We start from the raw sequence: 57,671 nt of genomic DNA, 5'->3' as shown, positions 1-57,671 counted from the left end.
CGCCCGCAGACCCTGGCCGTTTGTTCGGTCCTGGCGTTGTGGTCGGTATACATCCTGGTGTTTGAACCGCTCGAACGGCAGATGTACGACACCCGGACTTTCAGTCGTGCGTCCTTTGCACAGGTGCAAAAAGACCCGGCGCCGCTGGTGCTGCATGCCTTGGGCAAGGACGCCAAGGCCATCAAGTTCATGGTCAATATCGAGCAGGACCTGCAACCGGTGTTCACCGAATCGGCTCAAGAGCTGGACGCGCTCCAGGGGCCCTTGTGGTTGATGATGGACGCCAAGGACTACAACGCCCTGCACGGCACCCCCTGGGGCGCTTTGCCACCCGTACTGAGCGGGCGTTTCGACAAGAACGACTTCGTTCTGCTGCATCGCCCCTGATAGAAGGACCGAAGTCACGGGGCGCGATCGGATGACCTTTCACCGCAAACTGTTGAAGATCGAGCTTGTTCTTCAACAGCTTGCGGTGACGTGTTAAACAGGAGGCTTACCGCACCTGCTTTCGAATAAGGACATTCACCCCGTGGCCGCTTACTCCCTCGTTATCCGCCGGTTGCTGATCTGCTCGCTGACCATCGTCATCAGCCGCGCGATCACCAGCCCCATGCTCACGCTGTTCCTGAGCAACAAGCTCGGCCTCAACCAACAGGACGTTGGCTTGCTGCTGGGCATCGCGGTGTTCATCGCAACCTTGCTCACGCTCTACGGCGGTTACATCATCGATCGCCTGGAAAAACGCCGTCTGCTGATCCTGACGATGCTATCCAGTGCCATCGGCCTGGTGCTCCTGACCTTGGCCGAAAACCTTTACCTGACCACCGTCATCCTGGTGGTCACCGAAACCGCTTCGGCGTTGTTCCTCATCGGTTCAAAAGCCATCCTCAGCGAAAACCTGCCGGTGGGCCAACGGGCCAAGGCGTTTTCCCTGAGCTACACCCTGACCAACATTGGCTACGCCATCGGCCCGATGCTCGGCGTGGTGATTGCCGGGATTTATCCGATCGCGCCGTTCCTGATCGCCGGCGCCATCGCCTTTTTCAGCATTTTCCTACTGACCGGCGTTGCCAGGGATCCGGCGCTGCCCCCTGCAATCGGACAGGCGCAGAGCTTCCTCAACACCCTGATCACCCTGAAAAACGACCGCACCCTGATCATGTTCACCTGCGGTTGCCTGCTCAGCACGGTCGTGCACGGACGCTTTACCTTTTATCTGTCGCAGTACCTGCTGGTCACCAGCGACGACCAGAACACCCTTAAAGTCATGGCGGCCCTGCTCGCCTGCAACGCCATCAGCGTGATCCTGTTGCAGTACCAGATCGGGCGTTTTCTCAAGCGCGAGCACTTGCGCCACTGGATCGTCGGCGGAACGGCTTTGTTCATCCTTGGCCTGATCGGCTTCAGCCTGGCCGATAGCCTGGTGGGCTGGTGCGTGGCGATGTTCATCTTCACCCTCGGCGAAATCATCATTTACCCGGCCGAATTTCTCTTCGTCGATACCCTGGCCCCGGCTGAACTGCGTGGCAGCTATTACGGCGCACAAAACCTGGCCGCCCTGGGCGGTGCACTCAGCCCGGTAATTTGCGGCTTCCTGCTGATGCACACCCCGGCGCCCACCATGTTTTATGCCCTGAGTGTCCTCGCAGCCTTCGGCGGGATGCTGTGCTTCATGAGCGGGCGTCGCGTGGCAATACATCAGAAATAATGAACTGAAGCTTCATTAATATGAATTTGTCAGCATCAGGAATCACCGGCACACTGTGCTCGTTCCTCCCCCAACAGTTGGAACAACTTCAAGGGCTTTCCGGGCTTCCCCCGGTAAGCCTTTTTTTTCCTCGATTTTGTTCAAGGGAACGCACTCCGACATGCTCGCTCGCTGGTTACCTGCCGCCATCAACACCCGCCCCTCTGAATGGAGCCGCGCCGCCATCGGCATGGCCTTCGGCACCCTGCTCAGTGTCTGGCTGTGTGGGCAGGTATTCGGTATCGAGGTGGCACAACATCTGATCGGACCGTTAGGGGCGTCGGCGGTGTTGCTCTTCGCCGTATCGTCAGGGGCGCTGGCGCAACCCTGGTCGATTCTCGGCGGCTACCTCAGCGCGGCGGTGGTGGCGCTGTTGGTGGCGCACGTACTCGGGCGCACCTTGACCAGCGCATGCCTGGCCGCCGGCATGGCCCTGGTCCTGATGTGCTGGCTGCGCTGCCTGCATCCACCGGCCGGCGCCCTCGCCTTGACGCTGGTGCTGGCAGACCCGGCGACCGTTGCCCTGGACTGGAAAGCCCTCGGCCCGGTAATGCTCGGTGCCTCGATCATGTTGTTCTGCGCCCTGGCCTACAACAACCTGACGCGCATCCGTTACCCCAAGCGTGCCAACGAACCGGTGGCCGTGGTGCCTGCCGATCATCCGCCAACTGACCGCCAGGCGATCACCGCCGAGGACCTGAAAAAGGCCCTCGCCGATATGGAGGCGTTCTTCGACGTCACGCCCGAAGACCTTGAACAATTGATACATACCAGTGAGTTACACGCCAAACGTCGCAGTATTGGTGAAGTACTGGGCCGCAGCGCCTGAACACGTCGTTGTCGGCCACAGGCGTCGATGGTTGCCATGCATAAATGCAGTAAGCACCTGCACATTTCCCGGTTGTACATCATAAATTTGCACTGTTACGATCCTGCATCGCTCGCGCGCGAGCTTCTTAATAAAGAACAATAAAAGCAGGGAGTTAGTGATGACTGCTCAGGTTTCTTCTCCGCGGACACAGTCCATGGATGCCACGCAAAACGACGTGCTGACCGAGGTTCGCAACCACATCGGTCACCTGACCCTCAACCGCCCCACCGGCCTCAACGCCCTCACACTGGACATGGTCCGCACCCTGCAGCGCCAACTCGATGCCTGGGCGCAGGATCCGCAGGTGCACGCAGTCGTCCTGCGCGGTGCCGGCGAGAAAGGCTTCTGTGCCGGCGGCGACATTCGCTCGCTGCACGACAGTTTCAAGAACGGCGACACCCTGCACCAGGACTTCTTCGTTGAGGAATACGCTCTCGATCTGGCGATCCACCATTACCGCAAACCGGTACTGGCCCTGATGGACGGTTTTGTACTCGGCGGCGGCATGGGACTGGTGCAAGGCGCCGACTTGCGCGTGATCACCGAAAAAAGCCGTCTGGCCATGCCGGAAGTCGGGATCGGTTACTTCCCGGACGTCGGTGGCAGTTACTTCCTGCCGCGCATTCCCGGCGAGCTGGGGATTTACCTGGGCGTCAGCGGCGTGCAGATCCGCGCCGCCGACGCGCTCTATTGCGGCCTCGCCGACTGGTATCTGGACAGCAGCAAACTGGCCACGCTGGACGAAAAACTCGATCAACTGCAATGGCGCGACACGCCACTGAAGGACCTTCAGGGCCTGCTGGCGAAACTCGCGGTGCAACAGCTGCCCGACGCGCCGCTCGCGGCGTTGCGTCCGGCCATCGATCACTTCTTCGCCCTGCCCGATGTGCCGGGTATTGTTGAGCAACTGCGCACCGTGACGGTCGCCGACAGCCATGAGTGGGCCACGACCACCGCCGACCTGCTGGAAACCCGCTCTCCGCTGGCCATGGGCGTGACCCTGGAGATGTTGCGACGCGGTCGGCGTCTGACCCTGGAACAATGCTTCGCCCTGGAGCTGCACCTGGACCGCCAGTGGTTCGAGCGCGGCGACCTGATCGAAGGCGTGCGCGCCTTGCTGATCGACAAAGACAAACAACCACGCTGGAACCCGCCTACCTTGCAGGCGCTGGACGCCGGGCACGTTGCGAGTTTCTTCCAGGGTTTCGATGAGAGCGGGAGCTGAGTCATGCACGATATCGAATTGAGCGAAGAGCAAGTGATGATCCGCGACATGGCCCGGGACTTCGCCCGTGGCGAAATCGCCCCCCACGCCCAGGCGTGGGAGAAGGCCGGCTGGATCGACGATGGCCTGGTGGCGAAGATGGGCGAACTGGGTTTGCTGGGCATGGTGGTGCCCGAGGAATGGGGCGGCACCTACGTCGACTACGTGGCCTATGCCCTGGCCGTGGAAGAAATCTCGGCCGGCGACGGCGCGACCGGCGCCTTCATGAGCATCCACAACTCGGTGGGCTGCGGGCCGGTGCTCAACTACGGCACTGATGAACAAAAACAGACCTGGCTCGCGGATCTGGCCAGCGGCCAGGCCATCGGCTGTTTCTGCCTGACCGAACCCCAGGCCGGTTCCGAAGCGCACAATTTGCGCACCCGCGCCGAATTGCGCGACGGTCAATGGGTGATCAATGGCGCCAAGCAATTTGTCAGCAACGGCAAACGGGCAAAACTGGCGATCGTGTTTGCCGTGACCGACCCGGACCTGGGCAAGCGCGGTATCTCGGCGTTTCTGGTGCCCACCGATACCGCGGGCTTCATCGTCGATCGCACTGAACACAAGATGGGCATCCGCGCCTCCGACACCTGCGCCGTGACCCTGAACAACTGCAGCATTCCCGAGGCCAACCTGCTCGGTGAACGCGGCAAAGGCCTGGCCATCGCCCTGTCCAACCTTGAAGGCGGACGCATCGGCATCGCCGCCCAAGCGCTGGGCATTGCCCGAGCGGCCTTCGAAGCGGCGCTGGCCTACGCCCGCGAACGCGTGCAGTTCGACAAGCCGATCATCGAGCACCAGAGCATCGCCAACCTGCTGGCCGACATGCACATGCAATTGAACGCCGCACGGTTGTTGATCCTGCACGCGGCGCGCCTGCGGACAGCCGGCAAACCCTGCCTGTCGGAGGCCTCGCAAGCCAAACTGTTCGCCTCGGAAATGGCCGAAAAGGTCTGTTCCTCAGCGATTCAGATTCACGGCGGTTATGGCTACCTGGAAGATTATCCGGTGGAGAAGTACTACCGGGACGCGCGAATCACACAGATCTATGAAGGATCGAGCGAGATTCAGCGGATGGTGATTGCGCGGGAACTGAAGAACTACCTGGTGTGAGGCCCTGTAGGAGCGAGGTAGCTGAGCTGAGGGCGCCTCAAAAGCATCGCGGGCAAGCCCGCTCCCACAGGTTTTTCGGTGCGAAAAAAAATCCGCAGCACACCCAAAACCTACTGTGGGAGCGGGCTTGCCCGCGATGGCGTTAGCAAGAGCGCCGCATTACTTGCCCTGGAACTCAGCCTCACGCTTGGCAATAAACGCCGCCATGCCTTCCTTCTGATCCTGCGTTGCAAACGCTGCGTGGAACACCCGACGCTCGAAACGCACGCCTTCCGACAGGCTCACCTCAAACGCGCGGTTGACGCTTTCCTTGACCATCATGGCGATCGGCAGGGACTTTTTGGCGATCAGCGTCGCGACTTTCAGGGCTTCCTCCAGCAGTACATCGCTTGGCACGATCCGCGCCACGATCCCGCAACGTTCCGCTTCCACGGCATCGATCAAACGCCCGCTCAGGCACATTTCCATGGCCTTGGCCTTGCCCACGGCGCGGGTCAGGCGCTGGGTGCCGCCCATGCCCGGCAGCACGCCGAGGTTGATTTCCGGCTGACCGAACTTCGCGTTGTCGCCGGCCAGGATGAAATCGCACATCAACGCCAGTTCACAGCCGCCGCCCAGGGCGAATCCGTTGACCGCGGCGATGATCGGCTTGCGACGGTTGGCCACGCGATCGCTGTCGCTGAACAGGTCATCGAGGTAGATCTGCGGGTAGGTCAGCTCGGACATTTCCTTGATGTCGGCACCGGCGGCAAAGGCTTTTTTCGAGCCGGTCAGCACGATGCAACCGATGTTCGAATCGGCTTCCAGACCATCGAGGGCCTGGTTCAGCTCGCCGATGATTTGCGAATTCAAGGCGTTCAGCGCTTGCGGGCGGTTCAAGGTGATGAGGCCTACACGGCCGTGGGTTTCCAGCAGAATCGTTTCGTAGCTCACAGATGGACTCCTTCTCAAAGATTGCGCGAAATAACCATGCGCTGAATGTCGCTGGTGCCTTCGTAGATCTGGCACACCCGCACGTCGCGGTAGATCCGCTCCAGCGGAAAGTCGTTCAGGTATCCGTAACCGCCAAGGGTCTGCAACGCCGAGGAGCAGACCTTCTCGGCCATTTCCGAGGCGAACAGTTTGGCCATCGACGCTTCGACCAATGCCGGTTTGCCGCTGTCACGCAGGGCGGCAGCGTAATACACCATTTGCCGGGCGACCGCAATTTGGGTCGCCATGTCGGCCAATCGAAAAGCCACCGCTTGATGCTCGATGATCGGCTTGCCGAAGCTCTCGCGTTCGCGGGCATAGTCACGGGCCGCTTCGAAGGCCGCGCGGGCCATGCCCACCGATTGCGAGGCGATGCCGACACGGCCGCCTTCGAGGTTGGCCAGGGCGATCTTGTAGCCTTCGCCCTCCTCGCCCAAGCGATTGGCCACCGGGACTTTCACGTCTTCGAAGAGGATCTGGCAGGTGTCCGACGCGTGCTGGCCGAGTTTGTCTTCGACCCGCGCGACTTTGTAGCCCGGCGAATCGGTCGGCACGATCAGCGCGGTGATCCCGCGTTTGCCGGCACTCGGATCAGTCACCGCAAACACAATCACCACCCCGGCGTTCTGCCCGGAGGTGATGAATTGTTTGCAGCCATTGAGCACATAGTGATCGCCTTCAAGGCGTGCACGGGTTTTCAAGCCGCTGGCATCGGAGCCGGCCTGGGGCTCGGTCAACGCGAAGGCGCCCAACATCGCACCGCTGGCGAGGGGCTTGAGGAAGCTTTCTTTCTGCTCGTCGTTGCCGTAGTTGAGGATCGGCACGCAACCCACCGAGTTGTGCACGCTCATGATGGTCGAACAGGCCCCGTCGCCGGCGGCGATTTCTTCCAGAGCCATGGCATAGGCCAGGTAACCGGTGTCGCATCCGCCCCACTGCTCCGGCACCAACATGCCGAAAAAGCCCAATTCAGCCATCTCGCCGATGGCTTCCTTGGGAAAGCGGTGCTCGCGGTCCCATTCGGCGGCGAACGGTTTCAGCCGTTCCTGGGCAAATTGCCGGGCCATGTCGCGGATTTGTTGTTGGTCGTCATTGGGGATCATGGTGAATCCTTAAAAAATAAGCCTTCGTACAACTACCTGACTGAAACACTGCCCCCTGTAGGAGCGAGCCTGCTCGCGATGGAGGTTAACGATGACGCGGGCTGCCTGGATAAACGTGGCGCCCTTGCGTTCATCGCGAGCAGGCTCGCTCCTACAGGGGGGCGGTGTCAGTACAGGCATTCCACGGCCATGGCCGTCGCTTCACCGCCGCCGATGCAGATGGCCGCCACACCGCGTTTCAAGCCTTTCTGGCGCAGCGCCGACAGCAGGGTCACGAGAATCCGCGCGCCGGACGCACCGATCGGGTGGCCCAGGGCGCAGGCACCGCCGTGCACATTGACCTTCTCGTGGGGAATTTCCAGTTGGGTCATGGTCACCAGGCTGACCACGGCAAAGGCTTCGTTGACTTCGACCAGATCGACCTGGTCCAGCGACCAGCCGGTTTTGTGCATCAGTTTCTTGATCGCACCGACCGGTGCCACCGGGAACAGGCCCGGCGTATCGGCAAACGCCGCGTGACCGTGAATCACCGCCAGCGGCTTGAGGCCGCGCTTGTCAGCTTCGGAACGGCGCATCAGCACCAGCGCCGCCGCGCCGTCGGAGATCGAACTGGAGTTCGCCGCCGTGACCGTACCGCCCTCGCGGAACGCCGGCTTCAGCGAGGCAATTTTGTCCAGCCTGGCTTTTGGCGGTTGTTCGTCGTTGCTGATCGTCACCTGTTCTTTGCCGACGGTCACGGTCAGCGGCACGATCTCGTCCTTGAAACGACCCTCCTTGATCGCCTGCTGTGCACGGGTGGTCGAGGCGACGGCGAAGGCATCCTGAGCCTCGCGGCTGAAACCGTTGGTTTCGGCGCAGTCTTCGGCAAAGGTACCCATCAGGCGGCCCTTGTCGTAAGCGTCTTCGAGGCCGTCGAGGAACATGTGATCGAGCACGCGGCCGTGGCCCATGCGGTAACCGCTGCGAGCGCGGTCCAGCAGGTACGGTGCGTTGGACATGCTTTCCATGCCGCCCGCGACGACCACCTCGGCGCTGCCGGCGACCAACATGTCGTGGGCCAGAATCGCCGCTTCCATCCCCGAACCACACATCTTGTTCAGGGTGGTGCAGCGTGTCGATTTATCCAGCCCGGCGCCCAGCGCAGCCTGGCGCGCCGGGGCCTGGCCGAGGCCGGCGGACAGGACGCAGCCGAACAACACTTCTTCGACCGCTTGCGGGGCGATACCGGCGCGCTCCACCGCGGCCTTGATGGCCGCCGCACCGAGTTGCGGCGCGGTCAGGCTTTTAAGCTCGCCCTGAAAGCCACCCATCGGGGTGCGGACGGCGCTGACGATGACGATTGGATCGTTGGAAAGGCTCATGACAATTCCTCTTATTTGGCGGCCATGCGCAAGGCACCGTCGAGACGGATCACCTCGCCATTGAGCATGCTGTTTTCAATGATATGCCTGACCAGCTCTGCGTACTCGGCCGGTTTGCCCAGTCGCGGCGGGAACGGCACGCCGGCGGCCAGGGAATCGCGCACTTCCTGGGTCATGCCGGCCATCATCGGAGTTTCGAAAATGCCCGGGGCGATGGTCATCACACGGATGCCGAAACGCGCCAGTTCACGGGCGGCGGGCAAGGTCAGGCTGACGATGGCACCTTTGGACGCGGCATAGGCTGCCTGGCCGATCTGGCCATCGAAAGCGGCGGCGGATGCGGTATTGATGATCACGCCGCGCTCGCCATCGGCGTCCGCGTCGGCTTCGGCAATCGCCGCCGAGGCGAGGCGCAGCATGTTGAAGCTGCCGATCAGGTTGACGTTGATCACCTGGCTGAAGCTGGACAGCGCGTGCGGACCGTTCTTGCCGAGGATCTTCTCGCCACGCACGATGCCGGCGCAGTTGACCAGGCCATTGAGACCGCCAAAAGCCTTGACCGTGGCCTGCACCGCCGCTTCAGCCGCGGCTTCGTTGCTGATGTCCGCCACCACGCTTTGCGCGCCGAGGCGTTGGGCCTGGGCTGCGACGGCTTCGGCGTTCATGTCCACCAGCATCACCTTGGCGCCGGCCGCAACCAGCACTTCAGCGGTGGCCGCACCCAGGCCGGAGGCGCCGCCGGTGACGAGAAAAACCTTGTTTTCGATCTGCATCATTGTTTCCTTGGATTCAAGCTGAAACGTTCTTCGCGGCAGCCTCTTGAGCCTTCGCGATTTCCTGGTTGCGCAAGATAAAGCGCTGCAATTTGCCGCTTGGGGTTTTCGGCAACTCGCTGACAAATTCGATTTCACGGGGGTACGAGTGCGCGGCCAGGCGCTTGCGCACATGTTGACGCAGCTCTTCGGCCAGCTCTGGCGTGGCGCGGTATTGCTCGCCGATCACGACGAAGGCCTTGACCAGCTCGGTGCGTTCCGGATCGGGTTTGCCGACGACCGCCGCTTCGATCACCGCCGGGTGTTCGATCAACGCGCTTTCCACGTCGAACGGGCCGACACGGTAGCCGGAGGTGGTGATCACATCGTCACTGCGACCGACAAAACTGATGCTGCCGTCCGGGTTCCACTCCACGGTGTCGCCGCTCAAGTAGTAGTCGCCGACGAACGCCTTGGTCGGCGCGCCTTCGTAACCGGCGAACCAGCACATCGGCGATTGGCTGCGGTCGATGGCCAGGATGCCCGGCTGGCCAACGCCCAGTTCCTTGTACTGTTCGTCCAGCACCACAATGCGGTGGCCCGGCGAGGCGTAACCGGCGGCGCCCATATGAATCGGGTGCTCCAGGCCATGATGATTGCACAACACCATGCCCAGTTCGGTCTGGCCGTAATGGTCGTGAATGACCACGCCAAGGTTGTCGGCGAACCAGCGGATCACTTCCGGGTTCAGCGGCTCGCCGGCGCTGCTGACGATACGCAGCTTGCCTTTGATCGACTTGGCGAACTCGTCGCCCCCGGCGATCAGCAAGCGATAAGCCGTCGGCGATCCGGTGAGGTTGGTGATCCCGTACTTGTTGATCACCCGGCAGGTGCTTTCCAGGGTGAACGGGCCATCGTAGAAGGTGATCGGGTGGCCCATCGACATCGGGCCGGTTACGCCGAAATAGATGCCGTAGGCCCAACCCGGGTCGGCAACGTTCCAGAAGGCGTCTTCGGGGCGCAAATCCACGGCATCCCGGGTGTAGCTCTGGAACGCGACGATGGCCTTGAGTGGCACCGACAGCGCTTTCGACGGGCCGGTGGTGCCCGAGGTAAACATCAGCAGGAACGGGTCTTCACCGGTCAGCAGCACCGGTTCGCAGACATTGGAGAAGTTGGCCAGTTCGGCCCAGAAACTGAAATCGCCCTGGACGATGCCCTGCCCCTTGGGCCCGCCGACGGTGACGATGGTCGGGCAGTCGGCGACTTCCGCGAGTTTCGAGCGGTTGACCGCATCGGTGACCACCACTTTGGCGCCTGAGCTGCTCAATCGATGTTCGATGGCTTTCGGCCCGAAGGCCGTGAACAGCGGCTGATAGACCGCGCCAATGCGCCAGGTGGCGAACACGGTAATCAATAATTCGATGTTACGTGGCAACAGGCCAGCGACCTTGTCGCCCTTCTGCACGCCCTGGGCCAACAGGAAGTTGGCGAAACGCGCAGCCTTGTCCTGCAAGTCGCTGAAGGTGTAGGTCGCGCTGGTGCCGTCGCGGCCTTCCCAGAACAGCGCGATCCGACCCGGCAAGGCATGCCGGTCGCAGCACTCGATGCAGGCGTTGAGGGCAGTCAGATCGCCAGCGAGTACGGCGTCGACGGTGTGCTGATAATTGAACTGTGATGTAGCAGACAAGTAATCGCGCATTGCCAGAATCCCTCTGTATTTTTATTAGGTTGGGGGAACCGTAACTAACAGGGAAATACTCGCTCTGCGCGGGTGGTGGGGCAATGGTCAAAGTTATCAAGTTGCGTGACTGGTTTGGCCAAGAGCCGGGGGCCGTGGCGCCTGCCCAATCACCAACAAAACCGGATCAGCTCGATTCGTTGAGAATCAAACTGCGGTAGTGCCCCGGATTGGACCCCGACCACTTGCGAAACGCCTTGTAGAACGAACTCGCATCGGCAAACCCCAGGCGCGTGGCGATTTCCGCGAAGCTGATGGCCGGTTCCGCCAACCAGACGATGGCCAGTTCCTTGCGCACGCTGTCCTTGAGCCCTTGATAGGTTTGGCCTTCCTCGGCCAGCCGCCGACGCAGGGTCGAGGCCGACATGCACAGGCGTTGCGCCAGGGCTTCGGTTTCCGGCCAGCGTTCGGCGGGCAGTTGCCGCAGATCGTGCTTGATGCGGCTGGCCAGGCTCTGCGGATCGCGGTACTTGACCAGAATGTTCGCCGGCGCATGGGCCAGGAAACGCTTGAGCTCTTCCGCGCTGCGCTTGATCGGCAGGTCCAGGCAATCGGCGGAGAAAATCATCCGCGTGCGTGGACGGTCGAATCGCAGGTTTTCGGAGAACATCACTTGATAGTCGTCGCAGAAGTCCGGTTGCGAGCAGCGCAATTCGATGGCCAGGATCGGAATCCGCCGCCCCGCCAGCCAGCAGGCCACGCCATGCACGATCATCCAGTAGGTGAAATAGGTGAACGCCCGGCGCGGCGCCTGTTCGTCTTCCAGCAGCACGATTTCCGCCAGGCTTTGTTGGCGAACCAGTTCCGCGGGCAGGTGTTCGAGCATCAGTGACAAGAAGCTCAGGCCACTGGTGAGGCCCGCCGCCAGACTCGGCTGGACCATGGCGCAGCGACAAAGAAACGCCAGGCTGCCGGACTTGAGCTTGCGCGGGTCCATGCCGAAAAACTCGTCATCGCCGCGCCGCGCCAACAGACGCCACAACCGGGCGTAAGCGGTGGCCGGTACCCGTGCATCACTGGTGTGCAGCAGGAGCGGATCGATGCCGACCTTGATCAACACCTCTTCGGTGGCAACGCCCGGGGCGCAACTTTGCAACAGCGCTTCTCGCACCAGTTGAATGGAGATGGTGTCTTTTTCCGCCATGGAGCGAGGCAAACCCTGTTCTTGTTCGAGTGGTGGGCATAGTAGCGCAGCCGCCAACGCTGCGCCCCCTGTAGGAGCGAGCCTGCTCGCGATGGAGGTTAACGATGACGTGGGTTGCCTGGATGAACGCGGTGCCCTGACCTCCATCGCGAGAGTCGAGCGTCGACCGGCTGCTCCTACAGGGGACGGGTTGATCTTCGGGATCGTTCAACTCAGGTTCAGCCAAATGCCAATCGGTAGCATGTGCGAATGAGTGTCATTATGTTACAAATTCGCACCTTATCTGATTCCCCACGGTGCTGAATGCTCGTTCCTTTTCTGATCATGCTGCGCGAAGGCATCGAAGCCGCGTTGATCGTTGGCATCATCGCCAGCTACCTCAAACAGACCGGCCGTGGCCAGTGGATGCCCGCCGTGTGGATCGGCGTGTTCCTCGCCGCCGCCCTCGCCCTGCTGGTGGGCGGTGGCCTGGAACTGGTGAGCGCCGAGTTTCCGCAGAAACAGCAGGAACTGTTTGAGGGCGTGGTCGGCCTGGTGGCGGTCGGCATTCTCAGTTCCATGGTGTTCTGGATGCGCAAAGTGGCGCGTTCGATCAAGCACTCGTTGCACGCCTCCCTCGATCAGGCGCTGACCGGTTCCAGGCATCAGGTCACCGCCCTGATCGCCATGGTGTTTTTCGCCGTGGCCCGCGAAGGCCTGGAAACAGTGTTCTTCCTGCTCGCGGTGTTCCAGCAAAGCGAAGGTCCGGCGGCCCCGATCGGTGCCCTGCTCGGTCTGGTCCTGGCGATCATCGTTGGTTGGCTGATCTACACCGGCAGCATGCGTCTGAACCTCGGCGCGTTCTTCCGCTGGACCGGCCTGTTCATCCTCGTGGTGGCGGCCGGCATTCTCGCCAGCTCGGTGCAGGCGCTGCACGAGGCCGGGGTGTGGAATCACCTGCAAACCGTGCTCTTCGACATCAGCACGACACTGCCAGTGGACGGTCCGCTGGGGTCGGTGCTGGCCGGCATGTTCGGTTACCAGGACGCCCCGACGGTCAGCACTTTGGGTGCCTATCTGATTTATCTGATCGTGGCGCTGGTGATGTTCTTCCGGCCACCCCCCGCGCCGATTGCGAACACCCGTACGCGCGAGCCTGCTCGCGATGGTCGTGAACGATGACGCGTAAAACCGGTTGTCCTGCGGCGCCCGCAGGTTTTTCGCGAGCAGGCTCGCTCCTACAAGGGACGGTGGTGTTTCAAATGACGGCGGTAGAACGCTGTCATCCTCCTGTAGGAGCGAGCCTGCTCGCGATGGTCGTGAACGATGACGCGTAAAACCGGTTGTCCTGCGGCGCCCGCAGGTTTTTCGCGAGCAGGCTCGCTCCTACAAGGGACGGTGGTGTTTCAAATGACGGCGGTAGAACGCTGTCACCCTCCTGTAGGAGCGAGCCTGCTCGCGATGGACGTCAACGATGACGCGTAAAACCGGATGTCCTGCGGCGCCCGCAGGTTTTTCGCGAGCAGGCTCGCTCCTACAAGGGACGGTGGTGTTTCAAATGACGGCGGTAGAACGCTGTCATCCTCCTGTAGGAGCGAGCCTGCTCGCGATGGACGTCAACGATAACGCGTAAAACCGGTTGTCCTGCGGTGCCCGCAGATTTTTCGCGAGCAGGCTCGCTCCCACAGGATTCGTTCGAATAACCAGCCAGACAGTCTTCCTCCATTTCCAGCCAGTAAGGGCAACCATGCCAAATCAACCCCCCACCCAGGCTTCCCGTCCCCGCGCCTTGCGCTGGGCGGTGGCCGGCTCGGTGATCGTGATGATCGCTGCCGGTGGCCTGCTCTATTACGCCTCGAAAATCGCCGCCGACAAGCGCCAGGCCAACCACGACGAAGTCCTGGTGACCATCGACACGCACAGCTGCGAGCCGAATGCCCTGACGGTTCCGGCCGGCCATGCCCGCTTCCGCATCGTCAATCGATCCGATCGTGCCGTCGAATGGGAAATCCTCGATGGCGTGCTGGTAGTCGAAGAGCGGGAAAACATCGCACCCGGCCTGAGCCAAGTGATCAACGCCAACCTGTTGCCCGGCAACTACGCCATCACCTGCGGTCTGCTGAGCAACCCGCGCGGCACCTTGCACCTCACGCCGACAGCGGCTTCCGAAGCGGCGGCCAAGGCCAGGCCGTCGATGGTGGCGTTCGTCGGGCCGTTGTCGGAGTTCCGTGTGTACCTGAGCAGCCAGGGCACAGCGCTGATCAAAGCCGTCACCGCCCTTGAGCAAGCCATTGCAGCCCGCGATCTCAGCCAGGCCCAAGCCTTGTACGTGCCGGCCCGAGCCGCGTATCAACGCCTGGCCCCGGCCGCCCAGCGCCTGGCCGAGCTGGACAACGGGATCAACGCCCGTGCCGATTACTTCGAACAACGCGAGCAAGACCCCGGGTTCGTCGGTTTCCATCGCCTCGAATACGCGCTGTTCCAGCAACGCAACCTCGACGGCCTGGCACCGGTCTCTCAGCGCCTGTTAGCGGACGTGACCACCCTCAAGCAACAGCTGCTGGCCCAGTCCCTGCCACCGGAGCAACTGGTGAGCCTTGTCGTGCGCAACCTCAACGGCATCGCCGAGGTGCGCGCCCGCAGCGGTGAAGAAGAACGTTACAGCCACATTGATCTGAATGGCTTCGCCGCCAATCTCGACGCCGCACGCAAGGTCGTCGACCTGTTGCGTCCGTTGCTGGCCAAATCCGCCGCCGACCTGCTGCCGCAGATCGACAGTGCGCTCAGCGCGTTTGACACCGAGCTCAACGGTTTCAAGGTCAACGACGGCTACGCCAGCTACGACAGTGTCGGCACAGCGCAACGCCAACAGATCGCCGACAAGGCCAAGGCACTGGCCGCTGCACTCGATGGAATCGACCCCGCCCTTGGCCTTTCCGGCCTCTAAGCAGAAGACGACTGATCAATGAACGATTCAGAACAACTCAACCTCCAGCGGCGCCGGGTATTGATGGGCATGGGTGCTGCTGGTGTCGCCCTGGCCGGCTCCGCGCTGAGCTGCCCGGCCATGGCCGCCAGCCCCGCACAAGTCACCGAGGCGCCGAGCAGCGACCACACGCAAGACCGCCACGAATTCCACGGCAAACACCAGACGGGCATCGTCACCCCGCGCCCGGCGTCCGGCATGCTGGTGTCGTTCGATGTGCTGGCCAGCGATCGCGAGGATCTGGAGCGACTGTTTCGCACCCTAAACCAACGCATCGATTTTTTGATGAAGGGCGGCCCGGTCACCCAGGTCGACCCGAAGTTGCCACCCATGGATTCGGGCATTCTCGGCCCGATTGTGACCCCGGATAACCTGACCATCACCGTGTCGGTAGGCGCCTCATTGTTCGATGAGCGCTTCGGTCTGGCCAATGCCAAGCCCAAGCGCCTGACGCGCATGATCGGTTTTCCCAACGATGCGCTGGAGGCTGATTGCTGCCACGGCGACCTGAGCCTGCAGTTCTGCTCCAACACCACCGACACCAACATCCACGCCTTGCGCGACATCGTGAAAAATCTCCCGGATCTGCTGCTGGTGCGTTGGAAACAGGAAGGCAGCGTGCCGCCCCAGGCCCCGGCAAAACCCGGTGTGCCAGCTCAGAGCGCGCGCAACTTCCTGGGCTTTCGTGACGGCTCGGCCAACCCCGATTCCAACAATGCCAACACCATGGACAGCATCGTCTGGATTCAACCCGGCTGCGACGAGCCGGCCTGGGCTGTCAACGGCAGCTATCAGGCGGTGCGGATCATCCGCAACTTCGTCGAGCGCTGGGATCGCACACCGTTGCAGGAACAGGAAAGCATTCTCGGCCGGGTCAAGAGCAGCGGCGCGCCCATGGGCGGCACCCATGAGTCGCAAGTGCCGGACTACAGCAAGGACCCGCATGGCAAGTTGACCAGACTCGACGCGCACATCCGCCTGGCCAATCCGCGCACCGCCACGACCCAGGCCAACCTGATCCTGCGCCGGCCGTTCAACTACTCCAACGGCGTGAACAAGAACGGCCAGCTGGACATGGGCTTGCTGTTCATCTGCTACCAGGCCGACCTGGAGAAAGGCTTTATCACCGTGCAAACCCGACTCAACGGCGAGCCACTGGAGGAGTACCTGAAGCCGGTCGGTGGCGGCTATTTCTTCACCCTGCCCGGTGTCACCGGCGATAAGGATTTCATCGGTCGCTCACTGCTCGACGCCACACAACCCACAACAACCGCGTAACCACCCAACACGGAACCGTCCCATGAAACAGTCGCCACTCGCGTTACTGCTGACCCTCGGCTTGCTCACCACACCGCTTGCGGCTTTCGCGGCAACGGCGCCGCTGGAGCTGGTGCAGCCGATTTCGGACTACAAGATCTACGTCACCGAACAACTGGATGAACTGGCCAGCCACACCCGGCAGTTCACCGATGCGGTGAAAAAAGGTGATCTGGCCACCGCGAAAAAACTCTATGCGCCGACCCGTGTTTACTACGAATCGATCGAGCCGATTGCCGAGCTGTTCAGTGATCTCGACGCGTCCATCGACTCCCGCGTCGATGACCACGAGAAAGGCGTGAAAGCTGAAGACTTCACCGGCTTTCACCGCATCGAATACGCGCTGTTTTCGCAAAACAGCACCCAGGGACTGGGCGAACTGGCCGACGGTCTGGACAAAGACATCAAAGACCTGCAAACCCGCGTCGCCGGCCTGACGTTCCCGCCGGAAAAAGTCGTCGGCGGTGCCGCTGCGCTGCTTGAAGAAGTGGCCGCCACCAAGATCTCCGGCGAAGAAGATCGCTACAGCCACACCGACCTCTATGACTTCCAGGGCAACATCGACGGCGCGAAGAAAATCGTCGACCTGTTCCGCCCGCCAATCGAAAAACAGGACGCGGCATTCATCGCCAAAGTCGACAAGAACTTTGCCACGGTGAACCGGATTCTGGCCAAGTACAAAACTGCGGGCGGCGGTTTCGAGACTTACGACAAGGTGAGTGAAAACGACCGCAAGGCGCTGGTCGGGCCGGTGAATACACTGGCTGAGGATCTGTCGACCTTGCGTGGGAAACTGGGGCTGAACTGAATGCAGTAGCGACTGGAAGGGCCTCATCGCGAGCAAGCTCGCTCCCACGGATTGTTGAGTCAAACCACAATGACGTGATCGGCATCAAACCCTGTGGGAGCGGGCTTGCCCGCGATGGCGTCAGCCGCCGCGCTACCGTTTTTAGAGGATTCGGTAGAGCAAGCGCTCAATACGCACCCGGCTCACACGCTTGAGAAACTTCGCCACTCCCGAGGGGTAGTCCGGCAAGGTTTGCAGGTCCTGGAAGCGCTCGATACGCCGGGTGTGCTGGAAAATCTGCGCCAGTTCCGTGCGCCGCAGTGCCTGCAACTCGCCTTTCGGATCATCGATCAGCAAGCCGTTTTCCAGATCGAGACGAAACGCCCGAGGGTTGAGGTTGTTGCCGGTCAGCAAGGTGTAGCGCTGGTCGATCCACATGCCCTTGAGGTGATAGGTGTTATCGCCGTCCAGCCACAGGTGCAGGTTCAACTGGCCACTGTCGATGTTGCGTTGATGGCGCTTGGCGAACCGGCGCAGGCTGATTTCGTAAAGGTACGGCAGCGCCGAAATCACCTTGAACGGCTCGCTCGGCGGGATATAGAAGTCGTTGGCGGTCTTGTCGCCGACCACGATGTCGATCTTCACCCCACGCGCCAATGCCCGGTTAACCTCCCGAATCACCGCCAATGGCAGATTGAAATAGGGCGTGCAGATGGTCAGTTGCTGCTGGGCGCTGGCGATCAGTTCGCAAATCACCCGGTTCAAAGGGTTGTTCTTGCCGACGCCGAGTAAGGGGCTGACCGACAGGCCGGTCTTGTCCGTGGTGCCCTGTGTCGTGTCGTACGCCGCGTGCTTGAGTCGGCTGCGCAGGTCGCCGATGTCATTGCGCAGGCTGCGGGTGGTCGGCAGGTTCGGCAGATCCAGGCGATGCACGGCCTTGGAAGCCACCAGGCCGTGTTGAACCAGATGCTGCATCGAATCGGCCAGGTCACGGTTCTGCAACAGGTGATAACGGTCGTAGCGGTACTTGTCGAACTTGTGCAGGTAGACGTTGTTCAGGCTCGCGCCGCTGTAGATCACGCAATCATCGATCACGAAACCCTTCAGATGCAGGACACCGAACAGTTCGCGGGTCTGCACGGGCACGCCATACACCGGCACTTCGCTGGCGTGGGTGCGGGTCATTTCCTGATACCAGGCCGAGTTGCCCGGTTGCTTGCCGGCACCGATCAGGCCGCGCTGGGCGCGCAACCAGTCGACGACGACCACCACGTCCAGTTCCGGACGCGCCCGTTTGGCAGCGTGCAAGGCATCGAGAATTTCCTGGCCGGCCTCGTCCTGTTGCAGGTACAGCGCAACGATATAAATGCGCCGGGTTGCACTGGCGATTTTCTCCAGCAGGCAACGGCGGAACTCGGCAGCGCCAGAGAGGAAGGTGACGGCATCGGCGGTCAGCGGAAAACTGCGCAGTTTGGGCAGCAGAGAGCGTTTGAAAAGCGACGGCATAGGGCTCGCAGTGGGTCGAATCCAAAGAGGTTGAGAGCTTACACCATGGATCGGTTCGGGTCTTGTGGCTGTCTGTCCTGACGTCATCGAAGGCCAGCCAGCGATGGCCATTTCATGACTGGCAAAAATAGTAATTGACCAAGGAGAACGATCGTTCTACTGTTCGTTCCATGAACGAAATCACAAACAACGACACACGCGACATCATTCTGGACGTCACCGAAAAGCTGATCTACAAAAGTGGCATCGCCGCCACGGGCATGGATCTTCTGGTGAAGACCGCCGGCGTCTCCAGAAAGAGCGTCTACCGCTACTTCGCCAACAAGGAGGCGCTGACAGTCGCGGCCCTGCAACGCCGGGATCAACGCTGGATGCACTGGTACAGGAGCGCGGTCGACCAGGCCGAAACCCCGGCAGACCGGTTGCTCAATCTGTTTACCGTGCTCAAGTCCTGGTTCTGTTCCGAAGGCTTTCGCGGTTGCGCGTTCATCAATACCAGCGGCGAAACCGGTGATCCGCAAGACCCTGTTCGCCTGGTCGCCAAAGACCACAAACAGAAGCTGCTCGACTACGTGTGCGAGCTGTGTACCGAACATGGCGCCGAAGATCCGCAGACGCTGGCCAAGCAGTTGCTGATCCTGATTGACGGGGCCATTACCGTCGCACTTGTCATGGGTGACTACAGTGCCGCCGATCATGCGCAATGTGTGGCACGCAAGTTATTGGCGCTGTAACTGCTTGATCAAGACCGACAACGTTGTTGAACGTTCATTTGATACGGAGATATCCAATGTCTAACGCTGAAGTTCGTCCGCCATTGCCGCCCTTTACCCGTGAATCCGCCATCGAAAAGGTCCGCCTGGCCGAAGACGGCTGGAACTCCCGCGATCCGCAGCGTGTGTCGCTGGCCTATACCCTGGACACCCAATGGCGAAACCGCGCCGAGTTCGCCCACAACCGCGAAGAGGCCAAAGCCTTCCTGACCCGTAAATGGGCCAAGGAACTGGACTATCGCCTGATCAAGGAACTCTGGGCGTTCACTGACAACCGCATCGCTGTGCGTTATGCCTATGAATGGCACGACGATTCGGGCAACTGGTTCCGTTCCTACGGCAACGAAAACTGGGAGTTCAATGAAGACGGCCTGATGGCCCGGCGCTTCGCCTGCATCAACGACCTGCCGATCAAGGAAAGCGAGCGCAAGTTCCGCTGGCCGCTGGGCCGCCGCCCGGATGATCACCCGGGCTTGTCCGACCTGGGCTTGTAACACTGGCCCCTGGCAGGCACTGGCAAGCCAGTACCTGCCGGGGTTGAGGTGCTCAGGCGACCGCTGCGGTCTGCCGGGACAACGCTTCGGCCTCCAAGGCCCTTACCAGTGGCAATACCCGCTGGCCGAAATACTCCACTTCTTCTTGAAAGTGCAGAAACCCCGCCAATACCAGATCCACGCCCACCGCTTTGAGCGCCACGATTCGCTCGGCGATCTGTTGTGGCGTGCCGATCAGATTGGTCTTGAAACCATCGTTGTATTGCACCAGATCCTCAAACGTCGATTTCGCCCAGTTGCCCTCGCCCTCCGGCGATGCCCGGCCGGCTTGTTTCGCCGCGTCGCCAAAGGCATTCACCGCCTCCGGGTCGGCCTGATCGATGATCTGTGCCAGCACTTCCCGCGCCTCCTCTTCGGTATCGCGGGCGATCACGAACGCGTTCACCCCGATCTTGACTGAATGATTGTTCGCCGCCGCCTTGGCGCGAATGTCATCGACCTGGGCCTTGATGCCTTCCGGGGTGTTGCCGTTGGTGAAATACCAGTCCGACACCCGCGCGGCCATGTCCCGCGCGGCACGGGAGCTGCCACCCTGGAAGATTTCCGGGCGCCCCAGGGGTTTGGGTTTGAGGCTGTAGTTATCGAAGCGGTAGAAGTCGCCGCGAAAGGTGAAGTTGTCCTGGGTCCAGATGCCTTTGAGTGATCGGATGAACTCTTCGGAGCGGCGATAGCGCTCATCGTGTTCCAGCCAGTGTTCGCCGATGGCCTGGAACTCGCCCTTGAACCAGCCGCTGACGACATTGATCGCCACCCGGCCATTGGTGAGTTGATCGATGGTAGCCAGTTGCTTGGCCGCCAGCGCCGGTTGCCAAGGGCCCGGCAGGATCGCGGCGATGACTTTGAGCCTGGTCGTTGCCGCCAGCAGTGCATGGCTGAAGGCGACCGATTCATGCTGGTACTCGGCGCCGTAACCGGCGGTGAAACGAATCTGTGTCAGGGCATATTCAAACCCCGCTTCTTCTGCCAGCTGTGCCAGCTTGCGGTTGTAGTCGATACCCCAGTGGGTACGTTGTTCGATCTTGCTGACCACCAGCCCACCGCTGACGTTCGGCACCCAGTAGGCAAATTTCACGGCTTGCTGACTCATTGGCGTTTCCTCGGGACATTAGGGTTTGTCCTGAGGCATGAGCAGCAAGCGTGCCAGCCCGGAAGTCAGCACTGTGGCTCGGGAGCCTGGTCCCGCCGGGCTGCGCAGCGGCCCCAAATTTTAATGAGCGCTGCGCACTCAAGCGCGAGCAAGCTCCCTCGCCACAAAACCGCCTCACCGGACAATTTGCTGATGCACTGTTGGCCTGACAACAGTTGAAACCACCGCAAACTCAAGGGCGCCCAGTAAATCCGCACAGAACGGGTCCGGCATGGACCCTGCAATCCCCCTTGGCAAACGCAACGCTGTTTCTGCCCAGCCAAGGAGTTGTCCCATGACCGAACACCAGGTAATCACACCGCTGTCCACCGGCGCCGACTATCAAACCCTCGCCGCGAAGTACCGGCCGATTTTCCAGCGCATTGCCGACGGCGCCCTCGAACGCGAACAGTCGCGCACCCTGCCCTATGAGCCGATTCAATGGCTCAAGGACGCCGGATTCGGCGCAGTGCGGGTGCCGATTGAATACGGCGGCGGTGGTGCTTCGGTGCCGCAGTTGTTCGAGCTGCTGATCGAACTGGCCGAAGCCGACTCCAACGTTCCCCAGGCACTGCGCGGCCACTTCGCCTTTGTCGAGGATCGTCTCAACGCCCCATACGGCCCGTCGCGAGATGTCTGGTTCAAACGCTTCGTCGAGGGCGACATCGTCGGTTGCGCCTGGACTGAAATCGGTGCCGTCGAGGTTGGCGATGTCGTGACCAAAGTCACGCCCCATGGCGATCAATGGCGGCTCAACGGTGAGAAGTTCTACAGCACTGGCAGCCTGTTCTCCGACTGGATTGACGTCTACGCCCAGCGCAGCGACACCGGTGGCGACGTCATTGCCGCCGTGCGCACGCGCCAGCCGGGCATCGTGCAGAGCGACGACTGGGATGGCTTCGGCCAACGCACCACCGGCAGCGGAACATCGCGCTTTGTCGATGCCGTGGTGGACGCCGAGAACGTCATCGACTTCGCGACCCGCTTCAAATACCAGACTGCGTTCTATCAGCTCGTGCTCCTGGCCACACTGGCGGGCATCGGCCGTGCGGCATTGCGTGATGTTTCGCGTCACGTGCGCGAACGCCAGCGCATCTACAGCCATGGCAACGCACAACGTGTCAGCGATGACCCGCAGGTCCAGCAAGTGGTCGGCAATATTGCCGCGTGGGTGTATGCCGCCGAAGCCAGCGCCCTGAGAGCCGCGCTACCGGCGCAGGAGGCCTACCTGGCGCGTTTCGCCGGTGACGACGAACGGGAAACCGCAGCGAATGTGGCCGCGGAAATCGAATCGGCGAAAGCGCAAGTGGTGGTCACGGAGCTGATCCAGCGGGCGACCACCGAGCTGTTCAATGCGTTGGGGGCTTCGGATATTCGCCAGGGCAAATCGCTCGACCGGCATTGGCGCAATGCGCGGACCGTGTCGTCGCATAATCCGCTGATCTACAAGGCACGGATTGTCGGGGATTGGACGATCAACGGAACCGAGCCACCGTTTGTGTGGCAGATCGGCAACGGGCCGCAGCTTAAATGATGTGCCGCCAGGGCTGACGCCTTCGTCGGGTCGCCGCCAAAGGTGGATGTGGGTAAGATGTGAGCCCTCCCCGCATTCCACCTTTGGCACCTCGCCGAATAAGCCGATTCCATGCCTTTCGAACTCAGCGTTGACCTCACCACCCTCGCCATTCTCGCCCTTGTCGCCTTTGTAGCCGGCTTCATCGACGCCATTGCCGGCGGTGGTGGCCTGTTGACCACCCCGGCCTTGCTGACCGCCGGCCTGCCACCGCACCTGGTCCTGGGCACCAACAAGCTCAGCTCGACCTTCGGCTCCGCCACCGCCAGCTTTACCTTCTACCGCCGCAAGCTGTTCCATCCCAGGCAGTGGACTCACGCCATCGTCGGCACGCTGGTTGGCGCCCTGAGCGGTGCCGTGGTTGCCCACTACCTGCCGGCCGAATGGCTGAACAAGATGCTCCCAGTGATCGTCTTTGCCTGCGGTGTCTATCTGTTGTTTGGCGGAACGCCGAAAGCCCCGCTGGACAGCGACGCACCGATCAAGAAAACCTGGCAATCGACCCAAGGCTTCAGCCTCGGCTTCTATGATGGTGTGGCCGGTCCCGGCACCGGGGCGTTCTGGACTGTCAGCAGCCTGCTGCTCTACCCCATCGACCTGGTGAAAGCCAGCGGCGTGGCGCGCAGCATGAACTTCGTCAGCAACGCGGCGGCGCTGTCGATCTTCATTTTTTCCGGTCAGGTGGACTGGGTCATCGGCTTGAGCATGGGCTCGTCATTGATGGTCGGCGCCTTCTTCGGCGCTCGCACCGCCATCAGTGGCGGCGCGAAATTCATTCGTCCGGTGTTCATCACCGTGGTGTTGGGCCTGACCGTGCGCCTAGCCTGGCAACACTGGTTCAGCGTGGCCTAACCGCCGCGCCACGTAGACGTCGATCAGGTAACGGGCTATCGAGCGTGACGCCGGCAACGGCGGCAGCTCGTGCACGTTGAACCACTGGGCGTCTTCGATCTCGTCTTCCTGGCAGACGATCTCGCCGCCAGCGTATTCAGCATGGAAGCCGAGCATCATCGAATGCGGGAACGGCCAGCACTGGCTGCCCATGTACTGGATGTTCCTGACCTCGATCCGCACCTCTTCGCGGACCTCGCGAATCAGGCAATCCTCGGCGGACTCACCCGGTTCGGCAAAGCCCGCCAGCGTGCTGTAGACCCCGCTGACAAACCGTGGCGAACGCGCCAGCAGGATTTCGTCGCCACGGGTCACCAGCACGATCATGCTCGGCGAGATCCGTGGATAGCTGCGCAGATCGCAGGGCTGGCAATACATCGCCCGTTCGCGCGGCACCTGATTCATGGCTTGCCCGCAATTACCGCAAAAGCGGTGCTCACGGGCCCAGGTGCCGATCTGTGCGGCGTACGCGAGCACCTTGTACACCGTGTGATCGCCTTCGAGCATGAAAGCCCGCAAGCCTTTCCACTGACAGCCCGGGACTTCGCTGTGGCTGCGTAATTCCAGCAGATACACCGGCTCGCCCTCGAGATGACCGATGCCATGCTCGGCCAGAATCGCCAGGTCCTGGCGCTTGAGCCATTCACGGGGGAACAGCGCGCCATTGTCATCGAACAGAAAGCCTTCGGGGCTGCGCGCCACGGCCCAGCCGCCGGGTTGATCGGTGTCCAGTACTGCAGTGGTCCAGCGTGAAGTCATTTTTCAATCAATCCAGAAATTCGGGTTTCTGTTTGCTCATATGGGCGGCCATGGCCACGCGCAAGTCAGTGGATTGCAACATGGCGGCGTTCCAGGTGGCGACGTATTCCAGGCCATCATCGATGCGGTGATCGCGCATGTAGCTGATCATTTCCTTGGTGCCGGTAACGGCAATCGGCGACTTGCCGGCGATCTCGCGGGCAATGCCCATCACGCCATCAAGCAGGCTGGCGTTGTCGCTGTAAACGCGATTGACCAGGCCCATGCTCCGCGCCTCTTCGGCACCAAAGGTGCGACCAGTGTAAGCCAGTTCGCGCAGCATGCCGTCACCGATGATCCGCGGCAAGCGTTGCAGCGTGCCGACGTCAGCGGCCATGCCGATGTCGATTTCCTTGATCGAGAATTGCGCATCTTCGGCGGCGTAACGCATGTCGCAAGCGGCGATCAGGTCAATCGCACCGCCCAGGCAGTAGCCTTGAATGGCGGCCAGTACCGGTTTGCGGCAGTTGTCGACGGCATTGAACGACGCTTGCAGGTTGAGAATCTTGCGTCGCAGCAGGCGCGCGTTGCGCCCGACGTCCTTGCCCAGTTCATTGGCCACGCCCGCCAGCATCATCAGGTCGATGCCCGACGAAAAATGTTTGCCGGCACCACTGAGGACCACCACCCGCACCTCGTCGGTGTCGTCGATCCACTGGAAGATCTCGACGATTTCGCTCCAGAACGCAGCATTCATCGAGTTGACCTTTTCCGGGCGGTTGATCTGCACATGGGCGATTTTATCGACCAGTTCGACGTTGAATGCTGTGTATTGGGACATGCCAGTGATCCTTTAGCGGGCAAAAAAGAGGCCCGAACTATAACAAGGCACTGCGGTGGGCAGTAAGGCAGCGGTTCGGCCAAAAGCGGGACTTCTCGACGATCGCCCGATCAAGCATACCCCCCTCGATTTGAGCGTTCCCTGCAAAGAATCCCGGAACGAAATGAATAATTGTCCCGCTGCGGTGTTTACCTTTTGACGGGTACCTGCAGAACATTTCGACGTTTTCGGCCTGTTCGATGTCCCGGCCCTGATTCCTGTGGAGCATTGTCCATGAATAGCCGTTTTTCAGTTTTCATCGCACCGCTGTTGATTGCCACCGCGCTTACCAGTTCCCTGGCGCTGGCCCACGGCGATGAAGACGCCCCCGCCAAGCCCGAATGCCCTCGAGGCCAGGTTTTAGATAAAAAAACGCAAAAATGCGTCCTGCAGACCAGTAAAGCGGTGTCTGATGCCGACCGTACCGATTACGCTTATCAATTGGCCAAGGACAATCGCTATGAAGAAGCGCTGGCGTTGCTCGATACGCTCAAAGACCCCAACACTGCCAAGGCGTTAAACTATCGCGGCTATGCCACGCGTAAACTGGGGCGCACTGACGAAGGTATCGGTTACTACCTGCAATCGGTCAAACTCGACCCGCAGTACGCGAGGGTCCGCGAGTACCTCGGCGAAGCCTATGTGGTCAAAGGCCGGCTGGACCTGGCCCAGGAACAGTTGCAACAGATCAAGTCGATTTGCGGCAACACTTCCTGCGAGGAATACCAGGACCTGTCTGAAGCCATCCACGATTCATCGAAAACCTGACATCCCGAACGGACGGAGGTCGCCATCGCCAGCGATCAGGCAATACGGGCAGAGCTGAGCCAGCACCTGGCGCGTTTATGGCGCTACGGCCTGCTGTTGTCCCGACAACGGCATGTCGCCGAAGACCTGGTGCAGGCCACTTGCGTGCGCGCGCTGGAACGGGCCGGGCAATACGAACCGGGGACTCGGATGGACCGCTGGCTGATGAGCATCCTGCATTCGATCTGGATCAACGAAGTGCGCGCCCGGCGGGTGCGTCAGGGGCAAGGCACAGTCGATACCGACGATGCGTTGTCGTTTGATGGAGAACAGGCGGCGCAAACCCATGTGCTGGCGTCGCAGGTCATTCGCCGCGTCGATGCGCTGCCCGAGGCGCAACGGGAAACGGTGTTTCTGGCCTATGTCGAGGGTCTGTCCTATCGCGAGGTCGCCGAAGTGTTGCAAGTCCCCATCGGCACGGTCATGAGTCGCCTGGCAGCGGCCCGGGTGAAACTCGCCGAATACCCGCCGTTGCAATCGGTGCCGACCCCTTCCAGCGGAGAACGTCGATGAACGCGAAACTCTCGGATGAGCAACTGGTGGCCTATCTGGATGACCAGCTCGATACCGAACAGCGGGCACGCATCGACGCGGCCATTGCCGAAGATCCGATGATCGGACTGCGCCTGCAATGGTTGAATCGCAGCAGCCTGCCGTTCAAGGAAGCGTTCAATCAACTGAATCGGCAGGCCCCCGTGGATCGCCTGCAAGCCATGCTCGACACCCTTCCCTCGCCGGCCCGTCCACCGCTCAGCCGTCGCGGGTTCCTGGCGGCAGCGGCCGGGCTGGTGGCCGGTGGCGTGCTGGCGGACCGGCTGTTCCTGGGCTGGCAGGAAAGTCAACAAACCAGCAACTGGCGCGGGCTGGTGGCCGACTATATGGCGCTCTACGTGCCGCAGACCCTGGACCATTTGCCCAGCGATGAAAGCACTCAACGCGCGCAATTGCAGACCCTCGATGAACATCTGGGCCTTAAACTCGTACCCACGCAGTTGAGCTTGCCCCGGGTCGAATTCAAGCGCGCACAAATCCTTGAATACGATGACGTGCCGATCGCCCAGATCACCTACCTCGACCCGGTCCATGGCCCGCTGGCGCTGTGCATCACCCTTTCCAGCAGCGGCAGCCGACATGTCGCCCGGGAGCGTCGGCACGGGTTGAACATTGTCTATTGGTCGGACATGCATCACGCCTGGATGCTGATCGGCCATAACCCGGCGCCAGAACTGGAGGCGATGGCCACGACGCTGCGCAGTCGATTGAACGCCTGACCCTCTGGTATGCACGAATCAATGTGGCGAGGCAGCTCGCTCCCGCTCGGCGGCGCAGCCGTCGTAAAAACTTTGACAGGTATGCAGTGTCACGCCGGCGTCGGCAACCACAAGCGGAATCGCGCCCCGCCCAGCGGCGATGCTTCGACGGTCAAGGTACCGCCCTGCGCCTCCAGTGCCCGACGACTGATCGCCAGCCCCAGGCCAAACCCGCCCGTGGCGCGGTCACGACTGCGATCCAGCCGATAGAACGGCTCGAAAATCCGTTCACGTTGATCATCCGGAATGCCGATGCCGTCATCGTCGACCCAGATCTCACAGCCTTGGGGACACACCTGCACGCCAATCTGGATGCGTTTTTCACAGTAGCGCATGGCGTTGCGCAGCAGGTTCTGCAGGGCACGGGCGGTCAGGCGCGGGTCGAGGCTGAAGCGTTCGAGCTGACCATGGAGCAACACGTCGATGACAATGTCCGGTGATTGTTCTTCATCCACACTGCCCAGAATGCTGTCGATGAATTCATCCAGCGACACTTCGACCTGCTCCGGCACCCGCGCCGGATTCTGCAAGCGGCTGTAGGACAGCAGTTCAAGCACCAGTTCATCGAGTTCGCGGATGTGGTCGACCAGCCCTTGCAGACGTTCGCGGCTGGTGGCCGGCAGGTCGTCGGACAGGGCCAGGGCCAGGCCGAAATCCAGTCGCGTCAACGGCGTACGCAATTCATGGGACACCGCGTTGAGCAGGTCCCGCTGCTGATTCAGCAGGTTTTCGATATCGCCGGCCATGGTGTCGAAGACGTTCGCCAGACTGCCGATGTTGGAACTGGCCGCAATCTGCGTGCGCTCGCTCAAGTGGCCCTTGCCGAAGCGTTCTGCCGCACGTTTGAGCCGCTCCAGGTCACGCCAGTGCGGACGCAGCCACAGCAACAGGCACGCAAGCATGGTCGCGCCGATCAGCACGTTGATGCTCCAGTACAGCAGGTTGACGTCCAGCGGATCCGGTGGCACCACCATTTGCACCACGGTGCGCTCATTCAGTGGCGCCACCGCCAGGGTGCGCCAACCCCAGTCGCCGATACGCACCACGTTTTCACCGCGCTGCAAACGTTGCTGCTCGTCGAGGGACAAACCGGGATCGTCGATCGCGCTGAGTACGATGTGCAGCGGTCGGAAATCCTCGTCCATTTCGGCCGCCAGGGTTGGCCACCGTTCGACCGGAACCGCTTTGAACTGCTTGACCATGAGGGTTTGGAGCCCTCGGGAATAATCGAGGTTGTAGCTGACAAAGCGCTCGTGGAAGACCTTGATCACCAGGTCCGGCACCAGATAAATGGCGGCGCTGAACGAGACAATGGTCACCAGGTACAGGCGAAAGAGGATTCTGAACATCGGCTCAGTATTCCCACTCGGAACGGCTGAACAGGTAGCCCTTGCCCCACACGGTCTTGATCTTGCGCGCTTCGCCCGCGTGGTCGTCGAACTTGCGTCGCAGCTTGGAGATCGCCACGTCCACCGAACGGTCGGTGCCGTTGAACTCGATGCCGCGCAGCCGTTGCAGAATCTGGTCGCGGCTCAGTACTTCGCCGGCATGCCGGGCCAGCACCACCAGCAGGTTGTATTCGCCGCTGGACAGTTCGACCAATTGCTCGCGCCAGGTCACGGTGCGTTCGGACAGGTCAATGCACAGGTTGCCCATGAGGATGCGGTCATTGGCGGTCTGCGGTTCGCTGAGGCTGCTGCGCCGCAGCAAGGTGCGCACCCGGGCCAGCAATACGCGAGGCTCGCAGGGTTTGGTGACGTAGTCGTCAGCGCCCATTTCCAGGCCCAGCACCTGATCGTGACTGTCGTCGCGGGCGGTGAGCATCAGGATCGGCAGGCTCGCCGAATCGGCGCGCAACAGGCGGCACACTTGCAGGCCGTCGAGCCCCGGCAGCATCAGGTCGAGGATCACCAGGTCCGGCGGATTGAGCCGCGCCCGCTCGCGCACATGATCACCGCGACTGATCACGCTGACGGAGTAGCCGTTGCGTTCCAGGTAGCTGGCAATCAGCTCGGCGAGTGCGGTGTCGTCTTCGACCAGGAGGATGTTGGGCATGGGGGTGTTCCAGAAAGTGCTGTGGCGCTTGATAGACAGCTATCGCGAGCTGGCTCGCTCCCACATTTGATCTGTAGCGTTCACAAATCCCCTGTGGGAGCGAGCCTGCTCGCGATGGCGGTCGACCAAGCGCAAATGAAATCAAGGCCTGCAGGATATACGCCCACACGCACACCTGAGTAAAACCCTTACACAATTTCACACAGCGCCTACAAAGCTTCACCGCTACCCTCGCCGACGCCCAGTAGGATGCTGGGGGTCATTATTGGGGTCATTCATGTCTAAACATCTGCTTGCCAGGCTCAGTCTTGTAGCGCTGGCGTTGACGCTCAGCGCCTGCGACAAGTCCACCAACGCCGAGGAAGAGGCGCCGTTGGCCACCGTTCGCATCGAAACCATCGAAGCCCGCCCCCTGTCGATCAGCAGCGAGCTGAGCGGGCGGATCGTGGCGCCACGCATCGCCGAAGTGCGGGCCCGGGTGGCCGGCGTGGTGTTGCAACGCACCTTCCGCGAAGGCAGCGACGTGAAGAAAGGCGATGTGCTGTTTCGCATCGATCCGGCCCCATTCAAGGCCGACCTGGAAAGCGCCGAGGCCGCGTTGCGCAAGGCCGAGGCCAATGCGTATCAAGCCAGACTGCAAGAGCAGCGCTACGCCCAGTTGATCGACGACAAGGCCATCAGCGGGCAGGACTACGACAATGCGCGGGCCGCCGTGCGGCAAACGGCGGCCGATGTTGCGGCCAACAAAGCGGCGGTGGACCGGGCAACCCTCAACCTGGGTTACGCCACCGTCACCGCACCGATCTCCGGGCGCGTCGGTCGCGCGCTGGTCACCGAAGGCGCGCTGGTGGGGCAGAACGAAACCACGCCTCTGGCACTGATTCAGCAACTGAATCCGATCCACGCCGACCTCACCCAGTCGACCCGCGAACTCAACGACCTGCGCCGGGCGTTCCGCTCCGGTCAGTTGAAAGAAGTGGGGCAAGGACAGGCCAAGGCCACGCTGATCCAGGACGACGGCAGTCTGTATCCGTTGCCGGGCAAACTGCTGTTCAGCGATATCACGGTCGATCCAGGCACCGGGCAGATCATTCTGCGCAGCGAATTCCCCAACCCGGATCTCGACCTGCTGCCGGGCAGTTTCGTGCGCGTGCGTCTCGAGCAAGCGATCAATCAGCAAGGCATCAGCGTGCCGCAACGGGCCATCCAGCGTGACAGCGCCGGGGTGGCGCAGGTGCTGTTGCTCGATGACCAGCAGCGGGTCGGCCTGCAACCGGTCGAACTGGGCCCGGTGCAGAACGATCGCTGGGTCGTCACCGGTGGCCTCAAACCCGGCGACCGCATAGTCATCGAAGGCCTGCAACACGCCCGCCCCGGCGAGAAAGTGCAGATCGACGACACCCCTCTTCCAATCGCCCAGGTTTCTGGCCAGTAAGCAGGACGCTTGTTTATGCCGCAGTTCTTTATCGACCGCCCGGTGTTTGCCTGGGTGGTCGCGTTATTCATCCTGCTGGCCGGGGCCCTGGCCATTCCACAGTTGCCGGTGGCGCAGTACCCCGACGTCGCGCCGCCGCAGATCGAAATCTATGCCGTGTACCCCGGCGCTTCGGCGCAGACCGTGGACGAGAGCGTGGTCAGCCTGATCGAGGAAGAACTCAATGGCACCGACCACCTGCTGTATTTCGAATCGCAAAGCAGTCTGGGCAGTGCCACGATCAAGGCGACGTTCCAGCCCGGCACAAATCCGGAAATGGCCCAGGTGGATGTGCAGAATCGCTTGAAAGTCGTGGAATCGCGCCTGCCGCAAGCGGTGACCCAGCAAGGCTTGCAGGTGGAGAAAGTCTCCGCCGGGTTCCTGCTGTTGATCACCCTGACCTCCAGTGACGGCAAGCTCGACGATGTGGCGCTCAGCGATTACCTGGCGCGCAACGTGATGAACGAGATCAAGCGTCTGGACGGCGTCGGCAAGGCACAGCTGTACGGTGCCGAACGGGCGATGCGTATCTGGATCGACCCGCAGAAACTGCTCGGTTTCAACCTCACGCCCGCCGACGTCAATGCCGCCATCGTGGCGCAAAACGCCCAGGTATCGGCAGGCAGCATCGGCGATTTGCCGAGCCGCGGCACCCAGGAAATCACCGCGACCATTCTGGTCAAGGGGCAACTGTCGACGCCCGAGGAATTCGCCGACATCGTGCTCAAGGCCAATCCCGATGGCTCCACCGTGCGCATCGGCGATGTCGCCAGGGTCGAGATCGGCAGCCAGGACTATCAGTTTTCCACGCGCCTGAACGGCAAGCCGTCGACCGCCGTCGGCGTGCAACTCTCGCCCGGCGCCAACGCCCTGAGCACCGCGACGCTGGTGCGGGCGAAGATGGATGAACTGTCGCGCTACTTCCCGGCCGGGGTGCAATACAAGATCCCGTACGACACGTCGCCGTTCGTCAAAGTCTCGATCACCAAAGTGGTCTACACCCTGGGCGAAGCAATGCTGCTGGTGTTCGCGGTGATGTTCCTGTTCCTGCAGAACATCCGCTATACGCTGATTCCGACGCTGGTGGTGCCGGTGGCGCTGATGGGCACCTTTGCGACCATGTTGGCGCTGGGGTTCTCGATCAACGTGCTGACCATGTTCGGCATGGTGCTGGCCATCGGCATTCTGGTGGACGACGCGATTGTGGTGGTGGAGAACGTCGAGCGAATCATGGCCACTGAAGGCCTGTCGCCCAAGGAAGCGACGCGCAAGGCGATGAAGCAGATCACCGGCGCGATCATTGGCATCACCCTGGTGCTGGTCGCAGTGTTCATTCCGATGGCGTTCATGCAGGGCTCGGTCGGGGTGATTTACCGCCAGTTCTCGCTGTCGATGGCCACTTCAATCCTGTTCTCGGCGTTCCTCGCGCTGACCCTGACCCCGGCGCTGTGCGCGACGCTGTTGAAGCCGATTGCCCAGGGTGAGCATCACGAAAAACGTGGCTTCTTTGGCTGGTTCAACCGCCGTTTCGAGCGACTCACGGACCGTTATCAGGGTTGGGTCGCCTATGCGTTGAAGCGCAGCGGCCGTTACCTGTTGATCTACGGCGTGCTGCTGATCGGCCTGGGGGTTTGCTTCAGTCGTTTGCCCTCCTCGTTCCTGCCGGTGGAAGACCAGGGTTACACCATCACCGACATTCAACTGCCACCGGGCGCGAGCAAGCATCGCACCGTGCAAGTGGTCGAGCAGATCGAAGCGCACAACGCCACCGAGCCGGGCGTCGGCGACAGCACAGTGATTCTGGGCTTCAGTTTCTCCGGCAGCGGGCAGAACGCGGCGTTGGCGTTTACCACCTTGAAAGACTGGTCCGAACGCGGCAGCGACGACTCGGCCAGTTCGATTGCCGACCGCGCCAACATCGCCCTCAGCCAGATCAAGGACGCCATGGCCTTTGCGGTGCTGCCGCCGCCGGTCGACGGCCTCGGCACCTCCAGCGGCTTCGAGTTCCGCTTGCAGGATCGCGGTGGCCTCGGTCACGCCACGCTGATGCGCGCCCGTACTGAATTGCTGGCCGCCGCCGAGAAAAGTCCAATCCTGATGAACGTGCGCGAAAGCGCCCTGGCGGAAGCGCCGCAAGTGCAACTGGTCGTCGACCGCAAACAGGCAAATGCCCTGGGCGTGTCCTTTGCCGACATTGGCAGCGTGCTGTCCACCGCCGTGGGCTCGACTTATATCAACGACTTCCCCAATCAGGGACGGATGCAACGGGTGGTGGTGCAGGCTGAAGGCGACCAACGCAGTCAGGTCGACGATCTGCTGAAGATTCACGTGCGCAACAACGCAGGCGACATGGTGCCGCTGTCGGCGTTCGTCCAGGCCAAATGGACCCAGGGCCCGGCGCAGTTGACCCGCTACAACGGCTACCCGGCGATTGCGATTTCCGGCGAACCGAAACCCGGTCACAGCACGGGTGAAGCCATGGCGGAGATCGAACGGCTGGTCGCGTTGGGCCCGGCGGGATTGGGCCAGGAATGGACCGGATTGTCGTTGCAGGAACGTCTTTCCGGCAGCCAGGCGCCGATCCTGCTCGGTTTGTCCTTGCTGATCGTGTTCCTGTGCCTGGCGGCGCTGTACGAGAGCTGGTCGATCCCGACCTCGGTGCTGCTGGTGGTGCCACTGGGCGTGCTCGGCGCGGTGCTGGCGGTGACCTTGCGCGGCATGCCCAACGATGTGTTCTTCAAGGTCGGGCTGATCACCATCATCGGCCTGTCGGCGAAAAACGCGATCCTGATCATCGAGTTCGCCAAGAGCCTGTACGACGAAGGTCATGACCTGATCGACGCCACCTTGCAAGCGGCGCGCCTGCGACTGCGGCCGATCGTCATGACCTCACTGGCGTTCATCCTTGGCGTGGTGCCGCTGGCGATTGCCACCGGGGCCAGCTCCGCGAGCCAGCAGGCCATCGGTACCGGGGTGATTGGCGGGATGATCACCGCGACCCTGGCCGTGGTGTTCGTGCCGGTGTTTTTTGTGGTGGTGATGAAGCTGGTGCGTAAACGCCACAAAATCATCTGACCAATACAGTCGATGACTTGTGGGAGCGAGCCTGCTCGCGATAGCGGTGTGACAGTCAACCGGGTAGTTGAATGTGATGGCCTCATCGCGAGCAAGCTCGCTCCCACAAGTGGCTTCATGATTTGAGGATTGTGGTCACAACCGACCGCCCTGGGCTAAGGTGTTGGCAATACCCCGACCTCTTGAGTGCTCATGTCCTTCCTCACCCACACCCACCCCCGCCTCTCCGCCGGCATGACGCTCGGCATCGCGGCGGGCATTCTGGTTCCGGCCGATTCGATCATCACCAAAATACTCATCGGCTGGAATGCCGGGGTCTGGACTTACCTGATCCTGATGTCCTGGATCGTCGTACGCTCCAAAGCGGCGGATGTGAAACGCATTGCCGACATGGAAGACGAAAACGCCGGACTGGTGCTGTTCGTGGTGTGCATTGCGGCGATTGCCAGCCTGGCGACCATCACCTTCGAACTGGCCGGCAGCAAGGACCTGGAAACCACCCGAAAGCTCCTGCATTACGGCTTCACCGCATTGACCGTGCTGGGTTCCTGGCTGCTGATCGGGGTGATTTTCAGCGTGCATTACGCGCGGCTTTATTACACCTGGCAAGGCAAGGAGCCGGCATTGCGCTTTGCAGAGGGTTTGACCACGCCCAATTACTGGGACTTCCTGTACTTCTCGTTCACCATCGGTGTGGCGGTGCAGACGTCCGATGTCGGCGTGGCGACCCGTGACTTGCGCAAGATCGTACTGGCGCAGTCGCTGATCGGTTTTCTGTTCAATACGGCGATTCTCGGGTTTTCGATCAATATCGCCGCCGGGCTCTTCAACTGACAAGCTGCACAAACGTTCTAGGCATCGAGCCCGGCGCAAGTGTTAAATCGTTCGGCAATATGTCCCTCAGGTGCAGCATGACGTCTCATAACTGGATCGACCTGTCCAAGGATGCCGACACCGGCATCGAGACCCTGCGCGCGCATTTCCAAGGCCACGCCTACGACCCGCACTGGCATGACAGCTATCTGGTGGGCGTCACCGAGCAAGGCGTGCAGCAGTTCAACTGCCGTCGCGCCAGGCATCAAAGCACCCCGGGCAAAGTGTTCTTGCTCGAACCGGGGGATATCCATGACGGCGAAGCCCCGACCGCTGACGGTTTCACCTACCGCATGCTCTACCTCGACCCGCAGTGGTTGCAGCAAGAACTCGGCGCCGTGTTCGACAGCGCGCCAGACCACAGTGCATTGAGTTTCGCCAATACGCTGGCCAACGATTCGCGGCTGGCCCGCGCGACCAGCCTGGCGTTCGAAACCCTGCACCACGGCGAGCTCAAGATCGTCCGGCAAACCGCTCTCGCCGACTTGCTCGAACGCCTGACCAGCCATCTGCACTGGCGTGTGCGCTGTGGCGAAGACCCACGCCTGCCTCGAGTGGCCCAGCGGGCGCGAGAGTACCTGCACGCCAACGCTCAATACGACATCGGCCTCGACCAATTGGCCGCCGCCACCGGCGTCGACCGTTTTCGCCTGACCCGTGCCTTCAAGGCCGCTTATGGCATCGCGCCCCATGCCTATCTGGTGCAATTGCGCCTGGCTTCGGCCCGACGAATGCTGGCGCGGGGCGAACAACCGGCGGCAGTGGCGATGACCCTGGGCTTTGCCGATCAAAGCCATCTCGGCCGCTGGTTCGTCCGCGCCTATGGCCTGACACCGGCGCTGTACCGCAAGCGTTGCTCAAATCTTCCAGACAGTTAAGCGCCGCGCTTGTGAAGATCGACTTCACTGATCTTCACCGGAGTTTGCTTGCGATGCTGTCCTCTTTCCCGACGTTGCTGCCCTTCCTGCTATTCGCCTTTGTGGCCTCGATCACCCCCGGACCGACCAACATTCTGGTGTTGAGCAACAGTGCCCGGTTCGGCGTGATGGCGGCCATTCCGATCATCCTGGGTGCCTGCGCCAGCGCTGCGATCCTTGTGCTGCTGGTGGGTTCCGGGGCCGGCTCTGCGTCGACAGCCTGGCCGGTCATGCAAACCGTCATGCAATGGGTCGGTGTAGCGTGGCTGAGCTATCTGGGGTGGCAGATTTTTAGCGCCCCCGCCGAAGCCATCGGCACTCAGGCCAAAGACGCCCGACTCGGATTGTGGGGCGCCGCCGGCCTGCAATGGATCAACCCGAAAACCTGGATGATGGCGCTGGCGGTGGTCAGTGTGTTTGCCGGGGTGGGCGAAAATCGACTGGTCCATGTGCTCTACCTGTCCCTGGCGTTCTTTGTGATTTCGGTGCCATGCCTGGGCGCCTGGGCGCTGCTCGGTGCCGCGTCCTCGCGCTGGTTGCATTCGGCAACGGCCATGCAACGCTTCAACCGCGGCATGGCCCTGTTGCTGCTGGGTTCGGCGTGGTTGAGCGTACTGGCGTGAGCTCCACTCGTCGCCCATTGTCGGACAATTGTTCATCCGGGGCTTGACGCCGAATTGGCTTTTGGTGTCTTCTGAAACCGGTTTCAGCGCCATGCGCTCAGCCTTATAAATCCAATAAGAAGGTTCCAGACCGTGAACGATTTCTCCGCCGCCCAGCGCAGCCGCGTGACCATGCTCGACGTGGCCGAACACGCCAGGGTCTCCAAGGCCAGCGTTTCGCGGTTCATCGGCGAAGACCGCGCCCTGCTCTCCGATGCCATCGCCCAGCGCATCGAACAGGCGATTGCCGAACTGGGCTATCGCCCGAACCAGATGGCCCGCGGCCTCAAGCGCGGGCGTACCCGTCTGATCGGCATGCTGGTGGCCGATATCCGCAACCCTTATTCAATTGCCGTGATGCACGGGGTGGAAACCGCCTGCCGACAGCACGGCTACAGCCTGGTGGTGTGCAACACCGACCGCGACGACGAGCAGGAACGCCAGCACCTGGCCCTGTTGCGCTCGTACAACATCGAAGGCTTGATCGTGAACACCCTCGGCCATCACCGGGACGAGTTGCTCGAGCTACACCGTGAAATGCCCCTGGTGCTGGTCGACCGCAAGGTCGAGCATCTGGAGAGCGACATGGTGGGTCTGGACAATCCCGCAGCCGTCGAGATGGCCCTCGCCCACCTTGAAGAACGCGGTTATCGCGACGTGCTATTGGTGACCGAGCCGTTTGATGGCACCAGTTCTCGCACCGAGCGGGTCGCCAGCTTCAAGGCGCAAATCGAACAACGCCCGGCCCTTCGCGGCACGCTGGTCGAAACCGGCAGCGATCTGGCCGCACACCTGAAAAATTTCCTCCAGACACCCGGCCCTGGCCCGAAAGCGCTGTTTTGCGCGAACGGGGTCGCGGCGCTGGCCGGCACCCATGCGTTGCGTGAGCTCAAGTGCAAGCTGTTTGAAGACGTGGGCCTGATCGCCCTCGATGACCTGGATTGGTATCCGCTGGTGGGCAGCGGCATCACCGCCCTCGCCCAGCCGACCACGGAGATTGGCGCCAGTGCATTCGAGTGTTTGCTCAAGCGGTTGCGCGGGGATGACGGGGCGGTACGGACCCTGGATTTTTCGGCGCGGCTGGTGGTGCGGGGTTCGACCCTTGGGGTTCTTCGGTGAACGTCCCGGCCCCTTCGCGAGCAGGCTCGCTCCCACAGTGGACCAGTGTTCGCCAATCCGTGTGGGAGCGAGCCTGCTCGCGATGAGGCCGGCAAGAACCCTGCACAAATCAACAGTGATTTTTTTTGAACAAAAATGAAACCGGTTTCAGAGGTAGAAAAACAATGAACAAACCCGCCGTTTCCATCAGCCTCTCCAGCTACGGTGCCGATCTGGTCCGTCAGCGCGGCCAGGGCAGTTTCATCGCCGTGCTGGCCGCCGCCGGTGCCACGCGCATCGAATGGCGTGAAGAGCTGCTGTCCTTTGAGAACCCCGCGCACCTGGCCGACGCAACTCGGGCCGAGGGCCTGGAAAGCGTGTACTCGTCACCGATGGAGCTGTGGCTGGCCGGGCAGTCGAAACCCAACCCGCAACTGATCACTGCCCTGAGTCGCGCCGAGGCGTTTGGCGCCAAATGGCTGAAGGTTTCGCTGGGCTATTTCACCGATAACTGCGACTTGCAATCCCTGGCCCGGGTGCTCGACGAAAGCACCGTGCAGTTACTGGTGGAAAACGACCAGACCCTGCACGGTGGCCGCATCGAACCGTTCCAGCGCTTCTTCAATCAAGTCGAGCAACACCACCTGCCGATCAAAATGACCTTCGATATCGGCAACTGGCACTGGCAGGACCAGTCCGCCGCCAGCGCCGCGCGGTTGCTCGGTCGTCACGTCGGTTATGTGCACTGCAAGGCGGTCACGCGTCGCGCCGACGGCAAACTGATCGCCATCCCGCCCTCCGCCAGCGACTTGCAACAGTGGGAACACCTGCTGCGGCACATGGCCCCTGGCGTTATGCGAGCCGCGGAATACCCGCTGCAAGGTGAGGACCTGGTGCAACTGACCACCGAGCATGTCGCCGCCCTCGCCCACCTCGGCCAGTCGCAACGGGAGAGCGTCCATGTCTGAGATCGATATCCTCTCGTTCGGCGAAACCATGGCGATGTTCGTTGCCGAGCAGACCGGCGAACTGGCCAGCGTCAACGCGTTCCACAAACGCATTGCCGGGGCTGACAGTAACGTCGCCATTGGCCTGTCGCGCCTGGGTTTCAAGGTGGCGTGGCTGAGCCGGGTCGGTGCCGATTCCCTGGGCCGATTTGTGATCGATACGCTGGAGAAAGAAGGCCTGGATTGCCGTCACGTCGACATCGACCCCGCGCACCCCACCGGATTTCAGCTCAAATCCCGCACCGATGACGGCAGCGATCCCGCCGTCGAGTACTTCCGCCGTGGTTCGGCGGCCAGTCACTTGTCGCTGCATTCGATCGTGCCCGATTTGCTCAACGCCCGGCACCTGCACGCCACCGGCATCCCACCGGCGCTGTCGGAAACGGCGCGGCAGATGTCGTTCGAATTGATGAGCCGCATGCGCGATGCCGGCCGTAGCGTGTCGTTCGACCCCAACCTGCGCCCGAGCCTGTGGGCCAGCGAGCAACTGATGATCACTGAAATCAACCGCCTCGCCGCCCTCGCCCATTGGGTGCTGCCAGGGTTGAGTGAAGGTCGTTTGCTCACCGGTTTCGAAGACCCGGCCGACATCGCCGCGTTCTACCTCGACCAGGGCGCCGAAGCGGTCGCGATCAAGCTCGGCCCGCATGGTGCTTATTACCGCACGCACCTGGATGCCGGTTTTGTCGCCGGTGTGCCGGTGGAAACCGTGGTCGACACCGTGGGTGCCGGGGACGGTTTTGCCGTGGGCATGATCAGCGCGCTGCTGGAAAACCACAGCTTTGCCGAGGCGGTGAAGCGTGCCAACTGGATTGGCAGCCGCGCGGTGCAGAGCCGCGGGGACATGGAAGGATTGCCGACCCGGTCTGAAATGGTCAGCGAATTTGAGGCCGCCATCGCGAGCAGGCTCGCTCCCACTGAGGACTTGTGTCGAACATAAATCAAATGTGGGAGCGGGCTTGCCCGCGATGAGGCCCGCCCAGCCACTGAAGATTTGAAACCGTTACCTGCTGCGACAAAAACAACAAGCTCAGGAGCACCACCATGAAAACCGCAACGCTCGCCACCCGCCGCTGGTGGTACATCATGCCCATCGTGTTCATCACCTATAGCCTGGCGTACCTCGATCGCGCCAACTACGGGTTCGCCGCCGCCTCTGGCATGGCCGCGGACCTGATGATCACCCCGGGCCTGTCGTCGATGCTCGGCGCGCTGTTCTTCCTCGGTTACTTTTTCTTCCAGGTGCCGGGGGCGATCTACGCGCAGAAACACAGCGTGAAAAAACTGATTTTCGTCAGCCTGATCCTCTGGGGTGGCCTGGCGACCTTGACCGGGATTGTCTCCAACGCTTATTGGCTGGTGGTCATCCGCTTCATGCTCGGCGTGGTTGAAGCCGCAGTGATGCCGGCGATGCTGATCTATCTGTGCCACTGGTTCACCCGTGCCGAACGCTCGCGGGCCAATACCTTCCTGATTCTCGGCAACCCGGTGACCATGCTGTGGATGTCGGTGGTGTCGGGCTATCTGGTGCAGCATTTCAGCTGGCGCTGGATGTTTATCATCGAAGGGTTGCCGGCGGTGCTCTGGGCCTTTATCTGGTGGCGTCTGGCCGATGATCGTCCATCCGAGGCCAAGTGGCTCAACGACCAGGAAAAACTCGATCTGGAAAGCGCCCTGGCGGCCGAACAGGTCGGCATCAAAGCCGTGAAGAACTACGCCGAAGCGTTCCGCTCCAGCAAAGTCATCATCCTGGCCCTGCAGTTTTTCTGCTGGAGCATCGGCGTGTACGGCTTCGTGCTGTGGTTGCCGTCGATCCTAAAGGCCGGCGCGCAAATGGACATGATCGAAGCCGGCTGGCTCTCGGCCCTGCCTTACCTGGCGGCGGTGATCGGCATGCTGCTGGTCTCCTGGGGTTCGGACAAGCTGCAAAAACGCAAACGCTTCGTCTGGCCGCCGCTGCTGATTGCCTCCATCGCCTTCTACGCTTCCTACGCGTTGGGCGCCGAACATTTCTGGTGGTCCTATACCCTGCTGGTGATTGCCGGTGCCTGCATGTACGCGCCTTACGGGCCCTTCTTCGCGATCATTCCGGAAATCCTCCCGTCCAACGTCGCCGGCGGCGCCATGGCACTGATCAACAGCATGGGCGCCCTGGGTTCGTTCGGCGGTTCCTACCTGGTCGGCTACCTGAACAGCTCTACCGGCTCACCCGGCGCCTCGTACCTGCTGATGAGCGGCGCATTGATGCTCTCGGTGGTACTGACGATTTTCCTCAAGCCCGGCGCCAGCGACCGGGAGCGTCCCACGGTCGCGCTGACCCGTCGCACCGCCGCCCACCCATGAATTGATGTCGAGAGAACCCGGATGAAAAAGCAGGTCGTTCTATACAAGAAACTGTCGCCGTCGCTGATGGCTCGCTTGCACGAGCAGGCTGAAGTGACGCTGATCGAAAGCCTCGATGCCACAGGGCTGGCCAAGCTGCGCGACGCCCTGCCCCGCGCCCAGGGCTTGCTCGGTGCCAGCCTGAAACTGGATGCCGAACTGCTCGACCTGGCGCCGCATCTTGAAGCCATCGCCAGCGTCTCGGTGGGCGTCGACAACTACGACATCGGCTACCTGACCGAGCGGCGCATCCTGCTCAGCAACACACCGGATGTGCTGACCGAAACCACCGCCGACACGGGTTTCGCCCTGATCCTGGCCACCGCGCGGCGCGTAGTGGAACTGGCGAACCTGGTTCGCGACGGCCGGTGGACCCGCAACATCGGCCCCGCGCACTTCGGCAGCGATGTCCACGGCAAGACCCTGGGCATCATCGGCATGGGACGCATAGGCGAAGCCCTGGCCCAACGTGGGCACTTTGGCTTCGGCATGCCGGTGATCTACCACAGCCACTCGCCGAAACCGGCGGTCGAACAGCGGTTCAATGCCCAGTACCGCAGCCTCGACGACTTGCTGCAGCAGGCTGATTTCGTCTGCCTGACGCTGCCGCTGACCGCCGAAACCGAAGGGCTGATCGGTGCGCGGCAGTTCGCGCTGATGCGTCCAGAGACCATCTTCATCAATATTTCCCGAGGCAAAGTCGTGGATGAAGCGGCGCTGATCCGGGCCTTGAGTGACCGACAGATTCGCGCCGCCGGGGTGGACGTGTTCGAGCGTGAACCGCTGGGTCATGACTCGCCGTTGCTGCAACTGGACAATGTGGTGGCCACGCCGCACATGGGCTCGGCCACCCATGAGACACGGGAGGCGATGGCCCGGTGTGCGGTGGACAACCTGTTGGCGGCGCTGGCGGGTCAGCGGCCGGTTAATCTGGTGAATGGCGCGGCCTGGAAAAGCTGAAAATCAAAAGGTCGCAGTCGTCGGCAGCTCATTGAGGGAACGCACTTCAACGCAGGCGCTTCCAAAGGCTGCGATCTTTTCAGACCCGCCGGGCATCCAGCAGGTCTGGCGTACATCCCGCCATCGGGCATCGCACGAAGTCAGGCTGAAGTAGCAGATGCCGTGCCGTTAGTGAACGTCTTCGTTACCGACAGGGAACGGTTTCCAGCGGCATCTTTGGCCCTGACATCAAAAACCTCCGAGCTCCCCAGGCCTGAAACCGGGTAACTGTTACCGCTCACCGACACCCAGCTACCCGCGTTGCGACGCACCTCATAGCCGGTGACCCCGACATTGTCCTGCGATGCACTCCAGCTCAGCAGCGCATTGCCAGGCGTCGAGAGCGTCAGCTTGAGGGCCGTCACGCGAATAGGCGGTACCCGATCATGGGTCACCACGTTGATGACAGCCGACAGGGCCGGTACGGGTCCTTCGGAACGACGGGGCTGAACCGTGAACCGATACTCCTGTTCGGGCATCAACCCCGTGGCGATGTGCTCACGCACGCTGGTGCGAACAAGAGGTCGTCCGGGACAGGTGACTTCGTAATCGATCAGATAAGAGGCGTCCTGCGGAGCATCCCAGGTCAGCCTCGCTTCGTTGAACGTCCTGCCGGGGTTGCTCAGGTTTCGTGGTTGCGTCCTGTCCGGGCCGATCGTGACGGTCGCGGACGAGGGCGCTGAATATCCGGTCTCATTAAAGGCTCGCACCTCGATGAAATAGGTCACATCGGGAGACAGGTACCTCAACAGCCAGGTCAGGTGCTCGGTCTCATATCGGGCGATGACTTGTGGGTGTTGACTGAGCAATCCATAGGCCACCTCGTAACCTGGCTGATTGATCGTGGCCCAACTGACTCGCACCGTATCGAAGGTGTCCAGCACAACCAACGGGCCCGGTTTGGGCGGTAATGGAGGGCCATCCAGCGTTCGTTGAGTGATGCGCGACGGCGAAGACTCGCCGTTGGCATTGCGGGCACTGACTTCGACGAAATACAGCGTGTTTTTGTTGAGGTTGGCCAGCGTTTCGTGCAGTAGCCGGGTGGTCAGCGTATTGACCGCCCCGCCGGGTTCGATGCCGTAACGGATCACATAATCGACGGCCCCCGTGGCCGCAGACCATTGAATTTCCAGGGTCGAGATTGTCGACGTCGCCCGCAAGCCAGCGGGCGTCGGCGGTACTTGCAGGGTCTGCCGGGTGATCCGCGTCGGCGCCGAATCGCCGACGTTATTGGTCGAGCGCACATCAAAGTAATAGTTGGTTCCGGAGTTCAGGCCGCTGACCGTGTGAGCTGTTGCCACCGACGTCTGGGTGCCGATCACCGCGCCACTGGGGGCCAGACCATAACTGATCTTGTAACTCGAAGCGTCGGCGGGGCCGGACCAGCTCAGGGCCATGCTGTTTTTGGCGGGTGTGGCGCCCAGATTGGTCGGGCTTGCCGGAACCGAGGCGGCGGGATGGGTTTTGGCCTGGGCGTCCTTGCTGACTGGCGATACCTCGCCGCCCTTGAGCCCGAAGACCTGGATGAGGTATTCCGTGTTCGGATTCAGCCCGCTGACGATATAGGTCAACGAACTGATGGGGACATCGAACTCGCCGACCGTGGAGCCGCCGACCACCGCCCACCTCACCCGCGAAGCGGTGTGCCCGCCACCGGCCGTGTATCCCCAGATCACGCGAATGGCCGAGGTCGACTGAGCGGACGCGGTGATGGTGGTCGGCGGGGCCACGTTCGCCGCTTCAGGCAAGGTCTGTTTATTGATCCGAGTCGGCGCCGAATCGCCGACGTTGCTGGACGAACGCACATCAAAGTAATAGTTGGTTCCGGAGTTCAGGCCGCTGACCGTGTGAGCTGTTGCCACCGACGTCTGGGTGCCGATCACCGCGCCACTGGGGGCCAGACCATAACTGATCTTGTAACTCGAAGCGTCGGCGGGGCCGGACCAGCTCAGGGCCATGCTGTTTTTGGCGGGTGTGGCGCCCAGATTGGTCGGGCTTGCCGGAACCGAGGCGGCGGGATGGGTTTTGGCCTGGGCGTCCTTGCTGACTGGCGATACCTCGCCGCCCTTGAGCCCGAAGACCTGGATGAGGTATTCCGTGTTCGGATTCAGCCCGCTGACGATATAGGTCAACGAACTGATGGGGACATCGAACTCGCCGACCGTGGAGCCGCCGACCACCGCCCACCTCACCCGCGAAGCGGTGTGCCCGCCACCGGCCGTGTATCCCCAGATCACGCGAATGGCCGAGGTCGACTGAGCGGACGCGGTGATGGTGATCGGCGGCACCACATACGCCACCCCAGGCAAGGATGATTCGTTTTCGTGCCCACTCATTCGGAAGCCTCCAGCAACGGTTCGATTGTTTGCCATTTAAATACCGTTTGCTGGGACTGCGCTACTGACAGAACTGACAGTGGCGTTCAGCCAGTTTCTATGCTTTCCATGGCCAGATCATCAGAATTTTTCAACCAACATTCGCATGAGGTTCCAGAAGGTCGCTGGCACACAACGCGATGCGCCGACAGGCGTCCAGCAATTGCAGTTGATCCACCACCAGGCCAATACGAATATGCCCCGCCGCGCTCGGCCCAAACGCCTCGCCTGCGAGAACCGATACACCGTAACCTTCCAGCAGTCGCTCGGCGAAGCGTTGGGCACAGAGACCTGTCTGGCGCACATCGACCATCACGAACATGCCGCCATCGGGCAGAACGGGGCGCAAACCCGGGCACTGGCCAAGAATCCCGCATACCAGATCGCGGCGCTTGCGATATTCCTCACGCATCGACGCCACTTGCGGCAAGTCTTTGTCCAATGCCAGTTGCGCGGCGTTCTGCACGAAGTCCGGAATTCCAAACAGCATGCTCAACGACAAGTTCACAAGATGCTCGGCCAAGGGTTTTGGCCCGATGACCCAGCCCACTCGCCATCCGCTCATGGCGTGGGATTTGGACAGGCTGTTGATGGTCGCCGTACGCTCGGCCATGCCCGGCAGGCTCGCCGGGCTGATGTGCCGGCCCTCATACAACAGCTCGCTGTAGACCTCGTCGCTGATCAGCCAGAGGTCATGACGAATGCACAGCGCTGCCAGTTGCTGCCAGATCTCCAGTGAAAGACTGGCCCCCGACGGATTGTTCGGGCTGTTGATCAAAATGGCCCGGGTTCTGGGCGTTATCCGCGCAGCGACATCCGCCGGGTCCACGCGAAAGCCGTTCTGCGGGCTCACTGGCACTGACACGACTCTGGCCGCGCATGCACCGATCACACCTTCGTAGGTCACGTACATGGGTTCGGCGATGAGTACTTCGTCACCCGGATCGAGCAAACATTGCACCACTGAATAGACCGCGCACTGCGCGCCCGGAAAAACAATCACATGGTCGGCATCCACAGCCTGGCCGCTGTGTTGGCGGTGACGACGGGCGATACTGTCGCGCAGACCTCGGCTGCCGCGCACTTGCGGATAGTGCGTGTCACCGGCCAGCAAACTGTCGATGGCGGCCTGCACGATGGGCTGGGGAGTGTCGAAATCCGGATCGCCGATGGACAACAGCAGTACATCGACGCCCTGCTCGCGCAATTGCAACGCTCGATCGTGAATCTTCCAGGCCGCCGCCCCTTCTCCGGCAATGCGTTGGGTCAAGGCTGAATAGCGCATGTCATTCTCCTGTCGCGCGGGTTCCCAGCCACAACCCTATCTCAAATCGAGAAACGCGCCACCCGCGTTTTTAAGCGACGAACGGCGATATTGGTGCGGATCAAAAACTGGCCGCTGCATTGGCGTGTATTCGGTCAGCATTTGCGTGCTAACTCCGCTCCGTTCAATGCACAAAGTCTCGCCTATTCAAAAAATTAACGCGCATTTCTCAGGAGGTCATCATTCAAAGATCCGTCCTACAACCGCGAGAGTCTTTCGCTGACAGCCTTTTCCATAGCACCCGACTAAAGTCCGTCACCTGTAATTTCTGACAGGTTCCAAGTCGTTTAATTCGCGTTATAACGAGACCTCGCCTACAGCCCTGCACCGGGTTTTGTAGGACGGCCGCGCGAACCACGCCTTTTTGAAGTAGGACGATTCTGCCGCGCCCACGCCGTCATAGATGATGAATGGGAGAACCAAAATGCATCAGTCCACTACCGCCTCAGTTCGTTCATCGATAGCCCCGCTCAAACAGCTCGTTCAGGAGGTCGATCAACCCAAGAAAGTCAAGCTCACCCCCAGGGAAAAAGAAGTCCTGATGTGGATCGCAGCGGGCAAATCTTCCTGGGAAATCGCGCAGATCTTCAGCTGTTCCGAGGCGGGTGTGAACTACCACTTCGGCAACATTCGCAAAAAATTCGATGTGAGCTCACGCTGGGTCGCCCTGGTCATGGCGCTGAAACAAGGCTTGATCCGAATGCCTTGAACCAGCTCTCATCGAGGGTCCGCGTGTCATCGACCCTGTTGAGACATTTCATGAATCCGGAAATCAAGCCTCAATTCTTGCCCTCTACGCCCGCCCTCCAGAGTGCCTGTGACGATTCGCCCGTATCGTACGGGCACCCAACCCACGTTCGGCTACGCATCATTCTCGCCGACGACCATCCCGTGGTACTGGGAGGCGCAAAAATTGCCCTGTGCTCGCCACCTGACTCAGTGTTTTCGGTGGTCGCCCTGGCGCACAACGCCGATGAACTGATCAACCATCTGGAGCACACGCCGTGTGATCTGGTGATCAGCGATTATGCGATGCCTTATGGGCGCTTTCCCGATGGCATGGCATTGATGGGTTACCTCAAGCGCCACTTTGCCCGTATCCCGCTGGTGGTCATGACCACGATGCGCAACCCTTCGCTGTTGCAGGCATTGTTGAACGCGGGTGTCAAAGGGCTGTTCGATAAGCGCAGTCCGATGAAGGAATTGAAGCGGGCGGCACTGCGGGTGACCAGTGGGCGAAGTTACCTCTGCCCGGCATTCGCCAGTGTTCTGCAGGCCCAGACCCTGGTCGAGTCTGAAAGCGGTACGTCGGCGGTGAGTCTTTCCGACCGTGAACTGGAGGTAGTACGTTTGTTCGTCCAGGGCATGTCCGGTCGCCAGATTGCGGCACTGCTCAACCGCAGTGAAAAAACCATTAGCCGACAAAAACGCACCGCCATGGACAAGTTGGGGCTTGACCATGATGGTGGGTTGGTGGAGTTTGCGCGGGTGAGTGGGTTGGGTTGAGAGTTAGAAATCGTATACCCGCATGTGCGGGTATACGAATCGACCGGCTATCCGTTAATTTTGCTCCCATTGAAAGCGACCATCTCGCGCTCTTTTCTCTGGTTTGCGCAATCCTGTTATGCGTTTTTGCACCCCAAAATAGGAGTCCTCGCCTGCAACAGCCTTGAGATTAAAAGTCTCCATCCCCCCTACCAACTTTGTGGATACGACTGCGCCTGGGGCATTTTCAGCTTGGACTCTTTTGTACATTTCCGGAAAATTAATTCTATTTTGTTCAAAAGCCCCTTTTACCAATTCCGGTCGCTTCCCTGCCGATGCGGTGGCCGGTTTCGAGGCTCGACTTGCTGATGTCGAAGATGTGCTTGCTAAAGCCCCATGCTCCACCGGAGTTGGCGGATTGATTTTTGGCGCGCTGCGCGGCGCAGCCACGCTTGCTTGAGCTGACGGAAGTGTGAACCGACTTTTAGCACCAAGGTCGACCATCTTTTTGGGAATTGGACTTGCACTTGTTGCAGTGCCAGCAGCCGACCTCGAAATCGAACTGGCTCCCGTTTCCAGCACTTCATCTCCCCCTACCATAAGTGCTGCAAGGAGAAGCTTAAACATCGAATGCCCCGTCGGATCCGTATAACCGATCGGATTCCCCGACACATATGTATAGCCATTCAACCCACCCTCTCCAAACGGACTCCAACTGTCCGGACTGTTAAACCTCATCAGCAGCGGATTAAACACGCGATAGCCTTTGCCCAGAAAATAGTGGCCACTGCCCATCTCGCGTAGTTCACCGTTGTACCCTTGAGTACCCTCTCCACCGATCGAATAACCATAAGGCGTATAAGCCACGTCCAGACGTTCGCCACGGCTGAGTTCACACAGCACGCTGTTGCTCTTATCGCCGGCCAACAGCAGGGACTTTGGGTTGGCACCTTCCTGGTGCTCGGCGAGCACGACACCTTCTGCTCGCACAAAAGTGCTGCTGTCCGCGCCTTTTACCAGGCTGGTCAAATCGCCATTCTGGTAAAAACGCTGTTCGTTGCCGCTGTCGGAACGGCTGCCGCTCAGGGTGTCGAGCGAGTCATAGCGATAATCGCTGGCGGATTCACCGCCCAATGCACTGACGCTGATCAAGCGGCTCAGGCTGTCGTAAGCCAATAGTCGACCGGCTTCATCGTTCAACAGATTGCCGTTGGCGTCATAGTCGAAGTCGATCCTGGGCGGATAAGCGGGATCGCCGGGGCGTGGAGGCCTCAGTTCATTTTCCAGCCCGCTCAACTGGCATGGGTCTTCATTGTTGTATTCGAAGTAAATCGAATGACGGCCGCCATCGAAGGTGGTCTCCAGGTACGTCAGGTTGTCCTTTTCATCAAAACCGAACATCTGGCTGATGATGGTTTTGCCATACGGGTCCACCGGGCACTCGCGGCCCTCACAGCGATAATCCACCAGCCGCCCCCGTTCATCGTAGGCGTAGGTTTCATCGCGCAGCAGGTCACTGCCTTGCTGCAAGGTGCGGTGCGTCAGGCGGTCCGCTTCGTCGTAGACCTGGGTCAATGTCTGGGCGATGCCCTGCCCAAAGTCGAACGTACGCAGTATTTCGCGTTCAAAATCGTCGTAGCCGATCGTGATTTCCAGCGCTTGATCGCCATCGACCGTCCTGATCGCCTTGACTCGCGCAAGATCATCATAGGTGAACGTTGAACGCGTGTTGCCCAGGCGAGTCTCGACCAACTGCGCCCGTGGATTGTAGGTGTAGGTCTGGTGCTGGCCGAGTACATCAATGTAGTTCAGCAGACGCGCCTGGCGACTGTAGGCGTAATGCATCACATACGGATCTTCACCGGTTTGCCCACGGCGCTCGCTTTTGAGCTCACCGGTACTGAAATACTCGCGTTCGAGTACGTGGGTAATGCCGTTCTCATCGACTTCCTGGGTTTTCCTCAACCGCGCATTTTGCTGATCGTAAGTAAAGACCGCGGTGCTCTCCACAGCGATTCGCTGTTCCGGGTCTTCGCCCAGTTCCGGCCGATAAACGTAATCCGTCGTGACGCCGCTGGGGCGCAGTACGCTTTTGGGCTGGCTTTGCCCTGGATCGAAGGTGTATTCGCTTCGCCGCCCTCCAGTGGTGGACGCCGTCATGCGATCGAGACCGTCGAACGCCTGGGTACCCAATTCAATACCGGCGACACTGATGCGCACGGGCAAGTCTTCGCTGCTATGGGGCGCATACTCACGCTCGACCTCGTAGTAGTCCGGCAGCACGGTCTTGACCATGCGATCGAACGCATCGTATTCGTAGGCTGTCCGGTTCCCCACGGGGTCATGCTCTTCAGCGGTTCGACCGATACCGTCATAGCTGTAAAGGTGTTCGCTATAGGCCACCGCGTTGGGTGCAGCTGGATCGACGCCCTGGGCATAGCGCTTGATGCTGTCCGGCTTCTCGAACAGATTGTTGGCGGTGACGGTTTTGCCGGTGGCCGCCTTGCCCTCGACCTCCAGCCACTGGGTCGTGGTTTGACGAATGGGGTCGGCCACTTCATGTTCCTCTACACCATCGGCGCGCACCACACTGCGCTGCTCTCCCCAGTCGTCGTAACGGAAACGGCTGGTCAAGGGAACGTTCTTCGACCCTTCCCAGTCGACGACCGTCTCGCTGATCAGCTGTTCACGGTTGTTGTACGTGGCTTCGTAGGTAAGGCGTGGCGCATCGTTGGGGTCAAAGTCCGCAGCGTCGGCGTCCTGGCGGGCCTCCTTGACCGGCCGGTTGAAGCCGTCCAGCCACGTGGTGGTGGTGACCCCTTTGACGTCGCAGGCGGTTTGAAGCGCCTGTTGTCCGACGGTGTTGGTCAAGGTGTAGGTGTAGGAACGGCTGGCTTCGTAAGCGGTGTTGGGCGCCACGGTCTCCTTGGTTACCCGGCTCAGCAAGTCGTATTCGTAGGCGATTTCGACATCGTTATCGTCTCGGTTGAGCAACGGTTCGCCGTTGAACATGGAATGCATCAGCGTGTATCGCTTGCGCACCGGCTTCGCGGCAGTGTCGTCGAACCCGACGATTTCAGTGTCGGTGTGCAACACCGGTTCCCCGGTCCGGGCGTACCGGGCCGTGCGATAGCTGTAATGGGTCTCGGTGACGTTGCCTTTGTGCTCCACCTCATCCAGCCGTTTGCGGCCATGCTCGAAGGGGTTACCCGGATCATTGATGTAGGTGTACGCCGTTGATTGCAAGGCCAGTTCGTTACCTGTGCGGATCTGCATCAGCGTTTCGTTCTCGATCGCCAGCCACGGTCCATGACCGGTCAAGCCCGGCAGTTCGCTATAGGTGTAGCGGGTCTGCAGGGTGGGAGCATTGCCGTAGTCGGACTTCGCCGGGGTCACGGTCTTGCGCTTGAGGTTGCGCACGAAACCTTGTGGGTCCGCCGGGCATCCTGGTTCGCCCTCGGCCTTGTACCACTCGCTGGTCTCGGTCACGCCGTTGGCGTTGACCTGGGTCAGCAGATTGCCGAAGTTGTCATAGGTGGTGGACACGGTTTCCACATGGCGCGGTGTCGTGGCGGCAACCAGATGCCAGGTCTCGGTCACGGTTTTCGGCAACTGGCAATAAGGCGGCTGATCCTTGAACTCCAGGGCCGGGTCGAAATGATAGTCGGTGTCGGTTCGTTTGAGGGTGTGTTTGCCTGGGTCGCTGCTGTATTGGGTGGTTTCTTCCAGTGTCTGCAAATGGAAGTGGTTGAACACCCGGCGGGTTTCCTGGATTTTCTGGTTGCCATTGCCGTCCCAGAGGATCTCGGTGGTTTCGTACCAGTAGGTCGAACGCACCTTGTACAGGTTATCCAGGCCGTCATCACTCCAGGACAGGCCGCTGCCATAGCCGAGAAAGTTGTGGTCGCGGCTGTCGTATTCATAGCGGGTTTCGACCGGGGGTTGGCCGAACCCCGGGTTACGCACGTGGCGCTCGACCCGTGGCAACTTGCGCGAGGCCAGGCCCGGGAAAGAGTGCGACCTGGCCGAATAAGTGACGGTTTCACTGCCACCGGTGGGGGTGTCCACTTGCGCAAGGCAGGTCAGGCCCTCCTTGGACGCATAGCCAAAACGCCACGAGGCCTGGTCGTCGGTGGGCAGGACCAGGCTCTGGGTTTCGCCGCCGACGATGTTCAGGCGGAACAGGGCTTCGTACGCGCTGCCCGGAAACAGCGTGATGTCCAGCCAGTTGGTGCTGCGCACCAGCGTGAGCAGTGGCGTGCCATCGGCATTGCGGATGCTGCTGAGCAGCGGGCCCGTGCCGAAGGCCACGTATTCGAGCGAAACGCTGTGGCCCTGGGGCGAAAGCATTTGCACCGGCAGGGCGATATCACCTTGCACGCGTGCCAGCACTTCCACCAGGCCGGATTTATGCTCGACGCGGTAACGCTGGTTGCCCAGGTCATGGAAGTGGAAGGAATCGATTTTTTTCTCGGGAATCTCCACCCCATTGGCGCCGGGATTGACCTTGAAACTTTCACCGGTGTAGAGCGACAGCATGCGGTTGGTGGTATTGAACTGCGACTGTCGAAGGTTCCAGCCCTTGCCGAAGCCGCTGTCGGGTGTATTGAGCGGGTTGAAGTTGAGTGGCAGCGGAACTACCGGACCGCACAGGTTATTGGCCTTGAGTTCGGGCAAGGAAATGGCACAGGTGTACTGGCCGGTGCGAGGATCGACTTGGTTGAGTATGAAACTCATGAAATTGAAGGCATTGGAATGCACAGCGGTAGATGTAGACATTGTTCACATCCCACGATAATAAATATTTAGAGAGGTGCGAAGCAGAACGCCTCGCACCTGGATCTTGCTTTAACGTCAGGCGCCGATAATTCTCAACTTGTTCCGATTGTTACCATCGAAGCCGATTCGCACACTGTGTTTATTGCCATAAACATCGATGACAATCACATGCAGGGAGGTATCGAAATCCGCTTTGGCATAACGATCAAACTGCCAATATTCACGGCGATGCAGGCTGAACAACACCTGACCTTCAGGCACCGGGAACGATGGATTAACGATGGGAAGTGGTACCTGGATCCTGCTGTCCAATCGGCGCAACAGAATATCGTCAATGTGCAGGATTTGCTGGCCCTGGGCATTTTTGACATCGGACAATGCATAACCGGTGATACTGAAAACATCCTCCAGTTGAGTATCGCTTTCCCATTTGACCATGCTGGAGTTACCGACAAATTCAATGTCTTTTATTCTTACTTGCACACCCTTGATCATCAACTTCAAATAATAGTAATAGGTGTTGTTTAGAGTAACGTCGTCTCCATCACCCTCCACCCGGAGCGGCTCACCATCACCGAACGTCAACAAGACCTGACCGACAGTTCCACCTTCCGGCGGTGCGACTGCAACGAGGTTGCATGTCTTGTTATTGTGCTCTCCGTCGTCTTTGCTCGGGTTGGAATAAAACGTCTCTCTGTTATCACTGCGAATGCTGGCCGAAACCATCAGGTTCTCGACTTTATGGCACTGCACAAAAAACTCTTTGACATACATGGTTGGCGCGCGCGTTTGCCCTGCGAGCGTCGGTTGAGCAGTGACAAGATCCGGGTGAGGCCTATACCCATTTTCGGTTTCACTGACATACCATTTCCCCCCCTCCGGTACACCGTCCTTACCCACTTCTGGCAATGGATTTTTTTCATCCGCCGAGACCAGACGAATACTCTTGTACTCTGCCTCAGACAGCTCCAGCGGATCAGGCGCCCCTTGATAGTCCGCCGGGCGGAACCGAACCACGACCCTCGCCTGCTGCAATCCATTGGCCCAGACCCGGGTTGGCGTGGCATCCACCGAAAAATCAAAGGTGTCGACGGCGAACCAGTCCGACTGCCGGGCGTGCTCGTTCAGGTGAACGATGCTGTAGCCGGAAATCACCCCGGCCAAGCTGCCTTTAACCACGCTATAGGGTTGTGATATGACGCTGGGAGCGGTGAATTCGCCTGTGGCGGAATTGATCTGCCCTTCACCGGCGACCACCGACCAGACAAGAGGGGCGTCATCGGGATTTTTCAAGAACACACGGCCATTTGGCCGTACACCGGGAACGAAGGCCGGAGTAACCTTCAGTGAAAAGGTCCCGTTGAGCAACAACACCGTTGCGATGGCCTTGTCACCGGTAAGACTGTCCTCAACATCGATCAGTACCGTTTCCAAGGTGTTCGCAGGTGGCGTCAGCGGCCGCGTATAGATGACCTCCGGACCCTGATTGGCGCTCAGGGAGCCCTGATTGCCACGTAAAGCCCACTTCAGCGTGCCGGCCCCCAGGGTGGTCGCCTTCAGCCTGACCGTTGTTGCGCCATTGTCCCTCATATCAATCTGCGCCATCGAAGGCGTCACCACCACACCGGCCAGCGCCACGGTAACCAGTGCCGAGGCAGTCACCTCGTTACCGGTGGCAGGCTCGGTGTAAGTGGCGGTCACCACATTGCGCGCCGCCGTGCTTTCGAGCAACTGCCCCCCCGGCGCCGTGTATTCGCCATTGTTGTTGATGCTGCCCAGGGCCCGGGCACCGTCGACACTGCGTACGCTCCAGGTGACATCTGCCGTCTTGATGCCGAGTTGGCGGATGGTGAAGGTTTGCTTTTCACCGGCCTTGATCACCGGCATCAGCGGATCGAGGGTGAACGTGGTTTCTTTCGGGTCAATGTGCCCGAAAAGCGCCAGGTCACCGGGCAGTCGTGCTTCGGTCAGTTGCAAGGCATTGCGTTCGGGGAAGAGCAGGTTGCTGATGGCCAGGACGTTGATTTCGGGGATTTCAATATTATCAAAATCCTGTAACTCTCGAACAACGGAAAGTTGGAAATGATTATTTAGCCACTCGCGTTCAGCTGCCGGCATTGGAAACAATGCCTCACCGGCTTCGTCGAAGCTGAATATATACTCCACATAATACGAGGCACCCGACACCCGGACAAACTGAACATCGTTATCAGCTCCAACAACGGGCTGCATTTTAAATCTGACAGAAACACTAACAAAGGGAAAATAGTCAATATCCTTATCCGGAGTCGGTATAGGGTTGTTTTCATAATAGTTGAATGGAAATTTAACATCGGGACTCCAAACAAACTCCAATAGCGACTGCTCATTTACCAATACCCGCATCGCCTTATCATTCAAAACATTATAAAAATCAATCTTTAGAGGACCTCTGTTCGTCAGTGTTTCATCATGAAAAATATCCTCATTCCATACCAATTTAAATCCCGGAAAATCAATACCCCCTTCAATCGCTCTCAATGATCGAGTGATGAAATTTGAATCATCTACACGTTCAAACCTTAAATTATTTCCAATTTGCTTTTCCAGTACTAACTGAATATACCAATCGAACACTACCCGACTGGCCAACACCAACGACCCCGAATAAATGGCCTTCCCTTGCGCATCCCGATCATTGGGAATCAAATAGTCCAGCGCGCCTTCCGCCGGGTCACTCCCTTCCCGTGGATTCCCCTTGGTCCTGACCAGCAGCACTACCGCCCCCTCACCGTAGTCGTCGGATGTGCGAATCTTGCCTTCCTCAGTGGCCATGGTGCGGATAATAAATGAACGGGGTGCCAGCAAATCGACGTCGCGCAAGTCCAGCATGCCCAAGGTATAAACCCGGTCCTCGGGCTTTTGCTCAAGAAACAGCGCCTTGAAGAAATCACCCAGCTTCCCTTGTGCATTCGGTTCAGTCACCAGGTTACAAAGGCAGTTGTACCCCTCGGCGATATCGACAATCACCTGGCCCTGCTCATTGACCGTGCCCTTGCTGGCGGCGAGGTCGATGTCCATGGTTACGGTGTACCCTTGATGGGCGCTCACCACATAACTGTAAAGAATGGTCTCCGGGACCTGGTTGCTTCCCTTGCGTACATAGGAAACCGTGCCCGACACAATATCCATCGTCGCTGTCACTCGGGAGTCACGCAGCGAAGCCTTCTCGAAACTCAAGCGAGGCTGGCTCAGAATCAACCCACTCAACTCAAGCACCTCGGAACCGTCCGGCGTCATCGCCGGAGCACCGAAGACTTGCTTCATGAAACTGTCCTGGTTGAAGCGCGTAATGTACTGCTGCTCCAACAGGCTGTTGACTTTGGCCCGATTCATGAATACCACGGCGTCCCAGCCGAGGGTGATCGATTTCCCTTGCATCCGACGCGTAAGTTCAACCAACGAATAATTTGACATGGTGCACCCGACTTAATGGATAACTTAATAATTAGGCACTGCGAACGGTATGATCGACCGCTTCAATCAGCTCTGCGTATTTACTCAGTGGCAAAGGAATGGCAATTTGACCGTGCATTCTTGCAGCGCCGGCAATATTTGCAGTGCCGGAAAGAACAACAAACTCACCCGGCTCAACCTTGTCCGGCTCGGTATATATTCCGGTAGCGGCATCAAAGCTGCCGTTTCCTGAAAGTTTGCTCCAGGTCAGCGTGATTATGCCGGGAGAGGGAACAATAGGCCCCGCTTCACCTATCAACTCAAAGTGCGCCTTGCCACCCGGAAGATCACTTGAACTGGTGAGCACCATGGGGGCAAATGTCAGGATTTTCTCAATCATTAGTGAGATATGAGTCACAGCGCCAGTCGTGGTGTTCTTGATCTCGATTTTGTCAATCGGAAAAGGCGTATTGATGTCCATGTTGGTGCCGGCGGTGTACAGATACTGGTTTGGAACTTGCGGGACTTTCGTTACCGTCGACCCCCATTGCGGTGTCAAGATGTTCCACTGCAGTGCTTTCTCGTCCAGCGATTGCGCAGTCAGGACCATCGTATTGCCTGTTTCGCAACTGGCATACAATGGATTGGCCACAATGACGCTATGCATTACGGACACCAGGGCCGAACTCTTGACCGGTGTGCCATTGAGCATCCCCTCGGCAGTGACCATCACCACTACGAAGCCTTCGCCCAGACTGCCTGCGGGCGGCGCCGTGTATTCGCCAGTCGAACTGATCACCCCGGGTTGGGCGATGTTGCCGTCGACATCCTTTACGCTCCATTGCACGTTGTCGGGCCTTGGCGACAGCGTGAATGACAGTTTGCTGCCGGCCTCGATTGTCGAGTTTTTCGGTTCAAGCGTTGTGGTCGTGCGCAGCGGATCAACTTGACCGAAAACCGCCAGGTCCCCAGGTACAAAGGCGTCGGTCAGTTGCAAGGCGTTATGCCCCGGGAACAATAAATTGCGCAAAAGGAATGTATCAAGCGCAGGAGTCGTCAGCTCTTTGAGTGGTTCATAAACATAAGGTTGAAAATACTCTTTGATTCGGGGCACCAGGTAGGTAGTCACGTCCCCTATATCAGGCAAATAGTCATACCCCACCATATCCAGCAAATATTGAGAGCTATTCATGTTACGTCTGAAACTGACGACACCCGTTTCATTGTTCAATACCACATCAAACTTGACGCTGTATTTAGAAACAAAGTCGAGCTCACCATAATCCCATTCGGGAGCAGTCGGCCATGCCCAATAAATAACCCGACTAAACGGAAGCGTGTAGTTCTTATTCCAGAAAAACTCAATATACTCTCCGCCCCCTTTTATGGTCAGCGCCGGCCCACCCTCGTCTATATTGAAACGGGTATGCAACTTTGTTTGAAAGGTCGCATCAAAATCATCGGCGCGGACTTTATAGTCATAGATAAACTCTTTTTCAACGCCACCGGTGGCGCCTCTTAAACTCCATCCCACATCCTTCCCGCCACCATTTTCAGGTGTGTAATCCAGGAAAGTAATGCCATTCCCGATATCAGATGTCGCCGGGGCGCGCATGATCTTGTCGAAGAGCACCCTGCTCGAGAGGAGCATTGCCCCAGTATATTTGGTGCCGCCCTCGTCCGACGGAATCAGATAAGTCGAATTGGCACTCGGAAAGGAGGTGCCATCCACACCGTCCCTCAAAGTGATGAACATCATCACAGCGCCATCACCGTAGGCTTCATCTCCCAGCACAGCCCGCGAGTCGGACTTCATGGTCTTGATTTCAAAATTTTTAGGCGTCAATACACCGTTCAGGTCGCCCGTCAGTTCCCCAAGGGGGAAAATTTTGTCATCCGGCTCCACCTTTGTATCAAAATACTCCTTGAAACGTCGGCCCACTTCTTCCTGGGCAAACTCGCCCAATACAAAGTTCGCCATGAACCTGTCGGCTTTACTGATATCAATTACAACTTCACCCAGGTTACTGACTGTTCCTTTGGTGATCTGTTGATCCATCCATAACTGGGGCCCTCCCACCGGAAGTACCTTCAGCATCTTCGAGACAAAAACAGCGCCACCGGTATTTTTTTTGGTGCTGACAATCATTCCACCGACCATGTCCATGGTCAGACGTGCTCGCGCAGGCTCACTGGGGTCCGCGGTTTCGAAGGACAGTCGTGGCGCACCAAATTTCAAATTGAATATGTGTTCCTTATAAGAACCGTCGCCCCAACTTGCCTCCATATTTTCCGGTTGGAAATAGCCACTCCCCGTATTGAATCGTTCAACGTAGAGTTGATACAGCAAATCGTTGGCTTTACGTTGATCGTATAACGTCAAGGCGTCCCAGCCATGGGTCATGGACTGGCCCTGCATTTCGTCGACCAACT

At 60.2% G+C, this 57,671-nt stretch carries 45 protein-coding genes (2 of these 45 running past the window's edge); 28 read left to right on the top strand and 17 right to left on the bottom strand.

From position 1 onward, the window contains the following. From ACX3YF_RS23810 to ACX3YF_RS23790, 5 genes are all read left to right on the top strand, one after another. Positions 1–387, top strand: the 3' portion of a protein-coding gene (locus ACX3YF_RS23810) for an ArnT family glycosyltransferase (protein ID WP_458974421.1). Its footprint begins 1,230 nt before the window's first position; 387 of the gene's 1,617 nt are visible here — the last part of the coding sequence; its start codon lies beyond the left edge, outside the window; the stop codon is at positions 385–387. A gap of 142 nt (positions 388–529) precedes the next feature. Then, a complete protein-coding gene (locus ACX3YF_RS23805) occupies positions 530–1,708 on the top strand; it encodes an MFS transporter (RefSeq protein ID WP_458974420.1) in 1,179 nt (392 codons plus the stop codon). Positions 1,709–1,868: 160 nt separating this feature from the next. Beyond that, positions 1,869–2,576, top strand: a complete 708-nt coding sequence (locus tag ACX3YF_RS23800; protein ID WP_196585650.1) for an HPP family protein — start codon at positions 1,869–1,871, stop codon at positions 2,574–2,576. Between the two features lie 160 nt (positions 2,577–2,736). Continuing rightward, the gene (locus ACX3YF_RS23795; protein ID WP_458974419.1) at positions 2,737–3,843 is read left to right on the top strand and encodes an enoyl-CoA hydratase/isomerase family protein; all 1,107 of its coding nucleotides are present in this window, start codon (positions 2,737–2,739) and stop codon (positions 3,841–3,843) included. A 3-nt stretch (positions 3,844–3,846) separates the two neighbouring features. Further along, positions 3,847–4,998 (top strand): acyl-CoA dehydrogenase family protein, encoded by a 1,152-nt coding sequence (locus tag ACX3YF_RS23790; protein ID WP_130209893.1) that lies wholly within the window; start codon positions 3,847–3,849, stop codon positions 4,996–4,998. Between the two features lie 159 nt (positions 4,999–5,157). Here ACX3YF_RS23790 and ACX3YF_RS23785 read toward each other — a convergent pair whose 3' ends face one another. From ACX3YF_RS23785 to ACX3YF_RS23760, 6 genes are all read right to left on the bottom strand, one after another. After that, entirely contained in the window at positions 5,158–5,931 is a 774-nt protein-coding gene (locus ACX3YF_RS23785; protein ID WP_130209895.1) for an enoyl-CoA hydratase, read from the bottom strand. Between the two features lie 14 nt (positions 5,932–5,945). After that, positions 5,946–7,073 (bottom strand): acyl-CoA dehydrogenase, encoded by a 1,128-nt coding sequence (locus tag ACX3YF_RS23780; protein WP_458974418.1) that lies wholly within the window; start codon positions 7,071–7,073, stop codon positions 5,946–5,948. A gap of 167 nt (positions 7,074–7,240) precedes the next feature. Then, positions 7,241–8,434 carry an acetyl-CoA C-acyltransferase gene (locus ACX3YF_RS23775; protein ID WP_130209899.1) on the bottom strand — a complete coding sequence of 398 codons (1,194 nt, stop codon included), beginning with the start codon at positions 8,432–8,434 and terminating at the stop codon, positions 7,241–7,243. Between the two features lie 11 nt (positions 8,435–8,445). Further along, entirely contained in the window at positions 8,446–9,207 is a 762-nt protein-coding gene (locus tag ACX3YF_RS23770) for an SDR family NAD(P)-dependent oxidoreductase (protein WP_458974417.1), read from the bottom strand. A 16-nt stretch (positions 9,208–9,223) separates the two neighbouring features. After that, entirely contained in the window at positions 9,224–10,888 is a 1,665-nt protein-coding gene (locus tag ACX3YF_RS23765) for an AMP-binding protein (protein ID WP_288098072.1), read from the bottom strand. A 166-nt stretch (positions 10,889–11,054) separates the two neighbouring features. Further along, positions 11,055–12,071 (bottom strand): AraC family transcriptional regulator, encoded by a 1,017-nt coding sequence (locus ACX3YF_RS23760; RefSeq protein WP_458974866.1) that lies wholly within the window; start codon positions 12,069–12,071, stop codon positions 11,055–11,057. 303 nt (positions 12,072–12,374) lie between these two features. On the opposite strand from ACX3YF_RS23760, the gene efeU reads away from it, so the two are divergent. The 4 genes from efeU to efeO (ACX3YF_RS23740) all read left to right on the top strand — a co-directional run bounded on the left by efeU (position 12,375) and on the right by efeO (ACX3YF_RS23740) (position 17,161). After that, entirely contained in the window at positions 12,375–13,232 is an 858-nt protein-coding gene (gene efeU, locus ACX3YF_RS23755; protein WP_458945136.1) for an iron uptake transporter permease EfeU, read from the top strand. Between the two features lie 565 nt (positions 13,233–13,797). After that, a complete protein-coding gene (gene efeO / locus ACX3YF_RS23750; protein WP_458974416.1) occupies positions 13,798–14,997 on the top strand; it encodes an iron uptake system protein EfeO in 1,200 nt (399 codons plus the stop codon). A gap of 18 nt (positions 14,998–15,015) precedes the next feature. After that, positions 15,016–16,314 (top strand): iron uptake transporter deferrochelatase/peroxidase subunit, encoded by a 1,299-nt coding sequence (efeB, locus tag ACX3YF_RS23745; protein WP_458974415.1) that lies wholly within the window; start codon positions 15,016–15,018, stop codon positions 16,312–16,314. Between the two features lie 22 nt (positions 16,315–16,336). Beyond that, on the top strand, positions 16,337–17,161 hold the full coding sequence (gene efeO, locus ACX3YF_RS23740) for an iron uptake system protein EfeO (RefSeq protein WP_130210332.1): 825 nt from the start codon (positions 16,337–16,339) through the stop codon (positions 17,159–17,161). 141 nt (positions 17,162–17,302) lie between these two features. On the opposite strand, the gene pssA is transcribed toward efeO (ACX3YF_RS23740), so the two are convergent. Further along, positions 17,303–18,646 carry a CDP-diacylglycerol--serine O-phosphatidyltransferase gene (gene pssA, locus ACX3YF_RS23735; protein ID WP_458974414.1) on the bottom strand — a complete coding sequence of 448 codons (1,344 nt, stop codon included), beginning with the start codon at positions 18,644–18,646 and terminating at the stop codon, positions 17,303–17,305. Positions 18,647–18,816: 170 nt separating this feature from the next. Here pssA and ACX3YF_RS23730 point away from each other — a divergent pair, with 170 nt between their 5' ends. After that, positions 18,817–19,380 carry a TetR/AcrR family transcriptional regulator gene (locus tag ACX3YF_RS23730; RefSeq protein ID WP_130210328.1) on the top strand — a complete coding sequence of 188 codons (564 nt, stop codon included), beginning with the start codon at positions 18,817–18,819 and terminating at the stop codon, positions 19,378–19,380. 56 nt (positions 19,381–19,436) lie between these two features. Next, the gene (locus ACX3YF_RS23725) at positions 19,437–19,913 is read left to right on the top strand and encodes a nuclear transport factor 2 family protein (RefSeq protein WP_047529351.1); all 477 of its coding nucleotides are present in this window, start codon (positions 19,437–19,439) and stop codon (positions 19,911–19,913) included. Between the two features lie 52 nt (positions 19,914–19,965). Here the strand turns inward: ACX3YF_RS23725 and sfnG are convergent, their stop codons facing one another. Next, on the bottom strand, positions 19,966–21,060 hold the full coding sequence (gene sfnG / locus ACX3YF_RS23720) for a dimethylsulfone monooxygenase SfnG (RefSeq protein WP_196585656.1): 1,095 nt from the start codon (positions 21,058–21,060) through the stop codon (positions 19,966–19,968). Between the two features lie 334 nt (positions 21,061–21,394). Here sfnG and ACX3YF_RS23715 point away from each other — a divergent pair, with 334 nt between their 5' ends. Together ACX3YF_RS23715 and ACX3YF_RS23710 are read left to right on the top strand one after the other, a co-directional pair. Then, positions 21,395–22,633, top strand: a complete 1,239-nt coding sequence (locus tag ACX3YF_RS23715) for an acyl-CoA dehydrogenase family protein (protein ID WP_458974413.1) — start codon at positions 21,395–21,397, stop codon at positions 22,631–22,633. Between the two features lie 111 nt (positions 22,634–22,744). Then, entirely contained in the window at positions 22,745–23,524 is a 780-nt protein-coding gene (locus ACX3YF_RS23710) for a TSUP family transporter (RefSeq protein ID WP_047529357.1), read from the top strand. Here the strand turns inward: ACX3YF_RS23710 and nudC are convergent. Both nudC and ACX3YF_RS23700 read right to left on the bottom strand, forming a co-directional pair. Then, positions 23,492–24,322: an NAD(+) diphosphatase gene (gene nudC, locus ACX3YF_RS23705; RefSeq protein WP_196585657.1), complete on the bottom strand. Its 831-nt coding sequence runs from the start codon at positions 24,320–24,322 to the stop codon at positions 23,492–23,494. The two genes, ACX3YF_RS23710 and nudC, sit on opposite strands and share 33 nt — an antisense overlap. A gap of 7 nt (positions 24,323–24,329) precedes the next feature. After that, positions 24,330–25,142 carry a crotonase/enoyl-CoA hydratase family protein gene (locus tag ACX3YF_RS23700; protein ID WP_458974412.1) on the bottom strand — a complete coding sequence of 271 codons (813 nt, stop codon included), beginning with the start codon at positions 25,140–25,142 and terminating at the stop codon, positions 24,330–24,332. Positions 25,143–25,415: 273 nt separating this feature from the next. Here ACX3YF_RS23700 and ACX3YF_RS23695 point away from each other — a divergent pair, with 273 nt between their 5' ends. The 3 genes from ACX3YF_RS23695 (at position 25,416) to ACX3YF_RS23685 (ending at position 27,259) form a co-directional block, all read left to right on the top strand. After that, the gene (locus ACX3YF_RS23695) at positions 25,416–25,949 is read left to right on the top strand and encodes a tetratricopeptide repeat protein (protein WP_130210318.1); all 534 of its coding nucleotides are present in this window, start codon (positions 25,416–25,418) and stop codon (positions 25,947–25,949) included. Positions 25,950–26,015: 66 nt separating this feature from the next. Then, positions 26,016–26,501 carry an RNA polymerase sigma factor gene (locus ACX3YF_RS23690; RefSeq protein ID WP_458974865.1) on the top strand — a complete coding sequence of 162 codons (486 nt, stop codon included), beginning with the start codon at positions 26,016–26,018 and terminating at the stop codon, positions 26,499–26,501. Continuing rightward, positions 26,498–27,259: an anti-sigma factor family protein gene (locus ACX3YF_RS23685; protein ID WP_458974411.1), complete on the top strand. Its 762-nt coding sequence runs from the start codon at positions 26,498–26,500 to the stop codon at positions 27,257–27,259. The genes ACX3YF_RS23690 and ACX3YF_RS23685 overlap by 4 nt, the downstream gene beginning before the upstream one ends. Before the next feature lie 89 nt (positions 27,260–27,348). On the opposite strand, the gene ACX3YF_RS23680 is transcribed toward ACX3YF_RS23685, so the two are convergent. Together ACX3YF_RS23680 and ACX3YF_RS23675 are read right to left on the bottom strand one after the other, a co-directional pair. Beyond that, complete coding sequence (locus tag ACX3YF_RS23680) at positions 27,349–28,647, bottom strand: ATP-binding protein (RefSeq protein WP_130210312.1); 1,299 nt, start codon at positions 28,645–28,647, stop codon at positions 27,349–27,351. A 4-nt stretch (positions 28,648–28,651) separates the two neighbouring features. Further along, on the bottom strand, positions 28,652–29,353 hold the full coding sequence (locus ACX3YF_RS23675) for a response regulator (protein WP_198132589.1): 702 nt from the start codon (positions 29,351–29,353) through the stop codon (positions 28,652–28,654). 277 nt (positions 29,354–29,630) lie between these two features. On the opposite strand from ACX3YF_RS23675, the gene ACX3YF_RS23670 reads away from it, so the two are divergent. The 10 genes from ACX3YF_RS23670 to ACX3YF_RS23625 all read left to right on the top strand — a co-directional run bounded on the left by ACX3YF_RS23670 (position 29,631) and on the right by ACX3YF_RS23625 (position 41,801). Then, on the top strand, positions 29,631–30,788 hold the full coding sequence (locus ACX3YF_RS23670; protein WP_130210308.1) for an efflux RND transporter periplasmic adaptor subunit: 1,158 nt from the start codon (positions 29,631–29,633) through the stop codon (positions 30,786–30,788). Positions 30,789–30,803: 15 nt separating this feature from the next. Beyond that, the gene (locus tag ACX3YF_RS23665) at positions 30,804–33,902 is read left to right on the top strand and encodes an efflux RND transporter permease subunit (RefSeq protein WP_130210306.1); all 3,099 of its coding nucleotides are present in this window, start codon (positions 30,804–30,806) and stop codon (positions 33,900–33,902) included. Between the two features lie 192 nt (positions 33,903–34,094). Next, positions 34,095–34,736: a DUF1345 domain-containing protein gene (locus tag ACX3YF_RS23660; protein ID WP_130210304.1), complete on the top strand. Its 642-nt coding sequence runs from the start codon at positions 34,095–34,097 to the stop codon at positions 34,734–34,736. A 77-nt stretch (positions 34,737–34,813) separates the two neighbouring features. Next, the gene (locus ACX3YF_RS23655; RefSeq protein WP_458945127.1) at positions 34,814–35,653 is read left to right on the top strand and encodes an AraC family ligand binding domain-containing protein; all 840 of its coding nucleotides are present in this window, start codon (positions 34,814–34,816) and stop codon (positions 35,651–35,653) included. Between the two features lie 53 nt (positions 35,654–35,706). Continuing rightward, on the top strand, positions 35,707–36,315 hold the full coding sequence (locus ACX3YF_RS23650) for a LysE family translocator (RefSeq protein WP_458974410.1): 609 nt from the start codon (positions 35,707–35,709) through the stop codon (positions 36,313–36,315). Between the two features lie 132 nt (positions 36,316–36,447). After that, positions 36,448–37,473 (top strand): LacI family DNA-binding transcriptional regulator, encoded by a 1,026-nt coding sequence (locus ACX3YF_RS23645; protein WP_130210298.1) that lies wholly within the window; start codon positions 36,448–36,450, stop codon positions 37,471–37,473. Between the two features lie 164 nt (positions 37,474–37,637). After that, a complete protein-coding gene (locus ACX3YF_RS23640; RefSeq protein ID WP_458945125.1) occupies positions 37,638–38,420 on the top strand; it encodes a sugar phosphate isomerase/epimerase family protein in 783 nt (260 codons plus the stop codon). Continuing rightward, on the top strand, positions 38,413–39,399 hold the full coding sequence (locus ACX3YF_RS23635) for a sugar kinase (protein ID WP_458974409.1): 987 nt from the start codon (positions 38,413–38,415) through the stop codon (positions 39,397–39,399). Before ACX3YF_RS23640 ends, ACX3YF_RS23635 begins: the two co-directional genes overlap by 8 nt. Before the next feature lie 104 nt (positions 39,400–39,503). Beyond that, positions 39,504–40,802, top strand: coding sequence for an MFS transporter (locus ACX3YF_RS23630; protein WP_130210292.1), 1,299 nt, complete (start codon positions 39,504–39,506; stop codon positions 40,800–40,802). Between the two features lie 21 nt (positions 40,803–40,823). Continuing rightward, a complete protein-coding gene (locus ACX3YF_RS23625; RefSeq protein WP_458974408.1) occupies positions 40,824–41,801 on the top strand; it encodes a 2-hydroxyacid dehydrogenase in 978 nt (325 codons plus the stop codon). Between the two features lie 140 nt (positions 41,802–41,941). Here ACX3YF_RS23625 and ACX3YF_RS23620 read toward each other — a convergent pair whose 3' ends face one another. Further along, the gene (locus ACX3YF_RS23620) at positions 41,942–44,176 is read right to left on the bottom strand and encodes a fibronectin type III domain-containing protein (protein WP_458974407.1); all 2,235 of its coding nucleotides are present in this window, start codon (positions 44,174–44,176) and stop codon (positions 41,942–41,944) included. Between the two features lie 130 nt (positions 44,177–44,306). Further along, entirely contained in the window at positions 44,307–45,500 is a 1,194-nt protein-coding gene (locus tag ACX3YF_RS23615) for a pyridoxal phosphate-dependent aminotransferase (RefSeq protein ID WP_458974406.1), read from the bottom strand. A 463-nt stretch (positions 45,501–45,963) separates the two neighbouring features. Between ACX3YF_RS23615 and ACX3YF_RS23610 the strand changes: the two genes are divergently transcribed. Next, a complete protein-coding gene (locus ACX3YF_RS23610) occupies positions 45,964–46,248 on the top strand; it encodes a helix-turn-helix transcriptional regulator (RefSeq protein WP_130210284.1) in 285 nt (94 codons plus the stop codon). 50 nt (positions 46,249–46,298) lie between these two features. Further along, a complete protein-coding gene (locus ACX3YF_RS23605; RefSeq protein WP_458945121.1) occupies positions 46,299–47,045 on the top strand; it encodes a response regulator in 747 nt (248 codons plus the stop codon). A gap of 54 nt (positions 47,046–47,099) precedes the next feature. On the opposite strand, the gene ACX3YF_RS23600 is transcribed toward ACX3YF_RS23605, so the two are convergent. The 3 genes from ACX3YF_RS23600 to ACX3YF_RS23590 form a co-directional block, all read right to left on the bottom strand. Beyond that, complete coding sequence (locus ACX3YF_RS23600) at positions 47,100–51,803, bottom strand: RHS repeat-associated core domain-containing protein (RefSeq protein WP_458974405.1); 4,704 nt, start codon at positions 51,801–51,803, stop codon at positions 47,100–47,102. Between the two features lie 75 nt (positions 51,804–51,878). Next, complete coding sequence (locus tag ACX3YF_RS23595) at positions 51,879–55,259, bottom strand: hypothetical protein (protein ID WP_458974404.1); 3,381 nt, start codon at positions 55,257–55,259, stop codon at positions 51,879–51,881. Positions 55,260–55,290: 31 nt separating this feature from the next. Beyond that, positions 55,291–57,671 carry the 3' portion of a hypothetical protein gene (locus ACX3YF_RS23590; protein WP_458974403.1) on the bottom strand. It continues 22 nt past the right edge of the window, so 2,381 of the gene's 2,403 nt are visible here — the last part of the coding sequence; the start codon falls outside the window, past its right edge; its stop codon occupies positions 55,291–55,293.

The sequence above is a fragment of the Pseudomonas fluorescens group sp. PF-69 genome (assembly GCF_054481235.1).
Note: the sequence above shows the minus strand (reverse complement) of the source record. Positions and strands in the feature narration are given on the sequence as shown.

Excerpts from the sequence above, each read along its gene's own strand:
- ACX3YF_RS23630 (WP_130210292.1), top strand. The coding sequence starts at position 39,504 with ATGAAAACCGCAACGCTCGCCACCCGCCGCTGGTGGTACATCATGCCC.
- ACX3YF_RS23615 (WP_458974406.1), bottom strand. The coding sequence starts at position 45,500 with ATGCGCTATTCAGCCTTGACCCAACGCATTGCCGGAGAAGGGGCGGCG.
- ACX3YF_RS23760 (WP_458974866.1), bottom strand. The coding sequence starts at position 12,071 with ATGGCGGAAAAAGACACCATCTCCATTCAACTGGTGCGAGAAGCGCTG.
- ACX3YF_RS23640 (WP_458945125.1), top strand. The coding sequence starts at position 37,638 with ATGAACAAACCCGCCGTTTCCATCAGCCTCTCCAGCTACGGTGCCGAT.
- ACX3YF_RS23685 (WP_458974411.1), top strand. The coding sequence starts at position 26,498 with ATGAACGCGAAACTCTCGGATGAGCAACTGGTGGCCTATCTGGATGAC.
- ACX3YF_RS23660 (WP_130210304.1), top strand. The coding sequence starts at position 34,095 with ATGTCCTTCCTCACCCACACCCACCCCCGCCTCTCCGCCGGCATGACG.
- ACX3YF_RS23610 (WP_130210284.1), top strand. The coding sequence starts at position 45,964 with ATGCATCAGTCCACTACCGCCTCAGTTCGTTCATCGATAGCCCCGCTC.
- ACX3YF_RS23710 (WP_047529357.1), top strand. The coding sequence starts at position 22,745 with ATGCCTTTCGAACTCAGCGTTGACCTCACCACCCTCGCCATTCTCGCC.
- ACX3YF_RS23595 (WP_458974404.1), bottom strand. The coding sequence starts at position 55,259 with ATGTCAAATTATTCGTTGGTTGAACTTACGCGTCGGATGCAAGGGAAA.
- efeU (WP_458945136.1), top strand. The coding sequence starts at position 12,375 with ATGCTCGTTCCTTTTCTGATCATGCTGCGCGAAGGCATCGAAGCCGCG.
- efeO (WP_130210332.1), top strand. The coding sequence starts at position 16,337 with ATGAAACAGTCGCCACTCGCGTTACTGCTGACCCTCGGCTTGCTCACC.
- ACX3YF_RS23625 (WP_458974408.1), top strand. The coding sequence starts at position 40,824 with ATGAAAAAGCAGGTCGTTCTATACAAGAAACTGTCGCCGTCGCTGATG.
- efeB (WP_458974415.1), top strand. The coding sequence starts at position 15,016 with ATGAACGATTCAGAACAACTCAACCTCCAGCGGCGCCGGGTATTGATG.
- ACX3YF_RS23700 (WP_458974412.1), bottom strand. The coding sequence starts at position 25,142 with ATGTCCCAATACACAGCATTCAACGTCGAACTGGTCGATAAAATCGCC.
- ACX3YF_RS23770 (WP_458974417.1), bottom strand. The coding sequence starts at position 9,207 with ATGCAGATCGAAAACAAGGTTTTTCTCGTCACCGGCGGCGCCTCCGGC.
- ACX3YF_RS23725 (WP_047529351.1), top strand. The coding sequence starts at position 19,437 with ATGTCTAACGCTGAAGTTCGTCCGCCATTGCCGCCCTTTACCCGTGAA.
- ACX3YF_RS23635 (WP_458974409.1), top strand. The coding sequence starts at position 38,413 with ATGTCTGAGATCGATATCCTCTCGTTCGGCGAAACCATGGCGATGTTC.
- sfnG (WP_196585656.1), bottom strand. The coding sequence starts at position 21,060 with ATGAGTCAGCAAGCCGTGAAATTTGCCTACTGGGTGCCGAACGTCAGC.
- ACX3YF_RS23695 (WP_130210318.1), top strand. The coding sequence starts at position 25,416 with ATGAATAGCCGTTTTTCAGTTTTCATCGCACCGCTGTTGATTGCCACC.
- ACX3YF_RS23795 (WP_458974419.1), top strand. The coding sequence starts at position 2,737 with ATGACTGCTCAGGTTTCTTCTCCGCGGACACAGTCCATGGATGCCACG.
- pssA (WP_458974414.1), bottom strand. The coding sequence starts at position 18,646 with ATGCCGTCGCTTTTCAAACGCTCTCTGCTGCCCAAACTGCGCAGTTTT.
- nudC (WP_196585657.1), bottom strand. The coding sequence starts at position 24,322 with ATGACTTCACGCTGGACCACTGCAGTACTGGACACCGATCAACCCGGC.
- ACX3YF_RS23765 (WP_288098072.1), bottom strand. The coding sequence starts at position 10,888 with ATGCGCGATTACTTGTCTGCTACATCACAGTTCAATTATCAGCACACC.
- ACX3YF_RS23775 (WP_130209899.1), bottom strand. The coding sequence starts at position 8,434 with ATGAGCCTTTCCAACGATCCAATCGTCATCGTCAGCGCCGTCCGCACC.
- ACX3YF_RS23780 (WP_458974418.1), bottom strand. The coding sequence starts at position 7,073 with ATGATCCCCAATGACGACCAACAACAAATCCGCGACATGGCCCGGCAA.
- ACX3YF_RS23650 (WP_458974410.1), top strand. The coding sequence starts at position 35,707 with ATGCTGTCCTCTTTCCCGACGTTGCTGCCCTTCCTGCTATTCGCCTTT.
- ACX3YF_RS23655 (WP_458945127.1), top strand. The coding sequence starts at position 34,814 with ATGACGTCTCATAACTGGATCGACCTGTCCAAGGATGCCGACACCGGC.
- efeO (WP_458974416.1), top strand. The coding sequence starts at position 13,798 with ATGCCAAATCAACCCCCCACCCAGGCTTCCCGTCCCCGCGCCTTGCGC.
- ACX3YF_RS23790 (WP_130209893.1), top strand. The coding sequence starts at position 3,847 with ATGCACGATATCGAATTGAGCGAAGAGCAAGTGATGATCCGCGACATG.
- ACX3YF_RS23675 (WP_198132589.1), bottom strand. The coding sequence starts at position 29,353 with ATGCCCAACATCCTCCTGGTCGAAGACGACACCGCACTCGCCGAGCTG.
- ACX3YF_RS23665 (WP_130210306.1), top strand. The coding sequence starts at position 30,804 with ATGCCGCAGTTCTTTATCGACCGCCCGGTGTTTGCCTGGGTGGTCGCG.
- ACX3YF_RS23800 (WP_196585650.1), top strand. The coding sequence starts at position 1,869 with ATGCTCGCTCGCTGGTTACCTGCCGCCATCAACACCCGCCCCTCTGAA.
- ACX3YF_RS23670 (WP_130210308.1), top strand. The coding sequence starts at position 29,631 with ATGTCTAAACATCTGCTTGCCAGGCTCAGTCTTGTAGCGCTGGCGTTG.
- ACX3YF_RS23605 (WP_458945121.1), top strand. The coding sequence starts at position 46,299 with ATGAATCCGGAAATCAAGCCTCAATTCTTGCCCTCTACGCCCGCCCTC.
- ACX3YF_RS23680 (WP_130210312.1), bottom strand. The coding sequence starts at position 28,647 with ATGTTCAGAATCCTCTTTCGCCTGTACCTGGTGACCATTGTCTCGTTC.
- ACX3YF_RS23600 (WP_458974405.1), bottom strand. The coding sequence starts at position 51,803 with ATGTCTACATCTACCGCTGTGCATTCCAATGCCTTCAATTTCATGAGT.
- ACX3YF_RS23620 (WP_458974407.1), bottom strand. The coding sequence starts at position 44,176 with ATGAGTGGGCACGAAAACGAATCATCCTTGCCTGGGGTGGCGTATGTG.
- ACX3YF_RS23715 (WP_458974413.1), top strand. The coding sequence starts at position 21,395 with ATGACCGAACACCAGGTAATCACACCGCTGTCCACCGGCGCCGACTAT.
- ACX3YF_RS23730 (WP_130210328.1), top strand. The coding sequence starts at position 18,817 with ATGAACGAAATCACAAACAACGACACACGCGACATCATTCTGGACGTC.